Genomic DNA, 57,671 nt, shown 5'->3' on the forward strand with positions numbered 1-57,671 from the left:
GGGCTCACCTCTTACCATTCCGAACAGAGAAGTTAAGCCCGTTAGCGCCAATGGTACTACAATCGTGGGAGAGTAGGTCGCCGCCTTCCTTGAAAACCCTTCATTATCATAATGAAGGGTTTTTTTTATATCCTGTTTTTAAAACCAAAGAAAGAAAAACATAAGCTTTAGGTATATTACCGTCAATATTATTTAGCTTTACTATTTTTTAGTATTCACAATGAAAATACAATCTCAAATAGAAGAAAGATGGAACTGGATAACTCATGGATTGGGATTTGTTTTATCCATTTTGGGCTTTTTCCTATTAATTACTGAAGACTCTAATAAAACAGAATATAGTACTTTTTCAATTATAGTATATACTGGATCATTATTGATGCTTTATTTCGCTTCAACGGCATATCATTATACTTCTAATGTTGATCTTAAGAAAAAGTTTAGAATAATGGACCATATTAGTATTTATTTGCTAATTGCCGGGACATATTCTCCTGTTTGTCTTGTTTCTTTAATTGATAGTAGAGGAATATTGCTTTTTATAGTGGTTTGGTCTATTGCTATATTTGGGTCCTTATTAAAATTGTTTTTCACAGGAAAATTCCAAGTCTTATCTATAATTCTGTATTTGGTAATGGGCTGGTTAATAGTTTTTGATATTGATGCGTTAAACCAGAAGATAAGTGCTGAAGGGATAAATTATTTAATTATGGGTGGCTTAGCCTATACAATTGGTATTGTTTTTTATGCGTTAAAAAAGATGCCTTTTAGCCATGTTATATGGCATCTTTTTGTGCTAGCAGGAAGTATTTTTCATTACCTGTTGATATATCACTATGTGATTTAAAGAAATCAAACTTTTATAAGATTCTCTTGATGCCTCTCTTTATTCGATAATTCTTCATGAATAATAGTAGCTAATTTGTAGGATAAAGATGAGATTCTACCCGCATGTTCAACATGCCAAATAGGCTTATTGTCGATTAAATTACCTCCTAATAAGGGGCCAATAATATAAAACCCTTCAGAAGCTTCTAATGATGTGTTTACAGTAATTCCTCTATTAGAATCATTAATTTGGCAAATATTATTTTTACTTAAAGTACGGAGTAGAGTGTTTTCATTCTTTGGATCAGTAATATCTGAACCACCAGAACAATTAATAATAACATCAACAGGTTGATTATGATGAATTACCTTCTTTTTTGTTTCATAAGCAAATTGCAATCCATTAGTAGTACTTGATAATATGCCTGAAAACTTACCTGAAAGATTAGTTAATCGTTCTTGAGCGTGGAGATCGCGTATTACCTTAGAGTAATGGGATCCGGCTTCTCGCTGCCTTTTTCCAATTTCATTTCCAATTTGTGTAGCAAATTTTCTTTTTTCCGAAGCACTTAACTCATCAAGTAATGAACAAAACACTTCAGATATCGGTTGTATTGTATATATCGAACTTATATTATGTTGATCTGCATAATCTAAATCCTTTTTTGCAGCTTTTTCTATATCAGATGCGGTAATTTTTTTCTCTTTAGTAAGTTTTATTAGATGTGTTGGGGTAAACGTTACAGATGGATCTACATCCATTTTTGCATCGGGAAATTTTCCTTGTGTCGAAAGTGCATAGAAATGGTTAATCTTAGACTTGATAGTAGGGTCATCATTAAGTTTATAGACTAATTCTATACCGCTAGCATTTGTGCCAATTACAAGAATGTTTATTTTCCTTTTTTGTTTTTTATCAATAAAACTCTTTATTTCATTTAATATAATTTTTAAACTTGGGGCATAGGGGTCTTCAATCATGATACCATTATCTTTACCAACAAGTAAATCATTTGTTGAGAATAATTTACGGTTAGGCGCTGCACCAGTGGCAAGTACTACCTTTTTTGATACCACAGAAGAGAAATTATTCTTTAGATTGATAGTATAATTACCTGATGACTTATCAATAGAAACAACTTCATCAGTAATATAGTCAATTGATAATGTGCCTTGATTTATAGCCGATCGTATCTTTTTTTCTACTACTTGAGAAATGTATTTTCCAAAAAAACCTCTCGGAATGTAGAGTTCTAACCAATCATCCTTTTCAATAGCTTCACGATTATTCTCATACCATTCTTGGGTTAACGTACCACCTTGTAAAAGTGCATTTTCGACTAATTCTTTTTTGTTTAATGTAAGCCATTCAATAAAATAATTTAATTCTGCTGAAGGCAAGAACTGTGATAATGGCTTAATCAATAATGAGGTGTCGGTAGATCGATATCCATATGGGATACCAGTATGAAACTCGTTGCTTTTCTCTATTATAGATAATTTTAGAGGATGCTTTTTGTTTTTGTAAAGATCTAATAATTTAATTATTGTAAAGGATGTAGAGATACCAGAGCCTACAAAAGCGATATCATTATGTTTATTTGACCTGTATGGCTTTTTTGCTTTAATAATTTTTCCGGGATTACCAACAACTGTACAATAATCAGGAACATCCTTTATCACTACTGCTCCGGCTCCTATAGTACACCATTTCCCAATTTTGACTTTAGGAATTACACATGCACTTACACCTACATGGGTTCCTTCACCTATTTCTACATGCCCGCAAAGAGCTGCTTGTGGGGATATATGTGCATAGTCACCTATAATATTATCATGATCAATACTTGCCCCGGTATTAATAATTACATGCTTTCCAACGGAGGTGTTGGGTTGAATAATTGCACCTGCAAAAATAACAGTTCCTTCTCCAATAATAGCTTTTGGAGATACTATAGCTGTATCATGAATCGCAGTATAAAAACTGCTTCTCAACATTTGTGAGATTTCTAATCGCTCACGATTATTTCCAACCGATATTATAAAAGGCGGACCTTGATGCGGAAAAGAGTCTATATCTTGTCTAACACCTTTGTGTACTTTAGGTACCAAATGGTGTTTTCGTTTAGGATTGTCATCAAAATATTCATGAACTGCAATCCCTTCGCAGCCTAAGGTTTCTTTGATCACTTGCGAGTGACCACCAGCACCATATAATCTAACTTCAGATATCTTTTGGGATGAGTTGTCAGAGGATTTAGGTTTTTGAGTAAGCCTTTCCTTATCAAGCATGGTTAATTCTTCTAAATATTGTTCCTAAAAATAATTTGTGCCCTACAAATATATAGATAAATATCTATACTTATGTTTTTTAATACTTTTATAATGCGCTGACTGTAAGAGTATTAATATAATTTAATTCTATTGTTAAATTGTTATTATATTCTAAATTTTTGATAGAATATGCATTGATAAATTTTATTATCTTCAATTGTATGGCTATAACTTTTGTGTGTTTTAAATCTTTCAAGATCTAAAAACAAAAAATAATAGATTTTATTGCGAAATGAAGTCTTTATATTCTATAAAAAAAGCTTCGAGTTTATCCATATGATAATTTAAGAAGTTCATTGTTTGTTCCCAGGTGTTTTTATTATGGATACTTACATTTTGTAATTCGACATAAATTCTGGAAATAACTTTTCCATTTTCTAATTGGTAGTGATCTTCAAAAACAATATCCTCTAGATATTCGGTTTTGATAATATTGTTTAAGCTTAACAATTTATCATAATAATATGCTCTAATGATTTCATCATATGGTTCTATGTCTATAGATACTTGCGCTTTTTTTGTAGTGAAAGTAAATTTTAGTGAGACATCCTTTATCTTGGTATTGTATAATAACCATTTTCTTGGATATTGTTTTCCAAAATGTATCCAAAACTCTTGCCTTATTTTTTTGGATTCTTCTTTACTAAACATATCTATATTAAGTAGGCTATAAATGTGGCAACAAGAATTACCAGAAGTTTTGATACATTAAATTTATGGCCTTCATTACTTTCAAATAAAATAGTAGTTGAAACATGTAGAAATATACCGATCACCAATGCCGTAATTTCCTTGTAGTAATTCTGAATCGTACTAATGTGCTCACTGATAAATGTCCCAAAAGGTGTCATAAGAGCAAAAACGGTAAGCGTTAAAATTATTGTTATCTTTTTGATTTTGGTATTTAACAAAAAGGTAGTAAGAATCATGGCAATAGGAATCTTATGAATTATAATTCCGATAAGAATACCATCAGTATGATGTATTGGAAACCCTTCAAGTATGGCATGCAACCCAAGGCTAATAAATAACAGTTTTGGGAGTTGATATGTGTTTTTATCTAAATGAAGATGGCCGTGCTCAGCACCTTTGGAAAAATATTCAAGAATTTTTTGAAGTAAGATTCCTATCATAATCCAAACTCCGGTTCGTTTTGCAAAAGGATTGTCTTCAAAAACTTCAGGTAATAAATCAAAAATTGTAATTGCTAACAGAAAAGCCCCACTAAAAGCTAATAGCAATTTCAAATTCTTTTGGTTTGATGGTCTAAAAATGAAGACGATTAAGGCTCCGATAAAAACTGCAGATATGGATAAAATGTAATTGTGCACTATCTAAATATTAATATAAGTCTGTTTGATGTTTTTGAATTAAACTTTTGTAACTGATAATCACCAAATATATCAAGAAGATCTACATCAGCTTTGTCAAAATAGTTTTGAAAATCTCTGAGGGTGATTGCTTTTACACGTTCTGTATAGAAAAAATCTTCATCCTTATCTCTAAATCTAATTTCTTTAAATATATACCCATCTTGTACGTATCTTTTTATCTTAAAAAGGATACCGTTTACTTCTTTATTTTCCTCAGGAACCAAGTGATCAATTACATAATCAACATTCATAAAATCAATGACTCCAAAACCACGCTGATTAAGGTCAGCTTTTATTGCTTTGATCGTACTTAAGTTATCTTCTTCCTGGTCAAAATATCCAAAACTAGTAAACAGATTAAAAACTGCTGAGAATTTCTCAGAATAAGGGCGACACATATCATGAACTCTGAATTTTAGTGTTTCATTTTCAAATTGCGACGCATATTCGATACTGTTTTTTGAAAGATCTACCCCTGTAACGTCATATCCTAATGTATTTAAATAGATACTATGACGTCCTTTTCCACAGGCGAGATCCAAAATTTTTTCACCTTGTTCCAGACTGAGATAAGTAGTGAGATTATCCATGAAATCACTGGCTTCAGTATGATTTCTATCCTTGTATAGTATATGATAGTATGGTGTGTCAAACCAAGACGCATACCACATTGTTGAATCTTTTAGCATAGGGCGCAAAATTAATGTATTTTTGCGGTTTAATTATATCGAATTCGAAGATAGTGAGTAATTCATTTAAAATGGTAGCCAAAACCTTATATGGTTTTGAAGAAGTTCTAGCAACCGAACTTAGAAATTTAAGAGCTCAAAAAGTTCAATTAGGTAATCGTATGGTTAGTTTTTATGGCGATACTGGTTTTATGTATAAAGCAAATTTATGTTTAAGAACGGCTATTAAAATCCTTAAACCTATTACCTCTAAAAGAATTAGGAATGAAAAAGATTTATATAATTTTATTCAAAGTATACGATGGGATCAGTATCTGGCTGTAGAAGATACTTTTGCAATTCATGCTACCGTAAATTCTACACTTTTTAATCATTCAAAATTTATAGCTTTAAAAAGTAAGGATGCTATTGTAGATAAGTTTAGAAAAGAAACAGGAAAAAGACCAAGTATTGAATTAAACCATCCTGATCTTTCGATTGATATACATATTCAGCAAGATCTATGCACTGTGTCTCTTGATAGTTCAGGCGGTTCATTGCATCATAGAGGATATCGAACCGCAACTAATATTGCACCGATTAATGAGGTTTTGGCGGCTGGACTATTATTACTTTCTGGATGGGATGGGCAATGCGATTTTTTAGACCCTATGTGTGGTAGTGGTACTATGGCTATTGAAGCGGCTATGATTGCCTGCAATATTCCGGCAAATCTAAATCGCAAAGAGTTTGCTTTCGAAAAATGGTTGGATTGGGATATGGATCTATTTGAAAAAATCGAAGAAGTCTGTCTTAATAAAACCCGAGATTTTCATCATTCAATCATAGGAATGGATAAAGCCCCATCTGCAGTTAGAAAGGCTCTTACGAATGTCGAAAATGCTAATCTTAATGATTTTATTAAAATACAACAAGGCGACTTTTTTGAATCAACTAAACAAGTTGAAGGACCATTACATATGGTTTTTAACCCTCCGTATGATGAGCGATTAGAGATAAATATTTCTGAGTTTTATGCTCAAATAGGAGATACTTTAAAGAAAAGTTACCCTGGCACCAATGCATGGTTTATTACCGGTAACCTTGAAGCTTTAAAACATGTTGGACTTAGACCATCGAGGAAAATAAAAGTTTTTAATGGTAAGCTAGAATCGCGTTTGGCAAAATATGAAATGTATGCCGGTAGTAAAAGAACAAAATTTCAGCAAAAGTAATTTTTGTCACTTCATTTGGTTCTCAAACTATCATTGGTTAATTAATTCTTAAAATCAATTTAGCAGGAAGTAGTTTTATGCTTTTGTTAAGAGATAATTATTGAAATAACAATAATTTTCTGGTCTAAACTCAACAAACAACTAACTAATACTTCCTGTTTATATGAAAACAAAACTCACACATGTCTTTTTTTCAGCATTTTTTATTCTAATTTCTTATCAGGCGATAGGACAACGATCCAAAGGAAAACAAACAACGCAATCAATACTTACAGATTCTGTTTTTTCAGGATTGAAACTACGAAATATTGGCCCGGCTTTTATGTCAGGGCGAATTGCAGACATAGCTATACACCCAAAAAATGAAAGCATTTGGTATGTTGCTGTAGGGTCTGGTGGTGTATGGAAAACAATCAATTCTGGTACAACATGGAAACCCATTTTTGATGATCAAACGTCATATTCCATAGGGTGTATTACCATTGATCCTAATGATCATAATATCATTTGGGTGGGTACTGGAGAAAACGTAGGAGGACGACACGTTGGTTATGGAGATGGTATCTATAGAAGTGCTGATGGTGGTGCTTCATGGGAGAATATGGGATTGAAAACATCAGAACATATCTCTAAAATCATAGTACATCCTGACAATTCTAATGTGATCTGGGCAGCAGTACAAGGTCCGTTATGGAAAAAAGGAGGAGAACGAGGACTGTATAAATCAAGTGACGGTGGAAAAACCTGGAAGAAAACTCTAGGTGATGATCAATGGATTGGTGTTACAGACTTGATCGTTGATCCCCGTAATTCAGATCGTCTTTATGCTGCTACATGGCAGCGTCATCGAACCGTTGCCGCCTATATGGGTGGTGGACCTGGATCAGGAATTCATCTCAGTACTGATGGTGGAGAAACCTGGTCAGCACTCAAAAATGGATTGCCAAAATCACAAATGGGTAAGATTGGTTTGGCAATTTCGCCACAAAATCCAGATATTATCTATGCCGCAATAGAGTTAGACCGAAGAACAGGAGGGGTGTATCGATCTGCAGATCGTGGTACTACTTGGCATAAGCGCTCTGATGCAGTAGCAGGAGCTACAGGACCACATTATTACCAAGAATTATATGCTTCACCTCACCAATTTGAAAAACTTTATTTAGTTGATAATAGAATGCAAATTTCAAATGATGGGGGGAAAACATTTCATAGAATGAACTCAAAGCATAAGCATGGAGATAATCATGCCGTGGCGTTTAAGAAAAATGATCCTAACTATGTTTTAGTTGGAACCGATGGTGGTTTATACGAGACATTTGACCTTACCAAAAATTGGCGTTTTATTGATAATCTACCCGTAACCCAGTATTATAAAGTTGCTGTAGATGATGCAGAGCCTTTTTATAATATTTATGGAGGAACCCAGGATAACAGTACCCAGGGAGGACCATCAAGAACCGATAATGTTCATGGTATACAAAACTCCGATTGGAAAATTGTCCTTAATTGGGATGGACATCAACCGGCTACAGAACCAGGTAATCCAGATATTATGTATGCAGAGCGACAAGAAGGGCATTTATCTCGTGTTGACCTAAGTACGGGAGAAGTTATTGATATACAACCGCAGCCTGGGGCAAATGAAAACTTTGAACGATTTAACTGGGATGCACCTATTTTGGTCAGTGCTCATGATCCTAAACGTATTTATTTTGCTTCGCAGCGCTTATGGAGGTCTGATAATCGAGGAGATAAGTGGACAGCCGTGTCTGGAGATTTAACTAAAAATCAAGAGCGAATAGAATTATCCATTATGGGTAAAAAACAATCCTGGGACGCACCTTGGGACTTTTTGGCGATGTCTAATTATAATACAATTACTTCAATTGCCGAATCTCCAAAGAATGAAAAGGTGTTGTACGTAGGTACCGATGATGGAATTATACAAGCAACAGAAGACGGAGGAACGAATTGGCGCAAAATAGATGTAGGAACATTGCCAGGAGTTCCAAACACAGCTTTTGTAAATGATATAAAAGCTGATCTTTTTGATGCCAACACATTATATCTAGCCTTAGATAATCATAAATATGGTGATTTTAATCCTTATCTGTTGAAAAGTACAGATAATGGACGTACCTGGAAATCTATAAAAGGCAACCTTCCAAAAAGAACATTAGTATGGCGAATAGTACAAGATCATGTACAGGCCAATTTGTTTTTTGCAGCGACCGAGTTCGGAATTTATTTTACCATAAATGGCGGAAATCAATGGGTGAAGCTAAAAGGTGATATGCCTACTATTTCTTTTAGAGACTTAGCTATACAACGTAAAGAAAATGATTTAGTGGGGGCTTCTTTTGGAAGAGGATTCTTCGTATTTGATGATTACACCCCGTTGAGAACGGTTTCTGAAGCAAAACTTAACGAAGAAGCTACATTATTTCCAACTCGAGATGCCTGGTGGTATATCCCAAGACCTGATCTTAGTTTTGATGAAGAAAAAGGAAGTCAGGGAGCATCACATTATGTAGCACCTAATCCAGATTTTGGAGCCGTTTTTACGTATTATCTGAAAGATGGTTTTAAAACCAGTGAAGAAAAACGAAAAGAAATCGAAAAGAAAAATAAAGATAGAGATATAACCTTCCCGGGATGGGATAAAGTAGAAATAGAACGTACAGAATCTAAACCGCAAGTTATTCTTACGATTACCAATAGCTCAGGAAAAACTATTCGTAGAATAGATGCACCTATTACTTCAGGTTTTCATAGAGTTGCTTGGGATTTGCGTTATCCAGCTACAGAGTCTATTACACTTAAAAAGCAGGAATATTCATATGGGCCGCCACAAGGACTTATGGCAGTTCCTGGAAAATATACAGCAACATTATCTAAAGTTATAGACGGAAAAGTTACACAGCTTTCTGATCCAATATCTTTTACTGTTAAGCAAATGAGAGAGGGAGCACTAAAAGGAGCTACACCTGCTGAAGCGGCTACTTTTTGGAGAAGTTATGAAGCTGCTCAAGGAAAAGTTTCTGCATTGGATATAAAGATAGGAAAGGTTGAAAAACGTGTTAAAGCTATGGAAAGAGCCTTAAAACAAGCTAATACAGCACCAGGCGATTTAGATGTGCGTCTTTCATCTCTAAAAAAGGGTGTTGATAATTTAAGTATAGAATTTAAAGGAAATCAATCTAAGCAACAGGTAGGAGAGAAAACCAAGCCTACTATTGGTGATAGAATGTTTGCCATTTATAAAGGCGTAGATCGTTCTACGTATGGCCCAACAAGCACGCACCTCGAAACGATGACGATTATTAATACTTTAATCAATACGCTAACTTCAAAATATAATGACTTGAAAAACCAAACGGATTCGCTGTCAAATGCTTTAGAAAAGGCTGGAGCACCTTATGTTGAAGAATAAATTTGTAGTTTATATAGAAAAAAATGACCTCGCAAGTTTCTAAAACCTGCGAGGTCTATACTTTTGGTTCTATCTTTTCCTGACAATGTAAGAAAGAAAATTGATGATTTTTTGTTAGATAATGAACCAATCTAGATCATGTAAATATATTATATAGTAAAACCACCTTGAGGTAAGCCTTGAAGCATTTAAATCTGGATTATCGATTAAAATTCATTATTTTTAAGAAACGTAACATAAACTAACTTTAATTTCTGGCTAACACTATGAAAAAACTAATCAACATTTATTTATTTGTACTTTGTTTTATATGTATATTTAGTTGTAAAGACAATAAATCTGGTTCTGAAAAACAAGAAATTACTGAAGAAAAACAGGAAGAAATTGTAGAAAAACCATTTGAATTAAATGGTGAAGAAGTCACGTATAAAGCAGATACTTTATCGATGAAGGGATATTTGGCTTATAACAAAAATGCTGCACAAAAAAAACCAGGTGTTATTGTAGTTCATGAGTGGTGGGGACATAACGATTATGTAAGAGAGCGAGCAGATATGCTTGCAGAATTAGGATATGTAGCTTTGGCAATAGATATGTATGGTGATGGTAAACTCGCAGCTCATCCTGACGATGCCGGAAAATTTGCTATGAGTGTGATAGGTAATATAGATACGGCTACGGCTCGTTTTAATGCTGCTTTGAAGATACTTAAGGAGCAGGAGTCTGTAGATCCAGATAAGATCGCAGCTATAGGTTATTGTTTTGGGGGTAGTGTTGTACTTACAATGGCTAATATAGGAGCGGATTTAGATGCCGTAGCGGCTTTTCACAGTGGTGTAAAACTTCCGGTGATGCCTACAGAAAATATCAAAGCAAAAATATTGGTTTGTAATGGCGAAGATGATCCTTTTGTACCCAAAGAAACTGTTGTTGCATATAAGAAGGCTTTAGATAGTGTTGAAGCACGTTATAAATACATAGCATATAAAAACACTACACATTCATTTACCAGTAAAGGAGCAGACTCTATAGGTAAAAAATTTAATTTACCTCTAGCGTATCAACAAGAAGCCGACGAACAATCTTGGGCAGAGCTTCAAAAGTTGTTTAATGAAGTATTTAAATAATGTGAGTTTGATATAGGGGAGCTTACGTTACATAAAACTAAAAAACCTGTCAGGTAATTAAAAACTGACAGGTTTTATTTTATATATCCATACATGGTTTTCTATTTTTTCTTCTTGAAAAACGGTATTAGATAACTCACGGTATATGCATATCCTACACCAATTTCACTAAAATCATTAGTTCTGCCAAATCCAGGAATATAAAGATTGTCAAAACCTTCTGGGATTTCTTCGCTAACTAAATTTCTTAGAGATACATTGGCTCCAAGATATAGATTGTTTATAATTTCTACTTTAATACCAAAAACAAGCTCAATCCAACTGGCTGTCAATCCATCAGATTCTCTACTTTCGGTAATTCTATTTTGGCCAAAGTAGTTTGTGCCAGTAAAGATTGTATATTCATTCAAAGTTTGATCAAAAGTAGAAAAACCATAGCGTAACCCAACATAAACGCTATTTTGCATACCTCTCCAGTTGTCATATGCATTATAGTCTACACCAACTCTGATATAGCTTCCAGACCCTTCCACATTGATATTTTCTTCATCTCTAATAAGAGACTCATTACCTACTTCTGCTGCGATATAAAATTTCTTATGAAATCTATAATCACCAGCAATTTCAAATCCTTCATATTTCTTGTCCGCGGCTGTTCTAATCAAGCGCGCTATATCGACTCCAGCTCTAAATCCATATTTTTCTGATGGAGCAAGAGTATCCTGAGGTAGTGCTTTTTCTTCTATCTCTTCTTCTTGAGCCTGAATGATTCCAACAAGCAAAATGCTAATGAAAAATAAATATATGCGCTGTTGTTTCATCTGTTACGTCTTCTCTTTGTATGGTTATATTTCTAATCCAACTGCCGTCATCACCTGATTGCGGTGGTGATGCAGTAAGACCTCTATAGTTAACTCTAAATCCACAAGCACTACTCACATATTCCTGTTCTAATGTATACTGAAAGCTTACGGTATCTGTATTTAATGGGATAGAGTCATTTTCGAAGATTGAATTTATGGTAAATTCGTAGTCTGTTATAGCTTCGTTTGTTTTTAGTGGTATTGCTATTGAATCTGTAACACCGCTTAAAGTAAAAATGGTCTCTACATCCACTGCTTTTACCTGTAGCTCTACAGGGGCTTTTATTTCTGTTCCAGTATCAAAATCGAGAAATTTTATAATAAGTAGTGGAGTAGTAGGTGTACCTTCTGCACAGATGTCATCTCGTTCGCAGCTTGTACTTGTAAAGATTATTGATAGTATTGCTGATAATAGTAGCAAATATTTAAATATTCTCATACGCTATCTTTTTTCTAATAAAACCACATTTTCTACATGATACGTTTGCGGAAACATATCTACTGGTTGTACTTTGGTTACTTTGTATGCTTCATCTAATAACGCCAAATCACGTGCTTGTGTTGCACTATTACAACTTACATATACAATCTTTTTGGGTGAAATATTTAGCAATTGCCCCACAACATCTTTATGCATACCATCCCTTGGAGGGTCTGTAATCACCACTTCAGGTTGCCCATGTTGAGCTATAAATTCTTTTGTAAATACTTTTTTCATATCACCTACATAAAATTCTGTATTCGTGATATTGTTGTTTTTAGCATTTTCTTTAGCATCCTCTATGGCTTCTGGTACAGCTTCAACACCGATTACTTTTTTTGCTTGTTTAGCAACAAATTGCGCTATTGTACCTGTACCTGTATATAAATCATATACCAGTTCGTTACCTGTTAGACCTGCAAAATCGCGTGTAATTTTATATAGCTCATAGGCCTGTTTAGAATTAGTCTGATAAAAAGACTTAGCATTAATCTTAAATCGCAGTCCTTCCATCTCTTCTTCTATATAATCTTTTCCTTTATAGCATATTACTTCCTGGTCATAAATGGTATCATTTCCTTTTCCATTGATCACATACTGCAAAGAGGTAATTTCAGGAAACTCTGAAGCAATATAATCAAGAAGTAGTGTTCTTTTTTCTACGTCTTCATTAAAAAATTGTATCAGCACCATGATCTCTCCAGTAGAAGCTATCCGTAGCATTAATGTGCGTAAAAAGCCTTCTTGCTTTCGAGCATTGTAGAAAGAAAGGTTATTGGCGGTAGCAAAAGCCTTTACTTTGTTTCTAATTGCATTGCTAGGGTCTTCTTGTAAATAACATTTGTCAATGTCTAAAATTTTATCCCACATCCCCGGCATATGAAAACCTAATGCATTTCTACTTTCAATTTCTATATCGCTTTGGATCTCTTCTAATGTTAACCATCTACTATCACTAAAAGAAAATTCCATTTTATTTCTGTAAAAAAATTGATCTGCCGATCCTAATATTGAGTCCACTTCTGGTAATTCTATTTTACCTAACCGTGTTAGATTATTTACAACTTCTTGCTGTTTATATTCTAATTGGTGTTCATAGGCCATAAATTGCCATTTACAACCACCACAGGTCCCAAAATGCTCGCAAGTGGGATCAACGCGTTTATCGGATTGTTTATGGAAAACAGTAGCAGAACCCTCATAATACGCTTTACGCTTTTTTGTAGTTTGTATATCTACAACATCACCAGGTACTGCATTGTTAATAAATATCACTTTACCATCAGGAGCCTTGGCAATACTCTTTCCCTTTGCGCCTGCATCTATTACTTCGATATGTTCAAAGATTTGTCTTCGATTTTTTCTTGCCATAGCGCAAAAATAAGAATAGAAAGCATATACTTATTAATTATTCAATATATCTTATAAAAAAATGAACCTATCTAATAGTTCTACGTCTATATTATAAAGGCCACTATGACAACAACCGATAAGATATTTGACTCTTTGTTGGTCATGCAATGCCAATTGGGTAATAAAAAAGCTATGGAACTTCTTGTACAAAGATGGCATGGTAGATTTTGTAAGCAGGCATATTGGTATACAAATGATATAGAGGTTTCGAAAGATGTGGCTCAGGATAGTTGGAGTAAAATTCTTCAAAAAATTCACAGCCTCAAGGATCCAAACAAGTTTGGAAGTTGGGCATTAACAATTGTAACTCGTTGTGCGATTGATTGGCAACGAAAACACAAGAAGGAACAAGAAAACATAAATTTTTATCAAAAAGTGAATACTAGTAGCCAAGCTCATCAAGATAATGATGATATGGTTTTTATTCTTCTTAAAAAATCTATAAAGGAACTACCAAAAAATCAACAGATTGTACTTCACCTCTTTTATATAGAAGAGTATAGTATTAAACAGATAAGCAAAATAATGGATGTATCGACAGGTACTATCAAATCTCGTTTATTTAATGCGAGAGAAAAATTGAAATTAATTCTTAAAAAACAGAAATTATGAAAAATGATATGAAAGATATTGATCGATTGATTAAGGAAACATTGACTAAGGAAGAAGCAAAATTTTATGACGAATTAGACGAGCAGAACCTCTTAGAAATGATAGGAGGACTTTTTAAAAGCAGAAATAGTTGGATAATCATTGTAATGAATATTGTGCATGTTATAGCATTTATACTTTTAGTCTATTGCATTGTTCAGTTTTTAAATACTGATAATACCAATGAGTTAATCAAATGGTCTGTTGCAGGATTTACTTGTATGAGTTTTGTGGTAATGCTTAAACTTTTTTCCTGGATGCAAATGGATAAAAATGCGTTGTTGAGAGAAATTAAGCGATTAGAACTGCAAGTTTCTTCTTTGGCAGGCAAAGTATCATAATACTAATTCCTTACTCGGGATTTGTCTAAACAATAAAGATGAAAATTTTATGGTTTATCGAGATATAAAATTAAAAATTAGATAAAGATTTAGTAATTTGCGACATTCTTAGGGATGATTTCTCTCCCACGCTGAATTTTCGAGTCTTTTCGAAAGGATAAAGGTACAGAAGGAATGGTTATTTTATCAATTTAAATTATTAAAAATGGCTGTTTTAGAAAAATTAACTTCTCAACAAGCAATCGATTTAGAAAATAAGTATGGAGCTCATAATTACCATCCTTTACCGGTAGTATTAAATAAAGGTGAAGGTGTATATGTATGGGATGTAGAAGGAAAAAAGTATTATGATTTCTTAAGTGCATATTCTGCTGTTAATCAAGGGCATTGTCATCCTAAAATTGTAGGAGCAATGGTAAACCAAGCACAAACATTAACATTAACTTCTCGAGCGTTTTACAATGATAAATTAGGTGAATATGAGAAGTTTGTATCAGAGTTTTTTGGTTTTGACAAACTTTTACCGATGAATACTGGAGCCGAAGCTGTAGAAACTGCTTTAAAGATATGTAGAAAATGGGCATATGAGAAAAAAGGTATTCCTGAAAATGAAGCACAAATTATTGTGTGCGAAAATAATTTTCATGGAAGAACAACTACTATTATCTCTTTTTCGAATGATCCGGTAGCCCGAAAGAATTTTGGACCTTATACTGCTGGATTTATTAAAATAGAATACGATAACCTTGAAGCTTTAGAGCAAGCGCTAGAAAGTAATAAGAACGTTGCAGGATTCTTAGTAGAACCCATTCAGGGGGAAGCAGGAGTTTATGTTCCTTCAGAAGATTATTTGTCAAAAGCTAAAGCCCTTTGTGAAAAGTATGGAGTATTGTTTATTGCCGACGAGGTTCAAACAGGAATTGCACGTACTGGAAGATTATTGGCAACATGTGGTAATTGTTCATGCTCTGATAAAAATTGTTCTAATGAACCAGAAGTAAAACCTGATATTTTAATCCTTGGTAAAGCATTAAGCGGTGGGGCTTATCCGGTATCGGCTGTATTAGCCAATGATCCTATTATGGAAGTAATTCGACCAGGTAATCACGGAAGTACTTTTGGAGGTAATCCAGTGGCTGCTGCAGTAGCGATTGCCGCTCTAGAAGTGGTAAGAGATGAGAAACTTGCAGAAAATGCTTTTGAACTTGGAGAATTATTTAGATCAGAGCTAAACAAATACATAGAAAACTCATCTATTGTAAACTTAGTGCGTGGTAAAGGTTTGTTAAACGCTATTGTAATTAATGATTCTGAAGAAAGTGAAACGGCATGGAATATTTGTGTTGCTTTAAAAGAAAACGGTCTTTTGGCTAAACCAACTCATGGTAATATTATCCGTTTTGCGCCACCATTAGTTATGAATAAAGAACAACTATTAGAATGTGTAAGTATTATTACCAAAACGTTACAAGAATTTGAATAACAGATATATGTATTTCATAAAAAAAACCTCGCACACTGCGAGGTTTTTTTTATGAAATATAACTTATGTTATTATGTTATGCTCCTCCTTGGTATTCTCGGGCCATTTCTTCTATCATTTGCTGATATCCATCCATTCCAACCGTTGCAAATGTGATAATCACAAAAATCAAATAGATAGCACTTAGGATTAAACCAATAATGGCCAAAATTTTACCCGTTTTAACATTGTTGTACCCTTCATATAACTCTGGGTTTTCTGTATATAAGGCAGTTGCTTTTTTGGCAAGAACTAAGGCCACAATAGCAAAAATAAGCCCTAGTAATCCATAGCAACAGCATCCTACAATAGATAGAATTCCAAAAACCAAGATAAGGGTAGAATTAGGTAATGTTTGTTTTTCCATAATTTTAATTAATTAGTTAAAAATAATTTTCATTTTTATAATATAGCTAATGATCATAGTTAGCACAGTAGTAACCATAAGACCAATTTTTATAATAGAATCGTGTTTAAACTTTAAAAAAAAATTGAAACCAAGAAATAGTAGTAATAGTAAGAGAGGATAAATAGCAGGGTACATGTAAAATGCAGCTGTAAATTCTCCTTTGCATAAAAGCGCAATGGCTCTTTGCATACCGCAACCTAAACAATCGATACCAAGAATCTTTTTATTAACGCAAGGAAGCATGTATTTTTCCAAAGGTAATTTCATATTTGATTAACATTTGCAATATACATAATTAAGTTATTTAAAGTATTTGAAGGATAAAAAAACTATTATTTGATACTTTTGTGCTGAAATTAGCCAGGATTACTATGTAAATAGACATTAAAATGTACTTTGGCAAAGTTCATCACTTAAATGATAAAAAATATAAATGAAACAAGAAAGGGTAAAAAAAATAATAAGCCTACTTAGTATCAGTATAGGCGCTATTGCTCTAATTAGTGAAATCTCCTCAAAAAATAAGAATTATTATATTCAAAGTATTGGAGTTGTGCCATTAATGATTGGGTTATTTTTATTGAATTCAAAAATTGAATCTAAGAAAGAAATTGATATCGATAAAAATGTTGAAGAAGAGTAGTTATGATAAAAGTTGGTGATATGGTATCGGTGTTAGATGAGCCCATTACAGGAAAGGTTATTTCTGTAAATGCTGAAGAAATCACAATTGAAACTGAAGATGGTTTTGATATGACATTTTTTGTTAAAGAAGTCGTCAAAATACAGTCAGGTGAAATGATCGTTCCATCTTATGAAGAAGTACATAAAAACTTACAGGAAAAAGAAATTTTTAAGAAGAAACCCAAAAGGGCTGCACCCAAACCTAAAGAGCGACATTTACCACCAATGGAGGTAGACCTTCATATTCATAAATTAGTCAAATCCACAAAAGGAATGACAAATCATGAGATGGTAACTTTGCAATTGGATACAGCAAAAAGACAATTGGACTTTGCAATACACAAACGTATTCCAAAAGTTGTATTTATTCATGGTGTAGGACAAGGGGTACTAAAAGAGGAGTTAACGTATCTTTTTGGAAGATATGATAATGTGAAAATCTCTGATGCAGATTATAAAAAATATGGACTAGGAGCTATGGAAATCTATATTGTTCAGAATCCAAATTAACTAATTTGTTATGGTGATTTTGTCAGATCCAAACTCTAAAACTTCTTGTCGTATTACTCTATCTGCTCCAATTATAGTTACATTTTGAAGAGCGATGTTTCTATTATAAATAGTTTCTGTACTTGTTGTACTATCAACGGTATATGTTATCACAATACTACCATCAGAGCCTATTAATTCCTGGGTAATAGTTACACCACTTGGCGGGACACTAGCACAAAAATAATCAGCTCCATTAATTGCCGAACCAAATTTTCGATAAAAGAGAGTGTTTGTGGTTTCATTAAGTGGTATTGTAATTGAAAGGTCTTCGGGCACTGTATCCACTTCAAAAGTCGTACTCGTAAAACCAAGCGATAATGCTTGGTTTATAGAATCATCTATTTTATAAAATACAAAAGTATTATCGTTAAGATTTGAGCAACTTTCTAATGAAGCATTAAAGTCAATATCATTTTCAATAATATCTCCCTCACTACAACTAGTAATAAGTAAAATAAAAATTATAAGGCTAAAAACTTTATTCATATTGTAAAACTATTTTTTAACTACATTTTTTTTGTGGTCTTTGGGATAGTAACATCTCTAAACCCAAATGAAAAATTCTCATCCTGAAAATTTTGATTACTACCACTAAAAATAATTCGATTAATCGTAACTGTAGTTCTAAAGGTCGTTTGTACTGTATTATCTAAACTTGGAGATATATCACCGTTTGGATTGTTTGAGTCATTCTCGGAGTTGGTGTCAAGATAATTTGGGATACCATCATTGTCATCATCATCATCTCTTGGATTTCCATTACCATTTGTATCTTCTTCAATTGTAGGAATTCCATCATCATCATCATCATTATCAAGATAGTCAGGAGTCCCGTCATTATCATAATCATCATCTCTTGGATTACCATTATTGTTGAAGTCTTCATTAATAGTTAGAATACCATCATTATCATCATCCGGATCAAGATAATCAACAAGAGAATCACCATCCGTATTTCTAGGTTCATCATTATCTGGAATACCGTTAGATAATTCTACACTAGTTAAAATATTATCATTATCATCGTCTTGGTCTTTAAAATCAGGAATACCATCATTATCAGTATCGACATTGGCTTCATCTGCAGCTGGGATGCCATCATCATCATCTTCTTCAATGATCTCTGTAAATATTTCTGACGTACCAGATGTGCCTACTAATTCTTCCGTAATGGTAATATTACTAGGTGGAATGTTTGAACAATAATAATCAGCCGATATGCTGGTACTAAATTGTCTGTAAATTAAATTGTTTGTTTCATTATTTAATTCAATGGATATGGGTGCTTCGATAGCAATTGTATCAGAATATGTTTCGCTTATAAAGTTATATGATATGGCCTCGTTAATAGTTTGATTGATCTTAAAAAAAACAAACTCATTTTTCTTTGCGCCTTCACATAATTGTAAATCGACATCGTCAAATTCAAAACTGGTAATAATAATGTCACCATCATCACAAGAAAGTAATACTAGTATAGAAAATAGAAAGTAAAAAAGCTTTTTCACGTATCCGAAAGTTTTATTGAATTATTAATTGTAGTGGTGTTATTTCTATTCTAAAGACGGTATAAAATTGAAAATGTTTTAGCATACCAATATTTTAACAATTTTTGACAAAAGTAAAGGAATTGAAAGATTATAACGAGTCTGCCTAAAAATAATTTTATTTAAACTAGTTTTGTAATCGCAAAAACATGGATAGTTAAAAAAACATAGCTTATTTTTGCATAAAACCTTTAAATATCTGTTCAAACGATTAATTTATTGAATTTAATGCAAAAAGTTTATTTTGATAGTGCAGCCACAACAAAGTTACGACCAGAGGTAATAACAAAGATGGTTTCGGTTTTAAATGAAGATTATGGTAATCCATCTTCTACTCATGGTTTTGGAAGATCTGCTAAAAATCATATCGAGCAAACTCGCAAAAATATAGCAGGGTATCTTGGGGTAAAAGCTTCAGAAATTATTTTCACTTCAGGAGGTACTGAAGCAGATAACCTTGCCTTAAATAGTGCTGTAAGAGATTTACATGTGAAACATATTATAACTTCAAAGATTGAACATCATGCTGTTTTGCATACTGTACAAGAAATAGAATCGCATTTTGGAATCGATATAAGCTATGTAGATATTAATACCGATGGTTCTATAGACTATAAACACCTAGAATCATTACTAAAAACTTCAAAAGAGAAAACCTTAGTAAGTTTAATGCATGTTAATAATGAAGTTGGAACGATATTAGATATACAGGCAGTTAGCAAGTTGTGTAAAGAATATGATGCGCTATTTCATAGTGATATGGTTCAGTCTATTGGCCATTTTGAGGTTGATTTCAACGAATTACAGGTCGATTTCACTGCGGTAAGTGCGCATAAGTTTCATGGTCCAAAAGGTGTGGGTTTTGCTTATATTCGTAAAAACTCAGGACTAAAACCATTGATTTTTGGAGGGGAGCAGGAGAGAGGTTATCGTGCGGGAACAGAGAGTGTTCATAATATCGTAGGAATGGACGAGGCATTGCGCTTAGCCTATGAAAATATGGATGAAGAAAAGCAATATGTTAGAGAGTTGAAACAATATTTTATAGATCGTCTAAAAAAATCTATTGATGGGGTAAAGTTTAATGCGAATTGTTGTGATCATGAACATAGTACCTATACACTGATTAACGTTTGCCTGCCTATTTCTGATGATAAAGCTGGGATATTGTTATTTCATTTAGATATTAACGGTATTGCTTGTTCTAAGGGTAGTGCATGTCAAAGTGGAAGCAGTAAGGGATCTCATGTATTATCAGAAATTCTTTCTGAAGAAGATCTGCAAAAACCTTCTGTTCGGTTTTCTTTTTCAAAATATAACACCCGAGAAGAAGTTGATTATGTGATAGATGTATTGAAAAAGTTTATTGACAGTTAATTTAAATTCAATCAATAGTTTTATAATATATTGTAATTGACCCTATTATATTTAAAATTTCATTCCTAAACGTACATTAAAAACTCGTGGAGTTAAAAAGTTGGGTATTGCAAATTGAACCTGGCTTGAAGCATCTCTAACAAAAGTATTGGTAATCGCATTTTGATTATCAAAGATATTGTAGATTTCAAGACCTAGACTAAGTTCTCTAAAAGCATTTAAAAAATGACCTTCCCGCAGTCTTTTTTCTGAATCTAAAACAACATAAGACATTCCTAAATCGGCTCTTCTATAATCTCTTAATCGTGACTGAAAACTATATGGATCGGCATAACTAGGTGAACCTCCAGGTAGTCCTGTTTGATAAACCATATTTAGATACATCTTTAGATTAGGAATTGTAGGCACATAATCTTGAAACAATACACCAATTTTTAATCTTTGATCGGTAGGTCTGGATATATACCCTCTATTATCAATATTTTCTTCAGTTTTTAAGTACCCCAAACTTACCCAGCTTTCAGTTCCCGGTACAAATTCTCCATTAAGTCTTAAGTCTAACCCTTGTGCGTAGGCTTTAGCGTTATTTCTTGCACGATATCGAATCCTTACATTCTCTAAGGTATATGGATTTACATCGGTTAGAGTTTTGTAGTATAGTTCCGTTGTAAGCTTAAATGGCCTGTTCCACATGCTAAAGCTATAGTCGTTACCTACAACTAAATGAATTGATTGTTGGGCTTTCACTTCGGGCCTAACTTGACCTAAAGAATCTCTTAGTTCCCTGTAAAATGGAGGCTGGTAATATACCCCACCGGATGCTCTAAAAATCATATCGGCTTTCCAATTTGGTTTTATAGCAATCTGGGCTCTCGGGCTAAATACAATTTGTGAATCAGAGCTATTTACTGTTTCGCCAGAAATATTCCAGTTGTGAGCTCTTATACCAATATTAGCCCATATTTCATTTTCTTTAATGGCTGAACGAACATTATACTGTAGATATCCAGAAATCCTTTCAGTAGTAAGATTATTGATTGCTCTGGCATTGGTAAAAGGAACAATTGGACTGGCAAAAGGAGTGTAGGGTTGATCGTTTACAATATCTAATATTGGTGGTCTTATAGAAAATCCTGCAGAATCAATAATTTCATATTCCTGTAAGCGGTCTCTAATATCTTCTGATGTGAATTTAATTCCCCAATCCAGCTGATGCTGATTTGCTATATAGCTTCCTTTGTGTTCTACATTAAATATTAGCGCGTCTAAATCATTTCTTGCATGCGTAAGCTGCGATCCTACGCCTTCACTAAACTCAACCTGCCCTAAATTTTCACTACCAATATCCGTATTAACAGTTCCTAGAGCATATTCGGCAAAGATATCATAGTGTTCCTGTTCTTGAGTTTGATATCCAGAAGCTATTAATTTTAGGGTTAAGTTGTCATTAACTTTATAAGTTCCTTTTAAGGCTCCAAAATACGTATCATAGCGATCTCTTTCTTGTCCTTGATAGCGTACCGTAAGAGCTTGTACGGTTTGCAATGTGCCAAAATTAACTTGTCGTCTCAAGGGTTCATAGTCATACGTGTTGATGGCTAAATTACCCAAGAATCCTAATTCAAATTTGTTTGTAATGTTATACGAGATGTAGGTTTGTACATCAGCAAATCTTGGTCTGAAATTAGTTTCTGTGTCTTTGGCGTTTACTAATAAACTATTATCTCGATATCTAATACCAACAATACCAGCCAATTTTTTGTTTTTTGAAATGCCACCTGCTGATACACTCGCTCCAAGAAGGCTTGCATCTGCAGTTATTCCTAATCTTGTAGGTCTTTTGTAAGTGATGTCTAAAACAGAAGAAAGCTTATCGCCGTACTTCGCTTGAAAACCTCCTGCAGAAAAATCTACATTTCTTACTAAGTCTGTATTTACAAAGCTTAACCCTTCTTGTTGCCCTGATCTAATTAAAAATGGTCTGTATACTTCAATTTCGTTTACATAGACTAAATTTTCATCAAAGTTACCTCCTCTTACAGAATATTGTGTGCTCAACTCGTTATTAGCACTAACACCAGGTAAACTTTTAAGAAGGCCTTCAACTCCTGCATTTGCAGATGGAGTCGTCCTGATGGTTTCTGGATCTAGCGTAGTAATCCCTTCAACAACTTTTTTTTCTCTACCCGATATAACTACCTCACTTATTTGCTCAACATCGGTTTTTAAAACTGGGTTTAATTCGTATTCTTGATTTTCCTCAAGGTTGATTTTAAATTGTACATCTTTTAATCCGAGATGAGATATAGTGATGTTGACTTCTTGATTTGCTGGTATACTAAGTTGATAAACACCATTTTCGTCAGATTGAGTTCCTGATGTGTTATATGTAATATTAGCACCTTGTATTGGAAAATTATCTTCGTCTAGAATCACGCCTTTTAGGACGGCTGTTTGTGCTAAAGAAGAAAAACTGATTAAAAGTATTGCGGTTAAAAGAAGTAAGGTTTTATTTTTCAAAAAGTAAGAGTATTTAAGGTTTTCTGTAAAACGTTGTTTCAAAGGTGGCTCTGTTGCCTGTTTTATCTAACACAACAAGTTTAAAATTATTTTCTGAATCGGTATTAATTTTGTCATTAAAATCGTAGACTAACATCCCTGTTTTGTAATCATACTCCATTAAGATAAACTTTCCGTTTATGGTAGCTCGATAACTTTTAATTCCAGATTCGGTATCATTAATTTTTATTTTGAGGTGAGTTTCTTTCGAGATCCACTTCTTATTAGCAAAATTCACAGGTACTATAGTTGGTTTCTGAAGGTCAGAAAATAAGGAGTAGGTTCCGAAGGTACGAGTTCTGGTAGAAAACTGATTTCCTTTTTTATAAGTTCTTGAGAAGTATACTTTTTTATTGTCACTAATTCTACCGATATATAATTTTTTTCTATCCTCTTCTTTATAATGCGAAACGTCAAAAACCAATGTCATATTTTTATGAAGAGGAGTTTCTTTGTTGTGTATTTTTGCTGTTTCACCATTAACTGATATATCCAGATATGTGTTTTTGTATAAACTACCTTTTGGAATTAAGAGATCAAAAATTCCAGAACTAAACGTATAGTTTTCGTTTGACAATGCATAATTTGATGTTTTCTGGATTTCTGATTTTTTAATAGAGTTTGATTTTTTGCCTTGTATAGGTACATTAATTATAGTTGTATTGTTTTTGAAATCTTTAATATGAATTGTGTAGTTGTATGATAGACTATCTTCTACAGTAATATACCCATTATTTGTTTTGTTTTTATATACACTTAAAGGGTTGTTTTTTTCTATAAAAAGTTTGCTTATTCTACTTCGATTTTTCTTGAAATATGAAAAATCAATTAGCCTATTAATATATCTGGTTTCGGCAAAAGAAAAGCGATTCATTTCTAATTTGAAATTCTCTTGTCCATTAATTTCTGTGATAATTTTATAAACACCATTGTTATTTGCAGCGAGATCTTGTTTATCTATTGTAGAGACGCCAAAACCAATTCTTCCAAGGGCACTTATATTTTCGGCTTTAAAGCTCCCGTCTTCTTGTGGGGTTAGTTGTAGTTTTATTGTTTCTTGTGCATTATTAATATGTCCGTCTTTATCTAAGTTATATACCCAAAGGCCATTAACAATTGGCTTTCTGGTATCCTTTACATCAATACCAAAGCTCATTGGATTCATAGGTCTTGATTTTGCATCTCTGATTTCAAAATGTAAATGAGGACCAGAACTCCCTCCGGTATTTCCGCTGTAGGCAATAATATCTCCTTGTTTTACGGTTAACGAACCAGATTTTGGAAAGAGTTCTATTTCATAAGACTCTTTTTTATATTGTCTTTGTTTTACATATGCTTCAATTTCTGGAGAAAATCGCTTTAAATGTGCATAAACAGTAGTGTATCCATTAGGATGTACTACATACATTGCTTTACCATATCCACCATGCGAGACTTTGATACGACTCACTCTTCCTGATGCAGATGCATACACATTTAGTCCTTCTTCACCATTAGTTTTCATATCCAAACCAGAATGAAAATGATTGGATCTTAACTCGCCAAAGGTTCCAGAAATTACTAAAGGAATGTCAAGAGGGTGTATAAAATAATCTTTTGCAATTTTTTCTTGGGCTTGGCACAAAGAAATACCAAATAAAATAAAAGCTAATATTGAACGCATAGGGGGGTAAAAAAGTTTTGTAACACTGTAAAAATACATGTTTTTTGTTTAGCTATATGTTTTGCATTGCCTGATGTATTGCATCGCTTAAGTGTCCTCCAGAGATTATTTTTTTTCTAACCTCGTTTACATTTTTTTTCATTTCTAAATATTCTTCTTGAGATAAGTTTTCAAGAGTGTCGCTTAGATCTTTTAGGTTTGATACCGCAATACCTATACCATTTTCAAGTATAAAACTACCTATTGCAGCTTTATCCCAAACAATAACCGGTAAACCACATAAAATATATAGTGATGTTTTGTGTGGGTTGTTGTATTTCAAATATTGACCATATTGTCCGCTACATTCTTCGGTAGAGGTGCCATCCCACACGAGGCCAAAAGATCCTTCTATTTTGTAGGCTACCACATCAGAAGGGAATCCACCTTTATAATCTAATATTGAGTTTTCTTTTGGGACCTTAAGTTTTTCATAATCAAAACCAAGACCATAAAGGTTCATCTTGAAATTATTTTTTTCTAATGTGTCAAGGTCATACATATACGAGTTTTTTCCTTCGCCAAAACCACCAGCATACACAACCTCGAATGGTTTTTTGCCAGTATTAGTGTTGTTTTGCTCAGGTAGTCCCTGGTTTGATAGATAGTCAAAAATTCCTAATACAATGACTGGTATTTGTACACCTTGATCAAGAAACCACTTCTTCATAGCTTCGTTATGTACAATAATCGCATCAGAAGAAATTATTTTTTTTAGTTCTTTTTCGGCGCTACTGGTGCGCCCTTTTAAGAATCGAACATCATGGACAATAGTAATCACTCGACATCTTTTTAATTTTGCACCAAAAAGAACATACTTTCTAAATTTATTTAAGGGATATTGTGTACAAAGTGTACTTTTGATTGGTAAACGTAATAGAGCAAGGCTAATTCCAAAAAAGTTTTTTATAGTGCCTTTAGCAGAACTAGGGATTGAAGATTGTTTAAACCCTAAATTTTTAAAGCCCATTTCTGATAAAATATTTTCGCAATCAGTTTTGGCTTTTCCTGCGGCATTAAAAAGAGATTTGTAATTTCTGGAAATATAATATCCTTTCATTTAATATTAATTTTTGGATCTGTTTAAATAAATTTATGGAAGGAAAGATACATACATTTTATTTTTTTATACAAAATCTTAATAAGATAATTGAAATAGAATTTTTTTAAGTAGGATTATAGAAAATTAAATAGATTAAAAAGCATTAGTTTTGACGATGTTAGTTTTAGAATAGTATATTTAAACAAAAGAGAGAAAAGTGATAGAAAAAAAATATGATTATTTAATTGTTGGTGCAGGATTATTTGGGAGTGTTTTTGCTCATGAAATGACGAAGCGAAATAAGAAATGTCTGGTAATAGATAAGCGTAATCATTTGGGAGGTAATGTATATTGTGAAGAAAAAGAAGGAATAAATGTCCATAAATATGGGGCTCATATTTTTCATACTAATGATAAAAAGATATGGGATTATGTAAACCAGTTTGCAACATTTAATAACTATATAAACTCTCCATTATCGTTATCAAAAGGTAACTTGTATAACTTACCTTTTAATATGAATACTTTTTATCAATTATGGGGGACAAAAACTCCCGAAGAAGCAAAACAAAAAATAAACGAACAGATTGCAAAGTATGGCGTTAAATCACCAAATAATCTCGAAGAACAGGCTTTGTCATTGGTTGGTAAAGACATTTATGAAACTTTTATAAAAGAATATACAGAAAAACAATGGGGTAAAAAGGCGACAGAACTCCCAGCTTTTATTATCAAAAGACTCCCTGTTCGATTTACTTATAATAATAATTATTTCAATGATATATACCAAGGTATCCCAATAGGAGGGTATAATGTTATTATTGATGGGTTACTAAAAGGGATTGAAACAAAAACGAGTATAGATTTTTTTGAAGACAGACAACATCTAGAATCTCTTGCAAATAAGATCGTGTATACCGGAAAAATTGATGAGTTTTTCGGCTATAAGTTTGGGCAATTAGAATATAGGTCTTTACGATTCGAGAATGAAGTACACGATATTGAAAATTATCAGGGGAATGCTGTAGTAAACTATAATGATGCTCAATATTCATATACGCGAATTATTGAACACAAGCATTTTGAGTTTGGAAAACAAGAAAAAACGATTATTACTAGAGAGTATCCAGAAAATTGGGATAGAGGAAAGGAAGCATATTATCCAATAAATAATGATGATAATCAAAAGGTGTTCAAGCAATATAAAGAAGAATCATTAAAGTCGAAAAATGTTATTTTCGGAGGTAGATTAGCAGAGTATAGATACTATGATATGCATCAAATAATAGCCTCATCTTTGGCCAAAGTAGAAGAAATATCAAAGAGAAAACAAGAATAATAAGTGGCATTAAAATTAGTTTAAAAACTATTGGGTTTTTTCAATTGGTATGTTAACTTTGTGTAACGAAGTATTGTGTAAAATTAATTAATGAGTGATTTAATTGAAATTGTTGATTCTCTTGAAAATAGAATAAGTAAGTTGCTTCATAAGTATGAATTGGTGAAACAACAAAACGCTAACCTAAAAGATAAAATCAAGGAATTAGAGTCTAATTCAGACCTTCAAGCAGATCAATTAAAGCACTGGGAAGAAAAATTCAGTGCACTCAAAAATGCAAACGCAATGCTTGGCAGTGACGAACATAAAAGGGAGACCAAGCTCAAAATAAACGCTTTAATAAGAGAAATTGATATGTGTATAGCACAACTCTCTGAATAAGTAAAATATGGCAGAAAAGCTCAAAATTAAACTATCAATTGCAGATAGAGTATATCCTTTAACGATCTATCCTGATCAAGAAGAAGGTTTGCGTAAAGCAGCAAAAAAGATAGATGCAATGATTAAGCAATTTGAGCAAAGTTATGCGGTAAGAGATAAGCAAGATGTACTAGCAATGTGTGCTTTACAATTTGCGGCACAGGTCGAACAAAAAACTATAGATAAAAATGATGATATGGTTAATGTAGAAAGCAGATTGCATACATTAAATGAATTACTACTTGACCATTTATCATAACGTTCATTAAAATAAATAAGGTTACTGCCTGCACTAGTTGTTATTTTGATAAACTCAACAAGAATTAATTAAAAAGGGTGAGTTTAAGTTGTAAAAGCGCGCTGCCATTATGAGCAGATTCTTGATCAATTTGTTAGCCCTAAACCTGTTTTTACAGAGTTTATACAGAACCTTTGCTAGTGCAGGCTTTTTTTATATATAAACATTAACAACGATTATGGATAACATTATATATCTGGTCGGCGCTTCAGTAGTGGGGTTAGTAATAGGATTTATTATTGCTAAAATGCTGGAACGCAGTAAAGCATCAGAGATTATTAAAGACGCAAAGAAAACTTCAGATAGCATTCTCAGAGATGCAAAAAGTGAAGGAGAAACCATCAAAAAAGATAAAATACTTCAGGCAAAAGAAAAATTTATTGAATTAAAATCTGAACACGAAAAGGTTATACTGTCTAGAGATAAGAAAATAGCTGAAGCTGAAAAAAGAACACGAGATAAAGAGTCTCAGGTTTCTAATGAATTGTCTAAAAGTAAAAAACTGAATACAGAGCTGGAAGAGAAGATCAAAAATTATGATCATCGCAATGAATATCTCGAAAAGAAACAGAGCGAGCTTAAAAAGCTTCATAAAAGCCAGGTTCAGCAGTTAGAAGTAATTTCAGGATTATCGGCAGAAGAAGCAAAAGAACAATTAGTAGAATCTTTGAAGGAGCAGGCTAAGACCGACTCGATGGCACTTATTCAAGATACTATTGAAGAAGCAAAATTAACAGCTAAACAAGAGGCTAAGAAGGTTGTTATTAATACCATACAAAGAATAGGTACTGAAGAAGCTATAGAAAACTGTGTTTCTGTATTTAATATCGAAAGTGATGATGTAAAAGGAAGAATCATTGGTCGTGAAGGAAGAAATATTAGAGCAATTGAAGCGGCAACAGGAGTAGAGATCATAGTCGACGATACACCAGAAGCTATAATTCTTTCTTGTTTTGATTCTGTTAGAAGAGAAGTTGCAAGATTGTCTCTTCATAAACTTGTAACCGACGGAAGAATACACCCTGCTCGAATCGAGGAGATTGTTAAGAAAACAAGAAAACAAATTGACGAAGAAATTATAGAGGTTGGAAAGCGTACTGTGATTGATTTAGGAATTCATGGATTGCACCCAGAATTAATCAAAACCGTCGGAAGAATGAAGTACAGATCTTCTTATGGTCAGAATTTGTTGCAACACTCTAGAGAAGTTGCAAAATTATGTGGTGTTATGGCAGCAGAATTAGGATTAAACCCAAAGCTTGCTAAAAGAGCTGGTTTGCTTCATGATATTGGAAAAGTTCCAGATACTGAAACCGAAGTTCCTCATGCCATTCTTGGAATGCAATGGGCTGAAAAATATGGTGAAAAACCAGAGGTGTGCAACGCTATTGGTGCCCATCATGATGAAGTAGAAATGACTTCGTTGATATCTCCTATCATTCAGGTGTGTGATGCAATTAGTGGAGCTAGACCTGGAGCAAGAAGACAAGTTTTGGATTCTTATATTCAAAGATTAAAGGATCTGGAAGAGATTGCTTTTGCTTTTGATGGTGTTAAGAAGGCATATGCTATACAGGCCGGTAGAGAATTACGTGTGATTGTTGAAAGTGAAAAAGTGAATGATGAAAGAGCAGCAAGTTTATCTTTTGAAATCTCACAAAAAATTCAAACCGATATGACGTATCCAGGCCAGGTAAAAGTAACTGTAATTAGAGAAACAAGAGCGGTTAATATTGCCAAATAAGTTACTGCTTATTTCTATATAATAAACGGAATAAAAAATGGAGAGGTATCCTCTCCATTTTTTTATTGATCTTTTGTTGTTATTCCATCCTTGCGTTTTTTTATAATCTCATCTTTCCAATCTAATGCTTCTTCAAGAGTGTCAAATTGCTGGAGCTTTTTGTTTGTAAACACTTTTTCTATTTTAGCTTGACTTCTTTGCTTTGGATCATTAGAAACAATAGCAATTCCAAGTAAGTTCGGGATTTTATTACTTTCAACATATATCATGGGGTCAATAGTGTAAGAGTTGATACGAACTGCCAGGTATACAAAGAATTTATTTTCGAAATGTTTCTTTGTGACAAAATTCAATTCAGAAATATGTTCTGGTACCACAGTAACTCCTTCATTTATATACACACGTATATGGTCTTCATAAATTTCTGCAAGACAGTAGTCAAAATTGTAAGATGTAATCATGTAATTTTTTAAAAAATATAGTTCCGTTTTTAATTAGGAAAAGGTAAAAATCCCTTACTTTTCTAACTAAAAGGTATGAAAAAAATACGATATTTCAATTTACGTCTGTATTATGCTCGGATTTAGAGTTGTTAATCTATATATTTTTTAATGATTTGATCCTTCCATTTTAAGGCTTCTTCAATTGTGTTAAAGTGTTTGAATTCTTTTTCAAAAAATGGTTTTTCAACTTTAGTTTGTATTTTTTGTAAAGGATCATCAGATACCACGGCAACACCAATCAAACTGGGTACTTTGCTGGATTGTAAATGAGTGGCGGGATTAACAGAATAAGAGTTGATTCTATGAGAAATATATACAAAGGGCTTATTCTTATAATGTTTATTAACGATTTTTAGAAATGTACCTATGTATTTTGGAGATACCGTTACGCCTTGCTTCATTACTACAATAGCATAATCATTGTATAGTTCGGCTGTACAAAAATCTAAATTATAGAACTTAATCATTGGTAATAAATAGGCGTCAGAGTATAAGTTATTAAGTTACAATAAATACAGATGAATTTAATATAATAGCCATACTTTTTTTACATATTTCAAATGGGTTATTTACACGATAAGGAGTGTTTTTTAATGATTTCATCCTTCCATTCCAAAGCTTCCTCCATAGTATCAAATTGTCTAAATTCTTTTCCGAAAAATGTCTTTTCTATTTTGGTTTGCATTTTTTGAAGAGAAGTATTAGATACAACAGCGAAGCCTACTAAATTTTTGATCTTAGCAGTTTCAATGTATATAGTTGGGTCTACAGAATATGAATGAATTCTGTGTGTAATATAGACAAACGCTTTATGCTTGAAATGCTTGTTTGCGATTTCGACAAATACATTATTGTATTCTGGAATAACTGTAATTCCTTCATTCATTACATTGATTACATAATTTTCGAATATATCCATTTGGCAAAAGCCTAAATTGTATGATGCAATCATTTAGTGGTCTTAAATTTGGTTTATGTATTAGTTATGAGATAATGTGTTCTTTGTTAAAATATTTATCGTTCTCTGCTTATTGATAATTCTAGTCTATTAATATTATCTCCTTGTAATATGAAATTTAATAAAACGTATACGATTTGATATATAAACTAATAAGAGTCGTTTGTGTAATATTCTTTTAAATAGCCATTTAGCTATCTTATCATTCGCATTAGCAACAACATTGAATTCATGCGCTTTAAGCAACAAAGTACTAAGAAAATTGTACTTCATCAATAAAGTTTATTAGTAACTACAAAATTATGTTTAATTTATTAATTAGAAAAATGAACAAAAGTTAAATGTTGTGCTACAAGCAGTATTTAGTAATAAAAATTGCCTTTAGTAGTACTAAAGGCAATTTTTGTAATTAACTATTTTGTAAAACAATTATGATTCTGCTGATTTTTCGGGTTTTTTGATATTTATCGTTAACTCTCCAGAATTATCATCAATGTCCATATATATGCTATCTCCTTCTTGAAGTTGTGCATTAATAATCTCTTCGGCAAGGGCATCTTCTATATATTTTTGAATAGCTCTTTTTAAAGGTCTTGCACCATACTGTTTGTCAAATCCTTTTTCGGTAATATAATCTTTAGCCTTTTCACTTAAGGTAAGATCATATCCCAGACCTTTAATTCTTCCATATAGTTTATCAAGTTCGATATCAATAATCTTATGTATATCTTCTCTTTCAAGAGCATTAAATACTACAACATCATCAACTCTATTTAAGAATTCGGGTGCAAATGCTTTTTTTAGTGCATTTTCTATAACTCCTTTTGCGTAGCTTTCTGCCTGAGTTTTTTTGGCTGTAGTACCAAAACCTACACCTTGACCGAAATCTTTTAATTTTCGTGCTCCGATATTAGAAGTCATGATAATGATGGCATTTCTAAAGTCTATTTTTCTACCTAAACTATCGGTAAGGTATCCATCATCCAGCACCTGAAGCATCATGTTAAACACATCTGGATGAGCTTTTTCTATTTCATCTAAAAGAACAACGGCATATGGTTTTCTTCGTACTTTTTCTGTAAGCTGACCACCTTCTTCGTAGCCTACATATCCCGGAGGTGCACCTATAAGTCTTGAGACGGCAAATTTTTCCATGTATTCGCTCATATCAATTCGAATAAGGGCATCTTCGCTATCAAAAAGCTCTTTGGCCAGTACTTTGGCTAACTGTGTTTTACCTACACCTGTTTGTCCAAGAAAGATAAAGGAGCCAATGGGTTTGTTTGGGTCTTTTAAACCAGCACGATTACGTTGTATGGCCTTAACCACTTTGGTAACTGCTTCTTCCTGACCAATCACTTTACCCATAATTAGGTTAGGTAATTCTGCAAGCTTATTACTTTCGGTTTGTGCTATACGATTTACAGGGATACCTGTCATCATTGAAACTACATCTGCAACATTTTCTTCATCAACAGTTTCTTTGTGCAGTTTAGATTCTTTTTCCCATTGTTCTTGTGCTACACTAAGCTCTTTTTCAAGATTTTTTTCATCGTCTCTAAGTTTGGCTGCCTCTTCATACTTTTGCTTTTTAACGACACTGTTTTTAAGCTCTCGTACTTCTTCTAGTTTCTTTTCTAAATCAAGAACCTTTTTTGGAACATCAATATTAGTTATATGAACTCTAGAACCTGCTTCATCCAGGGCATCAATTGCCTTGTCTGGTAAAAAGCGGTCGGTCATATACCTATTCGTTAATTTTACACAAGCTTCTATTGCATCGTCGGTATAACTAACATTGTGATGCTCTTCATACTTTTCCTTAATATTATTAAGGATTTCGATAGTTTCTTCAATATTTGTAGGCTCTACAATTACTTTTTGGAAACGTCTTTCTAAAGCTCCATCTTTTTCAATATACTGTCTATATTCATCTAGTGTCGTAGCACCAATACATTGTATTTCTCCTCTGGCAAGTGCAGGTTTGAACATGTTTGAGGCATCTAGACTTCCGGTGGCACCACCGGCACCAACAATAGTGTGAATCTCATCTATGAAAAGGATAATGTCGTCATTCTTTTCAAGCTCATTCATCACAGCCTTCATGCGCTCTTCAAATTGTCCACGGTATTTGGTACCAGCAACTAAACTGGCTAAGTCGAGTGTAACAACCCGTTTGTCAAATAAAATTCGAGAAACTTTTCGTTTTACTATTCGTAATGCAAGTCCTTCCGCTATAGCAGATTTACCAACTCCAGGTTCACCTATAAGCAAAGGGTTATTTTTCTTACGTCTGCTTAGAATTTGAGATACGCGTTCTATTTCTTTAGACCTACCGACTACGGGGTCTAATTTTCCTTCTTCTGCCATTGCAGTTAAATCTCGCCCAAAATTATCTAAGACAGGAGTTTTAGATTTTTTTCCAGCTTTGCTTCCTCCGGTAGGAGAGTTAAAAGGATTTTCTTTTGAAGAATCTCCACTTAAATCATCATCGTCTTCAGAGAAAGATTCTGCTTTTGGGTTGTCCATATATTCTTCGTCGTTAGCAATCATATATTTAAATTGGTCTTTAACGTTATCATAATCTACTTTTAAACGATTTAAAAGTTTAGTAGTTGGGTCATTTTCATTTCTTAAGATACACAAAAGCAGATGTGCAGTATTGATTGATGAGCTTTGAAACAACTTTGCTTCAAGGAAAGTAGTTTTTAGAGCTCTTTCTGCCTGTCTGGTTAAATGCAGATTTTTTTTCTCATTTGATACAATGGCTACATCTGGGTTCGCTGGACTAAGAATTTCGACTTTCCTTCTTAGGTTTGTCAAGTCTATATCTAATGCATCAAGGATGTTAATTGCCTTTCCGCTACCGTCTCTTAATAAACCTAGCATAAGGTGCTCTGTGCCTATAAAATCATGCCCCAATCTAAGAGCTTCTTCTTTACTATATGCAATAACATCTTTTACTCTAGGTGAAAAATTATCATCCATAAGGTTAATCTCTTTCTTTTTAACTAAAATAGTAATTTTTTAGGATAGTAAGGCAAAAACTATTCCTTTTACGTGATCATTAACAAATATCTGACAGTAACGCAATATAATGTCATATAAATGAGAATTTTATATAAATAGTACTACAAATTTACTGACAAAATGGGTGTATTTTACCTTTACTATGGGTAAATAGACAAAAAAAGCTTTAATAATCAAAACCTATACATATAGACTTATTAACCATTAGCTATATTATTTTTGTTAATAAATTACGTATATTACATAGCTTATTAAGCGTTAAAACCGTCTTAAATTACTTAAATTAGCGCGTTTATTAATTCAATTTTAGAAAAAAGTTTTTTATGACAGAAGGAGAAAAACTTATACCTATCAATATAGAAGATGAGATGAAATCGGCATACATCGATTATTCGATGTCAGTTATTGTATCTCGTGCTCTTCCAGATGTTAGGGATGGTCTTAAACCTGTGCATAGACGTGTTTTGTATGGTATGTATGAGCTCGGTGTTAGAGCTAGTAGTGCCCATAAGAAATCGGCTAGAATCGTTGGAGAAGTTCTTGGTAAATATCACCCACATGGTGATACTTCAGTATACGATACAATGGTTCGTATGGCCCAAGAGTGGAGTTTAAGATATATGTTAGTTGATGGTCAAGGTAACTTTGGTTCTGTAGATGGGGATAGCCCGGCAGCAATGCGATATACAGAAGCAAGAATGCGTAAGATATCAGAAGATATGCTTGCCGATATCGAAAAAGATACTGTAGATCATACCTTTAATTTTGACGATACATTACAAGAGCCAACAGTTCTTCCTACAAGAGTACCAGGATTATTAATTAATGGAGCTTCGGGGATTGCAGTGGGTATGGCAACTAATATGCCACCGCACAACTTAAGTGAAGTTGTTGACGGTACAATTGCCTATATTGATAATACTGATATAGAGATTGATGAGCTCATTACACATATCAAAGCACCTGATTTTCCTACGGGTGGTATCATTTATGGATATGATGGAGTAAAAGAAGCTTTTAAAACAGGAAGAGGAAGAATAGTAATGCGAGGTAAAGCCACTTTTGAAGAGGTAAATGGCCGTGAATGCATTATTGTTACTGAAATTCCTTATCAGGTCAATAAGGCGGATATGATTAAAAAGACCGCTGATCTGGTTAATGATAAAAAGATCGACGGTATTTCTACTATTCGCGATGAATCGGATAGAAAAGGAATGCGTATTGTGTATGTTCTAAAGCGTGATGCAATACCAAATATTGTACTTAATCTTTTATATAAATATACAGCTTTACAGTCTTCTTTTAGTGTAAATAATATTGCATTGGTTAATGGAAGACCGCAATTGTTGAATGTAAAAGAAATGATTCATCATTTTGTAGAGCACAGACACGAAGTTGTTGTGCGTCGTACAAAATTTGAACTTAAAAAAGCCGAAGAAAGAGCGCATATACTTGAAGGATTAATTATTGCTTCAGATAATATAGATGAAGTAATAGCATTAATTCGTGCTTCTGCAAATGCAGATGAAGCACGCGAAAAGCTCATAAAACGTTTTAAACTTTCTGAGATACAGGCTAAAGCAATCGTAGAGATGCGTTTACGACAGCTTACAGGTCTGGAACAAGATAAACTTCGTGCCGAGTATGAAGAACTAATGAAGACTATCGAAGATCTTAAAGATATCTTGGATAAGAAAGAACGAAGAATGGATATCATCAAAGAAGAACTTATCGAGGTTAAAGATAAGTATGGTGATGACAGACGTTCTCAAATCGAATATGCTGGAGGAGATTTAAGTATCGAAGATATGATCCCTGACGAGAAAGTTGTAATAACGATTTCTCACGCTGGTTATATTAAAAGAACTTCGCTTACCGAATATAAGAAACAAAATAGAGGTGGAGTAGGTCAAAAAGGAAGTACCACTCGTAATGAAGATTTTCTTGAGCATTTATTTGTAGGGACAAATCATCAATATATGTTGTTCTTTACACAAAAGGGTAAATGTTTCTGGATGCGGGTATATGAAATTCCGGAAGGAAGTAAAACTTCTAAAGGTAGAGCTATCCAAAACCTTATTAATATCAGTAATGATGATAAGGTAAAAGCTTTTATCTGTACTCAGGATCTTAAAGACGAAGAATACATTAATTCTCATTATGTCATAATGGCAACCAAAAAAGGGCAAGTCAAAAAGACATCTTTAGAGCAGTATTCTAGACCAAGAACAAATGGTATTAATGCGATCACGATAAAAGATAACGATGAACTTCTAGAAGCTAAATTAACAGACGGGAAAAGTCAGGTTATGTTAGCTGTTAAATCAGGAAAAGCAATTCGTTTTGAAGAAGAAAAAACGAGACCTATGGGTCGTGGCGCATCTGGAGTTAGAGGAATACGTTTAGCTAATGACAATGATGAAGTAATAGGAATGGTTGCCGTAAATGATATGGAAAGCAATATTTTGGTTGTTTCTGAAAATGGTTACGGAAAGCGTTCTAAACTAGAAGACTATAGGATTACCAATCGTGGTGGTAAGGGAGTGAAAACGATCTCTGTTACCGAAAAAACAGGAAACCTGGTTGCAATCAAAAATGTAACCGACTTGGATGATCTTATGATTATCAATAAATCGGGTATTGCTATTCGATTATCTGTTGAAGATTTACGCGTTATGGGGCGTGCAACACAAGGTGTTCGTCTGATTAATTTAAAAGGTAAAGATTCAATTGCAGCAGTAGCCAAAGTAATGCATGACGAAGATGATATTGATGAAAATGGAATGGAAGACGAAAATATTTCTGTTCAAGATTCTGAATCTGCATCAGATGGCACAAATATTGATAAAGAAACAAAGGAATAATTAAATCCCAATTTTTAAAAAAAAATCGAGTAATGAAAACTAAATTTATCGTAGTACTATTTGTAACATTTAGTACTATAGGATTTTCTCAAAAACAAGAATTAAAATCAGCTTCTAAAGCACTTAAATCTGGTAATGTTGAAGCTGCTAGTGAAGCATTAAAAGCAGCTGAAGGACTTTTAGAAACTGCTGATAATAAAATGAAAGCTCAATATTATTTCCTGAAAGGTCAGGTGCTTTCTACGTCTGCAGATACGTCTATGGAAAAAATAGAAAATGCAGCTAATGCTTATACTAAAGCAATTGAAATAGAAAAAGAGTCAGGAATTTCTAAGTACTCTGCTGAAGCGAACCAAAAAATTCAGACAATACGTCAGTCATTGGTTGAGAATGCAATTAAAGATCAAAATGCAAGCAACTATAAAGGAGCAGCAGAAAAATTGTATTTAAGTTATACTACTAACAAAGTTGATACTATATATCTATATTATGCAGCAGGTAATGCTGTGAATGGTAAAGATTATGATACAGCCTTAAAATATTACGAAGAATTAAAAACTTCTGGGTTTACAGGGATTACTGAAGAATTTGTAGCTACCAATAAAGAAACTGGAGAAGTTGAACCTTTTGATTCTAAACAAACTAGAGATCTTTCTGTTAAATCAGGAAAATATATCAAACCTGAATCTCGCAAATTAGAATCAAAAAGAGCCGAAATAGTTAAAAATATCGCATTGATATATATGACTCAAGGAAAAGATGAAGATGCGATCAAAGCAATTGAAGAAGCTAGGCAAGAAAATCCTGAGGATACTGCTTTAATGCAAGCTCAGGCAGATATGTTTTATAAACAAGGTAATATTGCTAAGTATAAAGAAATTATGGAGCAGATCGTTGCTAACGATCCGGAAAATGCAGATTTACTATATAACTTAGGAGTAAGTGCTTCTCGTTTAGGAGATGATGAGCAAGCTATGGGGTATTATAAGAAAGCTTTAGAGTTGAAACCTGATTATACTTCTGCTCAAATTAATATAGCGGCTTTGATTCTTGGTAATGAAAAGGCGATCGTTGAAGAAATGAATAACCTTGGTACTTCTAGCAAGGATTATAAGCGTTATGATGAGTTAAAGGTTGAGAGAGAGGATTTATATAAGAGCGCAGTACCGTATTTAGAAGGAGCATTAAAAAGTGATGCAGATAACATTGAAGCTGTACGTACATTAATGAACATTTTCATGCAACTAGATGATCCTAAAGCTGATGCTTTGAAGAATAAATTGAAAGCTTTAGAAGGAGGTAATTAATCCTTTCAAGTATATAAACAAAAAAACGGGTTCAGTAATGATCCCGTTTTTTTGTATAAAGGTTTAGATAAAACTGAATTATATATATAGTTGATTATACGATTGGATAGGTCTATTAACTAGATAGATGTTATTCTAAAACTGAGATATTAAAAACGCCTTTGTATAAACTCAAAGGCGTTTTTAATTGATGTTATTTAGGAATATAATTAATTATCTAAGTTCGGCTCCTAATTTATTTACAAAATTATGTTGCAGCTTATTCATGATCTTGTCTATTTGCTTGTCAGTAAGTGTTTTGTTTTCATCTTGCAATGTAAAACTTACTGCATATGATTTTTTGCCTTTAGGTAAATTCTTGCCCTGGTAAACGTCAAATAAATTGATGTCTTTCAAAAGCTGTTTTTCGGTTTGTTTGGCTATAGTGTGAATTTCTTCAAATTTCACAGAATCATCTAAAAGTAAAGCAAAGTCACGACGAACTTCCGGAAACTTTGGAATATCGTTATACCAAATTTTATTATGCTTTGCGTAATCTAAAATAGCATCCCAATTAAAATCAGCGTATAAGACTTCTTGAGTAATAGAAAAATGCTTTAAAATCGATTTTTTTACAATTCCAAAATCCACTAGTTTGGCTTTGCCAAGACTAATAGAAAGCCCTTCAGAAAATAGATCATTCTTAATAGGAGTAGCTCTTGTTTTTGTTAGTCCAAGGCGTTCTAAAACAGAGGATACAACACCTTTAAGATAAAAGAAATCACCATGTTCTTGTTTCGAGTTCCAGTTTTCTTTTGTTCGGTTGCCCGAAATAAGAACGCTTAGATGCTTATTTTCGATTCTTTTACCATCATAATCATGATAAGTTTTACCAAATTCGAATAATTTTAGATCCGCACGTTTCCTGTTGATGTTATATGCAATCGCTTCGAGTCCAGAAAATAACATGGATTGTCTTAAAACTGCCAGGTCATTACTAAGTGGGTTCAACATCTCAACATTATTTTCCACTTTAAGTTGCTCGCTTAAGCTTAGATATTCTTGAGTGGTAAGCGAATTGGCCAACATCTCATTGTACCCCTGACCAACTAATTGATTTGATATTGTATTCCGCACATTGTGATCAGAAAACTTGTCAATATTAGAAATAGAAGCGTTTAGTTTCTGTGTAAATTCTATATTATTGTAACCGTATACTCTAAGGATTTCTTCAATTACATCAACTTCTCTTTGTACATCATTTCTGTATGCCGGGATAGTAAGTCCGATACCTTTTTCTGTAATACTATTAATTTTAATATCTAATGATGTAAGAATAGATTTAATAGTTTCTTGAGGAAGTTCTTCTCCAATTAACTTAGCAGCATTTTCAAAAGACAAAAATACTTGGAAATCTTCAATCTTTTTCGGATACAAATCTATGATTTCACTAGAGATGTTACCACCTGCCAATTCTTGTATTAACAATGCTGCTCTTTTCAGAGCATACTCAGTAATATTCGGATCTATACCTCTTTCAAATCTAAATGAAGCGTCAGTATTTAATCCATGGCGTTTTGCAGTTTTACGTACACTAACTGGATTGAAATATGCGCTTTCCAGGAAAATTGAAGTAGTACTCTCTGTCACACCAGAATTAATACCACCAAAAACACCAGCAATACAAAGTGGTTTTACGGCATCACAAATCATAAGATCCTCTTCATGTAATTCTCTTTCTACCTCGTCTAGAGTAGTGAACTTAGTTCCAGCTTCTAATGTTTTAACTTCAATGGCATTACCTTCAATAAAATGAGCATCAAAGGCATGTAATGGTTGTCCTAACTCATGCAATACATAATTAGTAACATCAACTACATTGTTTTTTGGAGTTATTCCAATGGCTTTTAACCTATGTTGTAACCAAGAAGGAGATTCACTTACTTTAATATCAGAAATAGTAACTCCACAATATCTTGGAGCTAGAACGGGATCTTTAACCTCTATATTAATCTTGTGTAATCTGTTTTCAACTCTAAAATTGCTTACAGACGGAGTAATAAGTTCTAAATTGATGTCTTTTTGCTGTAATCCAGCTTTAAGATCACGGGCAGTACCCCAGTGACTCATAGCATCTGCGCGGTTGGGAGTAAGTCCTATTTCAAAAATTTGATCATTTTCGATATCAAACACTTCAGAGGCTTTTGTACCTACAGTAAGGTTAGAATCAAGTACCATGATTCCATCATGACTTTTTCCTAGGCCTAATTCATCTTCGGCACAAATCATACCGTGGCTTTCTTCTCCTCGAATTTTACCTTTTTTGATAACCCATTCTTTTCCTTCATCGTCATAGAGTTTTGTACCAATTGTCGCTACAGGCACTTTTTGACCAGCTGCCACATTTGGAGCACCGCAAACGATTTGTACAGGATTATTGTTACCTAAATCTACCTTGGTAATCTTTAATTTATCTGCATTAGGATGTTTTTCGCACGCAAGAACTTGTCCTACGACAACACCTTCCAATCCTCCTTTTACACTTTGGTAGGTTTCAATTCCTTCTACTTCGAGTCCTAAATCTGTAAGTAATTCTCCTGTTTTTTCGGCATCCCATTCTGGGTTGATGAATTGCTTCAGCCAGTTATATGAAATCTTCATCTATGATCTTTGTAAATTCAGTCGGTAAAGATAATATATTGGTTAGAGGTTACAAACAAGAAATCTATCTTAATATTGAACTAGAAGTTATTTTTAATTCTTAAAAAAGAAGGTTTATTCATAATTCGGAAAAAATAAAATTTATCCACTTAATTTTTTACTTTTGATAGAATGAAGAAACAAATCATTTTAACGCTAGCGATAACCTTAGTATTTTTTTCGTGTAAGAAAGATCAACCTAAAGAACCTGTAGATTTTAAGAGTGGCCCTTGGAAAGCTGTTTTGGATGTTCAGGATAATAAACAACTCCCTTTTTTGTTTGAGGTCATGGAGGACCAAACATTAAAAATCTTTAATGCTGAAGAAACCATAGATGTAGATGAGATAGAGATAATAGGGGATTCTATAAAGATCAAATTTCCTGTGTTTGAAGGATATGTTGCTGCAAAATTTATAGATTCTATGAGTATCTCTGGTAGTTTTATAAAAGAAAGTTTAGGCAGAGTAGTACCTTTTGAAGCAAAATACGGGGAACAGGATCGATTTGAAATTTCTTCCAAACCAGCAGCTAATATTGCCGGTAATTGGGAAACTATTTTCAGTGCCGACAGTGAAGAGGATAGATATATTGCTAAAGGTACATTTTCTCAAAATGGTAATATCGTTACTGGAACATTTAGAACTACCACTGGGGATTATCGATATCTTGAAGGAGTACTAAATGAAAATCAATTACAATTATCAACGTTTGATGCAGCCCATGCATTTTTATTTACTGCGCAAGTAACTGATAGTATTATGAATGGTTATTTTTATTCTGGTAATCATTGGAAAGAACCATTCACCGCTAAGAGAAATGAAAACTATGAACTCCCCTCAGAAGATTCGTTAACCTTTCTAAAAGAGGGTTATGATGCTTTTGCTTTTGATTTTCCTGATGCAAAAGGAAAACAAGTTTCTTTAAATGATCCACAGTTCAAGGATAAGGTTGTAATAGTGCAGATCATGGGTACTTGGTGTCCTAATTGTATGGACGAAACAAAGTATTATGTTGATTTTTATAATCAAAACAAAGAAAAAGATATAGCTATTGTTGCGTTAGCATTTGAATATGCTAAGACTAAAGAAAAAGCTTTTACATCTATAGCAAGATTACAAGAAAAGCTAAAAGTAGAGTATCCAATTCTTCTAGCTCAGTTTGGTACTTCGGATAAACAAAAAGCTCAAGAGAAATTACCAATGCTTAACCATGTTTTATCATATCCAACTACTGTTTTTATTGATAAAAAAGGCAAAGTACGTAAAATACACACAGGTTTTAATGGTCCAGCTACAGGGCAAAAATATATTGACTTCAAAAATGATTTTGAGAAGTTTGTTAATCAGCTGTTAATGGAATAGATTGGTTTAACAATCAATTATGACTTTCTTGATGAGTTTAACACTATGGTAACATTAGGATAAATTTTTACCTCTTAAATTGTTGCTGTTGAAGCTATAAAAAAGCTTCAATACGATAACAATTAATTCAAATCAAAAAACATCAGTCATGAAACAATCAAATCTGTTTGCAGTATCTACTGCTGTATTCTTGTTGTTGTTCTCTATTGAGACAACAGCACAATTAAAAACTCCAGAAGCCAGTCAACGGGCAAAAGTATCACAACGAGTTGGAATAACTGATATTACCATTGATTATGGTAGACCCAGTGTAAAAGAACGAGAAATTTGGGGCAAATTAGTGCCTTATGGATATAATGATCTCGGTTTTGGAACATCTAAAGCTGCACCATGGCGTGCTGGTGCCAATGCGAATTCAGTAATTAAATTTACGCATGATGTAAAAATTGAAGGAAAAGATATTAAAGCTGGTAAATATGGACTACATATTGCTTTAAAAGAAGATGGAGGTGCAACGATTATACTTTCTAATAACTATACTTCTTGGGGAAGTTATTTTTATGATGAAAAAGAAGATGCCCTTAGAGTTGATGTTCAAACCAAAGATGTTGCACATACAGAAACATTAACTTTTTTATTTCCAGAGTTTGATGCGAATAGTGCTACAGCAGCTTTACGTTGGGAAAAAAAGGAAATTCCTTTTAAGATTGAAGTGAATGTGAAGGAGATCGTAATGAATAAAATTGAAAATGATTTACGAGGTTCTAAAGGGTTTTCTCAGTCAAATTGGGACAGTGCCGCTGGATATGCCTTTAGGGCAGGAGAACTGGATAAGGCTTTAGAGTGGGTTAATACCTCTATAACTGGAAGTTTTTTTAGTAAAGAAACATTTAATAATCTTTCACTTAAGTCCAGAATATTGGCAAAACAAGGCAACACAACAGAGGCGATGACATATGTTGACAAGGCTGTAAAATTAGGTAATGCAACGCAAGTTTTTAGATTAGGTTCGGGTCTTATTAAGCAAGGACAAAAAGATAAGGCATTTTCGATTTTAAAGGATAATGTAAAAAATACTAATGGTGTGTGGCCATCAAATTATGGTTTAGCAAGAGCATACTCTGCAAATGGAGATTATAAAAATGCAATTAAGGCGATAAATACTTCATTACCCCAAGCTCCGGAAAGATTTAAAGCAAGATTAAACGGAGACCTGGAAAAATTAAAAAAAGGAGAAGATATTAACTAATGATATTGAACAATACAGTATTTAAAAAGGTTTAGAATTTTCTAAGCCTTTTTTGCTGAAATTATAAGTGTACTCTTAAAAAATGATCATTTCATGGAGTAGTTTTATTCCTTAATAATTTTATGGTAAAGGTGTATTAGTGTATCTTTGCATCACCAAATTTAACCACATGAGTAAAGCCGTTTATATTGCTACTATTGAACCTAATAGTGGTAAATCTATTGTTGTTTTAGGGATGATGCGTATGCTACTTGGTAAAATAGCCAAAGTAGGATATTTTAGACCTATTATTGACGACCCTGCATCAGGAGAAGTAGACAACCATATTAATACCGTGATATCCCACTTCGAGCTAGATATCAATTTTAAAAATGCATATGCATATACCCGCAGCGAAGTATTACAGAAATATAATCAAGGAAAATCAGGAGAGATAATTGATGGTATCATTAGAAAATATAAAAGCCTTGAAGAAAAATTTGATTTTATTCTTGTAGAAGGTACTGACTTTTCTGATGAAGGCAGCATTATTGAATTCGATATTAATGTAATTATTGCCAAAAATCTAGGAATACCTGCAATTATCGTTGCTAGTGGTATTGACAAAAAGAATGAAGAAATTGCAGGAAATCTGAAATTGGCTTTCGATACGTTTAACAGCAAAGATGTTGAGGTTTTGGCTATGGTGGCTAACAAAGTGACACCAGGTTGCGAACAAGAATTGAACACTGCTTTTGAAAAGAATTTTAAAAATGGAGTAGAGAGAATAATCATACCAAGGGTAAATTCTTTGATCAATCCTACCATTAAAGAAATTGTAAACGAACTAGATGGTACCGTTTTATTTGGGAAAGAGTATTTGAATAACCAAGCAGGTAATTTTGGAGTAGGAGCTATGCAATTGCGTAATTATCTTACCCATCTTAAAGAAAACAGTTTGGTGGTAACACCAGGAGATCGCGCTGATATTATTTTGGGAGTATTGCAGGCTAACATTTCAGATAATTACCCTAAAATCTCTGGAATTATACTTACTGGAGGAATTATCCCTGAAAAGCCTATTCTTAAATTAATTGAAGGAGTTTCGATATCATTTCCGATTATATCTGTTCCTAGTGGAACCTTTTCCATTACAAATCAAATAGGAGCCATCAAATCAAAAATATATGTCGATAACCTGCAAAAGATTAATACTTCAATAAGTACATTCGAAAAATATGTAGATGAAGACCATTTGGCTGATCGATTGATTACTTTCAAATCTGAAGGATTAACTCCGCGTATGTTTCAGTATAACTTATTGAGAAGAGCCCTGCAACATAAAAAGCATATTGTACTGCCAGAAGGAGCCGATGAAAGAATCCTAAGAGCTACATCCAGATTATTGGCTTCTGATGTAGTTGAGATTACATTAATTGGTGATCAGAAGAAAATAAAAAACAAGGCTGTAAAACTTGATATTCCTATTGATTTTAATAAAGTAAATATTGTTTTTCCTACCGAATCTCCATATTATGATGACTATGTGCAGACATTTTATGAGTTAAGAAAACATAAGAATGTAAATCTTGATATGGCCAAAGACATGATGGCAGATGTTTCGTATTTCGGTACAATGATGATTTATAAAGGTCATGCCGATGGTATGGTATCTGGAGCGATACACACCACTCAACACACCATAAGGCCTGCATTACAATTTATCAAAACTAAACCAGGGGTAAAAGTAGTTTCTTCTGTCTTTTTTATGTGTTTAGAAGATCGTGTGTCTGTGTTTGGAGATTGTGCAATTAATCCAAATCCTAATGCTGAACAATTGGCAGAAATTGCAATTTCTTCTTCAGAATCGGCTTCGGCTTTTGGCATAGAGCCTAAGGTAGCAATGCTGTCGTACTCTTCAGGAACTTCTGGAAAAGGAGCAGACGTAGAAATTGTAAGAGCTGCCACTACAATTGTTAAAGAAAAACGACCCGATCTTAAAATTGAAGGACCGATACAATACGATGCCGCTGTAGATATGAAGGTCGGACAAAGTAAGCTTCCCGATTCTGAAGTAGCAGGGCAAGCCAGTGTTTTGATATTTCCGGATTTGAATACCGGAAATAACACGTATAAAGCAGTACAAAGAGAAACTGGTGCATTGGCCATTGGCCCAATGTTACAGGGACTAAATAAACCAGTTAATGATTTAAGCCGTGGATGTACAGTAGATGATGTATATAATACCGTTATTATTACGGCGATCCAGGCGCAGGGATTATAAAAAAAATAAAAAAGGGAAATGCAAATACTAGTATTAAACTCAGGAAGCTCTTCTATAAAGTTTCAATTATTTTCTATGCCACAAGCACGAGTAATTTGTTCTGGTCTTGTAGAGCGTATTGGTTTAGAAAATGCTAAAATCACATATACTTCTAAGAAAGATGAAATAGAAAAAATAGGCATAATTAAAAATCATCAAGAGGGGTTGCACTTGATAGCTAAATATTTGATGAGTACTGAAGTGGGAGTGATAAAATCTGCTTCAGAGATACATGCCGTTGGTCATCGAGTAGTGCATGGTGGTAGTACTTTTGCCGATACAGTCGAAATTACTGAAGAAGTGAAACAAAAGATCACTAAGTTATCGGCTTTGGCACCTTTGCATAATCCGGCGAATTTAGAAGGGATTTTAGTGGCCGAAGAAATTTTTCCGGAAGCGAAACAAGTGGCCGTTTTTGATACAGCTTTTCATCAAACTATTCCTGTTGAAGCTTATAAATATGCCATTCCAAATAAATTTTTGATAGAAAACAATATAAGAGTGTATGGTTTTCATGGGACTAGTCATAAGTATGTATCGGAAAAAGCAATTCAATATCTAGAAAAACCGAAATCCAAAATTATAACAATTCATTTAGGAAATGGTTGTAGTATGACTGCGGTTAAGAATGGAAAGAGTATTGATCATACCTTAGGTTTTGCTCCCATGAATGGATTAATCATGGGGACACGATCAGGAGATATTGATCCCGCAGTAATATTTTACATGGTAAATTCTTTAGGGTATTCATTAGATGAGGTAAATACACTATTACAAAAGGAAAGCGGAATGCTTGGACTTACAGGGTATAGTGATCTTCGTGATATTGAGTCAGAAGCAGAAAATGGTAATGAAGATTGTATCTTGGCCTTAAAAATGAATGCATACCGTATCAAGAAGTTTATTGGGGCTTATGCTTCAGTAATGAGCGGCTTAGATGCCATAGTCTTTACAGCGGGTATTGGAGAAAATTCGGATGTGGTACGAGAATTAGTGTGTGAAGATCAAGAGTTTTTAGGAATTCAATTGGATAAAGAAAAAAATAAGAAACGATCAAAAGAAACAAGAGATATTAGTACTTTGTCCTCAAAAGTGAAAATTCTTGTAATCCCAACAGATGAAGAATTTGAGATAGCTAAACAGTCTTTCAATTTGCTTGCATAATAAAAAGGCAAACTATAAAGGTTTGCCTTTCAAATTTTGATTACAAAATAAGACTTGTATGATATTTAGAAGTTCGAAAATTTCAAAATATTATGCCCAAATACAACTTCCATTAGGTTGACAATATCCATAATCGCAAAATACAAATCCGCTAGGAGTAGTAATACAGCATTGTCTTGGACCACCACAATAAGGTCTGCCAAAATTTGATCCAATCACTTCCTGTTGCTCTTTTTTTGTGAGTTCATGAACTCCATTAAGTTTTAAAATTTTTTTCATTAGTAATAAGTATTAAAGAGTTAATATGTAAAGATTACTTCTAAAAATATTGTAAAGTGTTGGAAATAAAAAAGGTATGTTCTTGACATTTATAAATTTCAACTACTTAATGAATTATTATGGGGGTATGAAGAAGAGCTTCGATTTTAAAGAAAAAAGACAAACTATAAGTTTGCCTTTACTCAATAATCGAGATTTAAATGCTCTGAGGCCTGCCACGAAATCAAAATTATTTTCCAACCGATGCCTTGCGGACTAGCCCTGAGGTAGTTTGCTTCTATTTATGCAAAAATGCATCGCCCCCAACGGTCACAATATCCGGGTTCGCAGAAGGTTTGTCCTCCCCATCCAATAAGGCACCCTCTACCAGATGGGCAACATCTCGCTCTAGAAGATGCACCTCTAACTTGCTTTTGCTGTTCTTTATTTAGTTCATGAACACCAGTTAAATTTAAAATTTTTTTCATTTGTGTACTATATTTAAGTTAGTACCTAAATATAGTTTAAATTACTGATAGACAGGGGTGTTAAAACCTAAAAAGAAGTGAGGTTCTATTGAAGTAGGTTTACCCATTTAGTGTTATTTTGGCAGAACTTATTTGAAGTATAATTCTGATGGTTGATGTAAGAAATAACTTATTAACAAATGTTAAATACCTTAATTGACTGTATATTAGTTGTTTATATTGTTTTTTTGAGCTAAACATTACATTATCAACATACTGCATAACCATATGGTAACATAGGATGCTGGTAAGTTTAATAAAATAATTTTAGCTTCGGGCTGGAATAAATAAACTAACTCACAATACAACACACATGAAAAAAGTACTACTATTTATGCTGGTAGTATGCACTATGGGATATAGTCAGGTGCCGGCATATTACAACGATGTAAATCTTAATTTATCCGGAAATGCTCTTAAAAATGAATTAGGAGCAAAAGTAACGAATACTCATACAACTTTTCTAACCTATACTCCTGGTGTTTGGGAGGCCCTGAAACAAACAGATTTGGATCCAACTAATGCATCAAAAGTGATTTTGATTTATGGATATAATGACACCGATGGAAACTCTACTACAGATAGAACAAGAGGAGTCGATAATAATGGAGGGGGATCTACAGATTGGAATAGAGAACATGTGTATCCTAAATCATTAGGAACTCCAAACTTAGGTACAGAAGGACCAGGTGCAGATGCGCATCATTTAAGACCTGCAGATGTACAACGTAATTCTTCCAGAGGAAATAGAAAGTTTGCAGACGGATCCGGAAACTCTGGTGCCACAGGTCAAGGACACTGGTATCCGGGTGATGAGTTTAAAGGCGATGTTGCTCGTATGATGATGTACATGTATATACGATATCCAAATCGTTGCTTACCTACTAATGTAGGTATAGGAACAACGGCAAGTGGAGACAGTAATATGCTTCAGTTGTTTCTTGAATGGAACGCAGAGGATCCGGTTTCACAATTAGAATTACAGCGCAATCCATTGTTAGAAAATATACAAGGCAATAGAAATCCATTTATTGATAATCCTGCTTTTGCAACGCAAATTTGGGGTGGACCACAAGCCGAAGATAGATTTGGAAATACAGGAGGTGGAACAGATACTACAGCTCCAAGTACACCTACAAATCTTGTTGCTAGTAACACTACTCAAACTTCAACAGAATTAACCTGGAATGCTTCTACAGATAATGTTGGAGTCACTGGGTATTTTGTGTATCAAAACGGAGGGTTTATGACCTCTACAGTTTCGCCAACTTATGTTGTAACTGGATTAACTGCAAATACCAGTTATACTTTTTCAATAAAAGCTAAGGATGCTGCAGGAAATGTGTCTTCCTCAAGTACAGTAATTAATGTGACTACTCAAGACAATACTTCAGGAGGAGGAAATGCAACAGAGTTGTTCTTTTCTGAGTATATTGAAGGCTCTTCAAATAATAAAGCATTAGAAATAGCAAACTTTACCGGAACCTCTAAAAACCTTTCTGGATATGTGATTAAAAAACAAACTAATGGAGCCGGGTCTTGGTCAGGTGGGTTATCCCTTTCTGGAAGTTTAGCGAATAGCGATGTATATGTGGTTGCTAATAGTTCGGCATCTACAACGATTAAAAATCAAGCCGATGTTTTATCATCTTCTACCGAAATGGTGTTTAATGGAAATGACGCTGTAGGATTATTTAAAAACGGAGTTTTAATTGATATTATAGGAACATTTAATGGGGGTTCATCTAATTTTGCAAAAGATGTAACATTAAGAAGAAAAGGAACTGTCTCAGCTCCTTCTGCAACATATACAACATCTGAATGGGATTTGTATCCTCAAAATACTTTTGATGATTTGGGAAAGCATACTTTCAATGGAGGAGGAGGTAGTGCGGATACTGTTGCGCCCTCAGCACCTACAAATCTGATTGCATCTAATGTAAATGAAACTAGTGTCCGCCTTTCATGGACCGCTGCAACTGATAATATTGGGGTTTCTGGTTATAATGTGTATCGAGACGGAGCGTTAATAACTACTGTAACGGGTACCTACTATAATGTTACTGGGTTATCTCCTGGTACAACCTATACGTTTGAAGTAAATGCATATGATGCCGCTCAAAATACCTCTACATTAAGTAATTTGGTTTCAATAACCACACAAGATGTGGTGATTTCGTATTGCGCGTCAAAAGGAAATACTACCAATTACGAGTTTATTGATTATGTTGGTATAGGTGGGATTTCCAATGCTACAGGAGCAAATGGAGGATATAGAGATTTTACATCTCTAGTAGGAAATCTTCCTTATGGTACAAATACGATTGTATTAAGCGTTGGATTTGTTAGTTCTTCTTATACAGAACATTGGGGAGTATGGATTGATTTTAATAAAAACGGAACCTTTGAATCTTCTGAAAAAGTTGTGACTGGATCTACATCAAGCTCGGGAAATTTGTCATATAACTTTACGGTCCCTTCTAGCACTCAAGCGGGTAGTACCCGAATGAGAGTTTCCATGAAATGGAATGGAGCTCCTACTTCTTGTGAAACCTTTGGATATGGAGAGGTAGAAGATTATACTGTTAACATTGGAAGCACAGCAGCTAGAGCAAAAGGATTTATAGAAACAAATATTGATGGAAAATTAGAGCAAGAAAATAAGGTGTATACCGCAAACGTATATCCTAACCCTGCAAAGAACTATATTAGTATAGGGACTACAGATAATAGAGAAGTAGAGTATAAGTTAATCGATTTAAAAGGAAGTGTCATCAAGTTTGGAACAACTACGAGAAGTACTATTCCGGTAGGAGACATTAAACGCGGCATGTACATCTTAGAAATTAATAACAATGGAAGAATTATTTCAGAAAAAGTTATTTTTGAATAAAAATAATTAATGATTTTTATTATTGGATTATTAAACAACAAGCCCCCAAAATTTTAAATTTTGGGGGCTTGTTGTTTTTAGAAATAGAAGTTAAATCCATAAATAGATTACGTTAATTTAATGAGTATGTTATGGTTTTTTAACAATTATTTGACGTTTTTGATAAAATAACGTGTAACTATTCCTTTTTTTAAATAAAAATATTAAAGTTAATTACTTGTATTTTACGATGAAATACATGGTTTTTTTGATGAAATTGCGGAAAACCATAAGGTTGTTATTTTTTTTGTAATCTGTTTCTTATTTCTGAAGTATTGCTATTTCTGCAATTCGAAAGGATTGTGAATTAAAACCTTATTTAAAATACGGTTTAACCGTAAATTTATATAAGTGCTAGTTTGTAAATTTATAAAAGTTGAACAAGAGCTTATGTTTAAAAGAGCTTGTAAATAAAATAGCATATGATATAAAAATACTATTTCTACATTAAAACATAACCAAAACACACAAATCAAAATTACTCTTAAAACTTTTCAATTTAGTCTTAATATTAATGGATAATTAAAGGCTATAAATGGTATAAATCCATTGCATTATAACGTAAATATCGATCTCATTCTGCAAATCATGATAATATGATCTATGTATTTTAACCGCTTATTACTATGATCAATAGTATACTCGATTACTACATCTCAAGGCTTCTATTATCATGTTGAAAATAACTTTTGTGTAATTGGAAAATATAAGAGAGAATGAGTATATCTATAAATTTTAATCAGTTTTGTGAGAATTTAAAGATTTCTGCTAAGAAGAAATCAATAATTTCTCTTCGACATAATTCTATCTGTAAAAAACTTAATAATGATTTTTGGAATATGAATACTGACAATGGGGGTATTTATGTCGGATCCTATGGTAGAGAGACTGCAAATGATCATATTGAAGAGATTGAAATGATCTTCGAAATGCCATATCGATTGCAGGAAGAGTATTCTAAAAAACCCAAAAACGGACAGTTTTTATTTTTAGAAGATGTAAGAAGATCAATTGCTACCTTATATCCTAACACTTCTTTGATACAAGATAAGTTTGGAATTAAAGTTTCCTTTTTTGATAATATGAGCTTTCATATAGCTCCGGTTTTTTTTGGAAAAGATAATGTACATGTATATGCAGATCCACGTAAAGGTGGAAGCTGGAAAACTAAAAACTTTAAAAAAGAAAAGGAAACCATAAGAATAGGAGACATTGCCACGAATTATAATCTTAAAAGATTGTGTAGAATGATTAAAGCATGGAAACACCATTGCAATGTTCCGATTAAAAACATTCTTATTGATACATTGGCTCATAAATTTTTAATGTCCTGGCAATATAAAGATAAACCTTATTCGTATTATGATTTAATGTGTAAAGATTTTTTCAAATTTCTTATGGATCAAAAACCATCCGAAAAAGAATGGAAATCAATAGGAGGGATGCTTATTATTCCTGATTCATTTAATTTTAGGTATAAAGCAGTGATGGCCCATCATAAAGCCGAAAGCGCAATTACATTTTCTCAAAATAATGAACATTGGCTATCGATATTAAAATGGAAGGAGATATTTGGTTCAGAATTTCCAGAGTCAATTCCATTAGAAAACCAACTTAGAACGTTAGAACAAAATGTTTCTAAAACATATAACGTTCAGAAAAAATGTATGAATATACTTATAAAACGAAGAGTCATGTTTTCTTTATTACAAGTTTTATCCGCGGTAGCTATACCATTGGGACTTTTGGTAATAGAGTACACTAAAAACTTTGGTTTTGGTTTAAGCGTGTTTTTTACGTCAGTATTACTTTTTATAATGAGTTTGATATATAGAAAATCAAACCAGGTTAGGATAATTTTAAAACATAAAACATCTGCAAGATTAGCTATGAAAATTCATAAAAAAATTCAGCAATCTCTTAGGGATCTATACTATAATGATATTGATATATTGATTATACAAAAAAGAAAAAATAAAATTGTTTCAAAATTTCAGTCTTTGTATCAAGGAACGTCTATGCATGTAAATAAAAGGTATCTCGAAACGATTAAAGAGTTGCCCATTACTTCAAACGTAATTAGTGAAACATTTATAACACCATCCTCAAAATTAAGAATACCAAAATGGGAAGAAAATAAATTCAGTAAAGAAAATCATGTACAACAAGCAGTAAATTATAGAGACTAATATAAAAGGCAGTATTCATTTTAATACTCCAACGCATTAATACCGTAGCAGAAAAAGATTTATTTGTAATTGATTATCTTGTAGAAGAATAACCAACACAAATCTCTTTTATGTATAATTTTAACCAGCTAAAACAGCTTCTTGTAAAAGAAGGGCCAGGTAACCTCTTTTTACTTATTGTTCTCGTTGGTATTCTTCCTGCTATAGAAGATTTTTCACTTTTTGCTGTTTTTGGTTTCTCTATATCTAAGTTTCATGTTCATGAAGAGTTTCGGTTACTATATACTATTTCTTTATACTTGATTCCTTTAGGTTTAGCATTAACAATGGGAGGCAAAAATTACTATCGCATTTTAGGATTGTTGCCTACTTTTTTTGCCGCATATGTTTTTGTAATCGGTAACTCCAAAGAAGTTTCGTTAGAGGAGTACCAAGCATTGATTGGAATTCTTCATTTTTTATGTTATAAAATCGCATTTCTTTATTTTATTGTAAAAGGGAAATTACGCTCTATACCTTTTTTATTGACCTTAATTTTAGTTTGGATTTTACTCGATATTCAACACTTGGTATTATTTTTAACCTATACTGTGCTCATACGTTTTTTATTCCTTGCCTTCAAACAAAATATTGCCATTTTTAGAGAAACCGGACTTCAGAAAACAGCTCAATTGGCAATTAAGTCTTTCTTTTACTGGTCACCATTATTGATTTTTATTATCCCGGGAGCAATACTAAATAATAAAATGAATAAAGCTTCTATTGATCAGCTTTATAATAATACATTTATAATGTCTACTAACGAAAGTAGAAAGTATGAAAGAGATCAGTTTGAAAAAGACCTTGAGTTTTCTCTTGAAGCCGAAGTGATTTGTCTACATGAGGCTATCGAAAAGGGGAATAATGAGATAGTACGTATCGTTAAAAGTGAAACAGATGACATCCCGGGAGAGGTAGACGATATTTTTAAAGGAATTTTTAAACCATCATTACCCCAAATGGCCCCGGTTTTTAAAGAGGAAGATTGTGGTTTTTGGGGAAAGCTCAATATTACTTGTCAAGCAAAAAATAGTGCAAAAAACACCGTAAATAAGTCTTATGTAAAGCAACGCAAACGAATGAGAGAACTTTTGGTTAATGAAGTTGATAAATCTACCAAAGATATTCAAAAAGGAGTTGAAGGCTCAACAGATGGGATTAATGATCTAATGCTGCAGGAGATCGATGCTATTACAGAAAAATTGAAATTTACAATCCAATCTACATTTGATACGATATTGTTTATTAATCTTCTTTTGGATATCGCATTTGGTTTTTTGATTCTCAAGAGTTTTTTATATGTGTTCTCTAGAGTGGCTTTTTCATCTGATGATGAAAACTATGTAACTTTATTAGAGGGTGATAAAAATACTTCAATTGGGACATTACATAAAGCTGGTAACCAATATACTATAGATCCTGCTTCTACAAAAGAAAACTATTTTGTTTCTCGCTCCTTTGAACCTAGTGGTAGAGCACCAAAATTTTCATTACCTCAATGGAGATCTGCTATTTTAGCAAGAATATTTACTCGCAATTATGCCATGAATAAAGTGGTCATGAAATCGAGACCAGAAATAGTTCATTTTAAAGCCATGGGTAGTCACGAATTTGTGGAGTGGGATATTAAAGAAGGAGAGGAGGTGGTTTTTCACTTTAAAAACTTTGTAGGAATGAGTGAGGGGATCAAAATCTCGGCAATACTAAGTTTAAGATTAACGTCGCTACTTTTTGGACGTTTACTATTTACAACGGCAAAGGGTCCCGGAAAATTAATTTTAATGACCAAAGGAGAACCTATAACCGCAGAGCATACTAATGCCAATGCTAGTGTAGCGACCAGTAGAATTTTGGCGTGGCAAAAAAATACACGTTTTAATGTAGAATCAGAACTTAACTTAGTAGATGTCTTTATGAGTGGTATTTACCTCAAAAAGAAAGAACATGACCTAATCCTCATAGATGCAGATATTAAAGGTCCTTCCAAAAATGGGATTGTTCGATTTATTAAGAATTTTATATTACCAATATAAAACAATTACTATTTATTTACCTGATCACTTATTAATAACGTACAATAAATGACTGCCAGAATCGGCAGAAGTATCCAGCATAACGGCAATAGTACTTTCTTTAGAATCAAATATATGAAGTGCTTTGTTTTCTCCTTGTTTCTCTGATTTTATTTTTGAATAGTCTGTCATAAAATGTGATAATAAGCGTAACACATAGTTTTGATCATTGGTGAGATAGGTTACTTGCTTAGAACTTTTATTGATTCGTACGCCATAATAAAAGCCGTCCGTTTTTTTCCAGTTGTAGAATATATATTTATTATGTTCTTTAGTATCTTTTAAAAACCCCTTTGTTTCTAAGAAATCGCTTAATCCTTTCATATCACCAGAACTAGAAAAATTGGTCAATATAGCACATTCTTGTTCTTTTAGATATTGGCCTGTAATATGATTTGAGGCTAAAAAAAGTAATAAACTAAAGATTAACGAATATTTCATGTTTTTAAGTATTTGATCAAACTTTTTTAATAACTAAGGTTGGGATTAGTATTTAAACGGGTTCTTTGCTTTTATATTTTTTTCATTATAATTTTTGTGTTCAAATATCCCTGGTTTGAGTGTATTATGTCTGCACAGTTTCAATTTTCCTGATAGCTACAGGATGACCATTAAATGCCATATTATACGATAAAGAATCCAGTCTATTATGATCCATTAATTGATTAATATTAGCCCCTGCATTACGTTTTGCTGTTTCCATTTGAACCCCATCTCCATAATGCCCCCAACCATGAGGAATACTGATTGTACCCGGTATGATATTGGTTGTTACCTCTGCTTCAATTGAGATGGCACCAAACTCTGAATATACTTCTACCATTTCTTCTGGTTCGATGCTATGGCTTGCGGCATCATTGGGATGAATCATCATAGTACATCGTCTTGACCCACCTTCTAGAACAGGTAAATTATGCATCCATGAATTATTGCTACGCAGATGTCTTCGTCCGATTAGTTTTAAGGGGTATTGTTCTGCGCTTTGAGGAGTCAAAAGTTGTTCTACTTTTTTCATTTCCTCAACAAAAATTTCTGGCATCAGTTCTATACGCTTATTCTTTGTAAATAATCGTTTGGGAAGTACAGGGCGTAAAGGTGCTAATTCTATGCCTTCAGGATGCTTTTTTAAACGCTTTAAACTTACACCATCTTTTCGTAAAAAACGACCTCCCCATACACCATATGGACCTGTTTTGAGAGCTAAATCCAGTTTTGTTTTTGGGTGAATTCTGGACATAATATTACTTTTTATTCGTTGAAGTATGTTTCCGGTAAATAAACGTCTTTGTAATTCTCCCATGATTTGCCAATCATAACGCTGTTCTTTAGAAATGGATAAAGGAGCAGGGCTAAATTTTGTGGTATTACGAGTAGCTATCATATGCAACACAAACGAATAATGCATGGTTTCTAATCCCACGGCAGGTGGCATAATAAGATCGGCATGTTGTGTTGTCTCATTTATATACATATCAATCGCCAGCATAAAATCTAAACTGGCTAAGGCTTTTTCTACGAGTTGAGAATTGGGAGCAGAACGAGCAGGATTACCGGCAATACTAATAAAGCCTCTTATCTGATTTTTGCCTTCAGTCAAAATTTCATCAGCCAGGGTCGCTGTTGGAAATTCTCCCACAATCTCTTTGTATGATTTTACTCTGCTACTATAGCGAAACATTTTTGATTCGTGTGCCATTAAAGTCACATAATCTATGGCCGGTAAAGTAAATAAGAGCCCGCCTTTTTCGTCTAATTGGCCAAGTAATACATTAATACAAGTAATTAGCCATTGACATAAGGTGCCGTATGATTGCGTATTAACGCCCAATCTTCCGTATACTACACTATGGGAGTGTTTTATCAAATCATCCACAATATGTGTGATTTGTTCTACGGTCATGCCCGTTATAGGAGCTACCATTTCTTTGGTATAGGGTTGGACCATTGTTTTTAACTCTTCAAAATGATCTGAAAGTAAAAGAGCTTTAGAAGTAGGGACGCCATCTTGTAGTACCAATTCATTAATTATGGCTAATAACAGTAATACATCTTTTTCTGGGTGAATAAAATAATGTTCACTGGCTTTGGTTGCAGTTTCGGTTTTACGTGGATCAATAACAACTACTTTTCCTCCTTTTTGTTGAATAGATTTTATTTTTTCTCGAATATTTGGAGTAGACATAAAACTACCATTAGAAGCCATAGGGTTAGCTCCTATGATAAGGAGATAATCTAGGTTGTCTATATCAGGAATTGGAGCCATCATTGCATGACCAAACATCATTTGATTT

General features: G+C 33.3%; 46 protein-coding genes, 1 rRNA gene and 1 other RNA gene (1 of these 48 running past the window's edge). 25 read left to right on the forward strand and 23 right to left on the reverse strand.

The window, feature by feature from the left end; genetic code table 11:
- Both rrf and trhA read left to right on the forward strand, forming a co-directional pair.
- Window positions 1–89: ribosomal RNA gene (rrf, locus tag JJQ60_RS20525) — 5S ribosomal RNA — on the forward strand; the annotation flags it as partial.
- A gap of 131 nt (window positions 90–220) precedes the next feature.
- Entirely contained in the window at window positions 221–847 is a 627-nt protein-coding gene (trhA, locus tag JJQ60_RS20530; protein WP_201924401.1) for a PAQR family membrane homeostasis protein TrhA, read from the forward strand.
- 5 nt (window positions 848–852) lie between these two features.
- On the opposite strand, the gene JJQ60_RS20535 is transcribed toward trhA, so the two are convergent.
- The 4 genes from JJQ60_RS20535 to JJQ60_RS20550 all read right to left on the reverse strand — a co-directional run bounded on the left by JJQ60_RS20535 (window position 853) and on the right by JJQ60_RS20550 (window position 5,224).
- The gene (locus JJQ60_RS20535; protein ID WP_201924403.1) at window positions 853–3,120 is read right to left on the reverse strand and encodes a NeuD/PglB/VioB family sugar acetyltransferase; all 2,268 of its coding nucleotides are present in this window, start codon (window positions 3,118–3,120) and stop codon (window positions 853–855) included.
- Window positions 3,121–3,384: 264 nt separating this feature from the next.
- Window positions 3,385–3,813, reverse strand: a complete 429-nt coding sequence (locus JJQ60_RS20540) for a DUF4268 domain-containing protein (protein ID WP_201924404.1) — start codon at window positions 3,811–3,813, stop codon at window positions 3,385–3,387.
- A 2-nt stretch (window positions 3,814–3,815) separates the two neighbouring features.
- Window positions 3,816–4,409 carry a ZIP family metal transporter gene (locus JJQ60_RS20545; protein ID WP_236669187.1) on the reverse strand — a complete coding sequence of 198 codons (594 nt, stop codon included), beginning with the start codon at window positions 4,407–4,409 and terminating at the stop codon, window positions 3,816–3,818.
- A gap of 83 nt (window positions 4,410–4,492) precedes the next feature.
- Window positions 4,493–5,224 carry a class I SAM-dependent methyltransferase gene (locus tag JJQ60_RS20550; protein WP_201924405.1) on the reverse strand — a complete coding sequence of 244 codons (732 nt, stop codon included), beginning with the start codon at window positions 5,222–5,224 and terminating at the stop codon, window positions 4,493–4,495.
- Window positions 5,225–5,295: 71 nt separating this feature from the next.
- Between JJQ60_RS20550 and JJQ60_RS20555 the strand changes: the two genes are divergently transcribed.
- From JJQ60_RS20555 to JJQ60_RS20565, 3 genes are all read left to right on the forward strand, one after another.
- The gene (locus JJQ60_RS20555; protein ID WP_201924406.1) at window positions 5,296–6,438 is read left to right on the forward strand and encodes a THUMP domain-containing class I SAM-dependent RNA methyltransferase; all 1,143 of its coding nucleotides are present in this window, start codon (window positions 5,296–5,298) and stop codon (window positions 6,436–6,438) included.
- Window positions 6,439–6,601: 163 nt separating this feature from the next.
- Entirely contained in the window at window positions 6,602–9,874 is a 3,273-nt protein-coding gene (locus JJQ60_RS20560) for a VPS10 domain-containing protein (RefSeq protein ID WP_201924407.1), read from the forward strand.
- Between the two features lie 266 nt (window positions 9,875–10,140).
- Entirely contained in the window at window positions 10,141–11,001 is an 861-nt protein-coding gene (locus JJQ60_RS20565) for a dienelactone hydrolase family protein (protein ID WP_201924408.1), read from the forward strand.
- Between the two features lie 101 nt (window positions 11,002–11,102).
- On the opposite strand, the gene JJQ60_RS20570 is transcribed toward JJQ60_RS20565, so the two are convergent.
- From JJQ60_RS20570 to rlmD, 3 genes are read right to left on the reverse strand one after another with little or no spacing between them, the layout of a single operon-like run.
- Entirely contained in the window at window positions 11,103–11,822 is a 720-nt protein-coding gene (locus tag JJQ60_RS20570) for a DUF6048 family protein (RefSeq protein ID WP_201924409.1), read from the reverse strand.
- Complete coding sequence (locus JJQ60_RS20575) at window positions 11,788–12,303, reverse strand: DUF6452 family protein (protein ID WP_201924411.1); 516 nt, start codon at window positions 12,301–12,303, stop codon at window positions 11,788–11,790. The genes JJQ60_RS20570 and JJQ60_RS20575 overlap by 35 nt, the downstream gene beginning before the upstream one ends.
- A gap of 3 nt (window positions 12,304–12,306) precedes the next feature.
- The gene (gene rlmD, locus JJQ60_RS20580) at window positions 12,307–13,716 is read right to left on the reverse strand and encodes a 23S rRNA (uracil(1939)-C(5))-methyltransferase RlmD (RefSeq protein ID WP_201924412.1); all 1,410 of its coding nucleotides are present in this window, start codon (window positions 13,714–13,716) and stop codon (window positions 12,307–12,309) included.
- 105 nt (window positions 13,717–13,821) lie between these two features.
- Here rlmD and JJQ60_RS20585 point away from each other — a divergent pair, with 105 nt between their 5' ends.
- From JJQ60_RS20585 to rocD, 3 genes are all read left to right on the forward strand, one after another.
- Window positions 13,822–14,370 carry an RNA polymerase sigma factor gene (locus tag JJQ60_RS20585; protein WP_201924413.1) on the forward strand — a complete coding sequence of 183 codons (549 nt, stop codon included), beginning with the start codon at window positions 13,822–13,824 and terminating at the stop codon, window positions 14,368–14,370.
- On the forward strand, window positions 14,367–14,750 hold the full coding sequence (locus JJQ60_RS20590) for a DUF6768 family protein (RefSeq protein ID WP_201924414.1): 384 nt from the start codon (window positions 14,367–14,369) through the stop codon (window positions 14,748–14,750). Before JJQ60_RS20585 ends, JJQ60_RS20590 begins: the two co-directional genes overlap by 4 nt.
- 205 nt (window positions 14,751–14,955) lie before the next feature.
- Entirely contained in the window at window positions 14,956–16,233 is a 1,278-nt protein-coding gene (gene rocD, locus JJQ60_RS20595) for an ornithine--oxo-acid transaminase (RefSeq protein ID WP_201924415.1), read from the forward strand.
- Window positions 16,234–16,309: 76 nt separating this feature from the next.
- Here rocD and JJQ60_RS20600 read toward each other — a convergent pair whose 3' ends face one another.
- A complete protein-coding gene (locus tag JJQ60_RS20600) occupies window positions 16,310–16,639 on the reverse strand; it encodes a CCC motif membrane protein (protein WP_201924416.1) in 330 nt (109 codons plus the stop codon).
- A gap of 12 nt (window positions 16,640–16,651) precedes the next feature.
- Window positions 16,652–16,948, reverse strand: a complete 297-nt coding sequence (locus JJQ60_RS20605) for a DUF2752 domain-containing protein (protein WP_317194037.1) — start codon at window positions 16,946–16,948, stop codon at window positions 16,652–16,654.
- A 166-nt stretch (window positions 16,949–17,114) separates the two neighbouring features.
- Here JJQ60_RS20605 and JJQ60_RS20610 point away from each other — a divergent pair, with 166 nt between their 5' ends.
- Together JJQ60_RS20610 and JJQ60_RS20615 are read left to right on the forward strand one after the other, a co-directional pair.
- Window positions 17,115–17,324 carry a hypothetical protein gene (locus JJQ60_RS20610; RefSeq protein ID WP_201924418.1) on the forward strand — a complete coding sequence of 70 codons (210 nt, stop codon included), beginning with the start codon at window positions 17,115–17,117 and terminating at the stop codon, window positions 17,322–17,324.
- Between the two features lie 2 nt (window positions 17,325–17,326).
- Entirely contained in the window at window positions 17,327–17,875 is a 549-nt protein-coding gene (locus JJQ60_RS20615) for a Smr/MutS family protein (protein WP_201924419.1), read from the forward strand.
- Here the strand turns inward: JJQ60_RS20615 and JJQ60_RS20620 are convergent, their stop codons facing one another.
- Both JJQ60_RS20620 and JJQ60_RS20625 read right to left on the reverse strand, forming a co-directional pair.
- A complete protein-coding gene (locus JJQ60_RS20620; RefSeq protein WP_201924420.1) occupies window positions 17,876–18,403 on the reverse strand; it encodes a hypothetical protein in 528 nt (175 codons plus the stop codon).
- 20 nt (window positions 18,404–18,423) lie between these two features.
- A complete protein-coding gene (locus JJQ60_RS20625) occupies window positions 18,424–19,425 on the reverse strand; it encodes a hypothetical protein (RefSeq protein WP_201924421.1) in 1,002 nt (333 codons plus the stop codon).
- Between the two features lie 267 nt (window positions 19,426–19,692).
- Here JJQ60_RS20625 and JJQ60_RS20630 point away from each other — a divergent pair, with 267 nt between their 5' ends.
- Window positions 19,693–20,841, forward strand: a complete 1,149-nt coding sequence (locus JJQ60_RS20630) for a cysteine desulfurase family protein (RefSeq protein ID WP_201924422.1) — start codon at window positions 19,693–19,695, stop codon at window positions 20,839–20,841.
- Window positions 20,842–20,892: 51 nt separating this feature from the next.
- On the opposite strand, the gene JJQ60_RS20635 is transcribed toward JJQ60_RS20630, so the two are convergent.
- From JJQ60_RS20635 to JJQ60_RS20645, 3 genes are read right to left on the reverse strand one after another with little or no spacing between them, the layout of a single operon-like run.
- Entirely contained in the window at window positions 20,893–23,361 is a 2,469-nt protein-coding gene (locus JJQ60_RS20635; protein ID WP_201924423.1) for a TonB-dependent receptor, read from the reverse strand.
- Window positions 23,362–23,374: 13 nt separating this feature from the next.
- A complete protein-coding gene (locus JJQ60_RS20640; RefSeq protein WP_201924424.1) occupies window positions 23,375–25,063 on the reverse strand; it encodes a M23 family metallopeptidase in 1,689 nt (562 codons plus the stop codon).
- Between the two features lie 52 nt (window positions 25,064–25,115).
- Complete coding sequence (locus tag JJQ60_RS20645; RefSeq protein WP_201924426.1) at window positions 25,116–26,162, reverse strand: beta-1,6-galactofuranosyltransferase; 1,047 nt, start codon at window positions 26,160–26,162, stop codon at window positions 25,116–25,118.
- A gap of 202 nt (window positions 26,163–26,364) precedes the next feature.
- Between JJQ60_RS20645 and glf the strand changes: the two genes are divergently transcribed.
- From glf to rny, 5 genes are all read left to right on the forward strand, one after another.
- Window positions 26,365–27,483 carry a UDP-galactopyranose mutase gene (glf, locus tag JJQ60_RS20650; protein WP_201924480.1) on the forward strand — a complete coding sequence of 373 codons (1,119 nt, stop codon included), beginning with the start codon at window positions 26,365–26,367 and terminating at the stop codon, window positions 27,481–27,483.
- Between the two features lie 90 nt (window positions 27,484–27,573).
- Window positions 27,574–27,864, forward strand: a complete 291-nt coding sequence (locus JJQ60_RS20655) for a hypothetical protein (protein WP_201924427.1) — start codon at window positions 27,574–27,576, stop codon at window positions 27,862–27,864.
- Window positions 27,865–27,871: 7 nt separating this feature from the next.
- On the forward strand, window positions 27,872–28,162 hold the full coding sequence (locus JJQ60_RS20660) for a cell division protein ZapA (RefSeq protein ID WP_201924428.1): 291 nt from the start codon (window positions 27,872–27,874) through the stop codon (window positions 28,160–28,162).
- A gap of 52 nt (window positions 28,163–28,214) precedes the next feature.
- Window positions 28,215–28,324, forward strand: a non-coding RNA gene (ssrS, locus tag JJQ60_RS20665) — 6S RNA.
- 55 nt (window positions 28,325–28,379) lie between these two features.
- Window positions 28,380–29,945: a ribonuclease Y gene (gene rny, locus JJQ60_RS20670; RefSeq protein WP_201924429.1), complete on the forward strand. Its 1,566-nt coding sequence runs from the start codon at window positions 28,380–28,382 to the stop codon at window positions 29,943–29,945.
- Window positions 29,946–30,007: 62 nt separating this feature from the next.
- Here rny and JJQ60_RS20675 read toward each other — a convergent pair whose 3' ends face one another.
- The 4 genes from JJQ60_RS20675 to JJQ60_RS20690 all read right to left on the reverse strand — a co-directional run bounded on the left by JJQ60_RS20675 (window position 30,008) and on the right by JJQ60_RS20690 (window position 34,394).
- Window positions 30,008–30,406 (reverse strand): hypothetical protein, encoded by a 399-nt coding sequence (locus tag JJQ60_RS20675; protein ID WP_201924430.1) that lies wholly within the window; start codon window positions 30,404–30,406, stop codon window positions 30,008–30,010.
- Between the two features lie 131 nt (window positions 30,407–30,537).
- Window positions 30,538–30,915 (reverse strand): SpoIIAA family protein, encoded by a 378-nt coding sequence (locus JJQ60_RS20680; protein WP_201924431.1) that lies wholly within the window; start codon window positions 30,913–30,915, stop codon window positions 30,538–30,540.
- 98 nt (window positions 30,916–31,013) lie between these two features.
- Window positions 31,014–31,367: a hypothetical protein gene (locus JJQ60_RS20685; protein ID WP_236669188.1), complete on the reverse strand. Its 354-nt coding sequence runs from the start codon at window positions 31,365–31,367 to the stop codon at window positions 31,014–31,016.
- A 468-nt stretch (window positions 31,368–31,835) separates the two neighbouring features.
- Complete coding sequence (locus tag JJQ60_RS20690; protein ID WP_201924433.1) at window positions 31,836–34,394, reverse strand: ATP-dependent Clp protease ATP-binding subunit; 2,559 nt, start codon at window positions 34,392–34,394, stop codon at window positions 31,836–31,838.
- 365 nt (window positions 34,395–34,759) lie between these two features.
- Between JJQ60_RS20690 and gyrA the strand changes: the two genes are divergently transcribed.
- Together gyrA and JJQ60_RS20700 are read left to right on the forward strand one after the other, a co-directional pair.
- On the forward strand, window positions 34,760–37,300 hold the full coding sequence (gyrA, locus tag JJQ60_RS20695) for a DNA gyrase subunit A (RefSeq protein WP_201924434.1): 2,541 nt from the start codon (window positions 34,760–34,762) through the stop codon (window positions 37,298–37,300).
- A gap of 32 nt (window positions 37,301–37,332) precedes the next feature.
- Window positions 37,333–38,607, forward strand: coding sequence for a tetratricopeptide repeat protein (locus JJQ60_RS20700; RefSeq protein WP_201924435.1), 1,275 nt, complete (start codon window positions 37,333–37,335; stop codon window positions 38,605–38,607).
- Between the two features lie 213 nt (window positions 38,608–38,820).
- On the opposite strand, the gene pheT is transcribed toward JJQ60_RS20700, so the two are convergent.
- Window positions 38,821–41,247: a phenylalanine--tRNA ligase subunit beta gene (pheT, locus tag JJQ60_RS20705; protein ID WP_201924436.1), complete on the reverse strand. Its 2,427-nt coding sequence runs from the start codon at window positions 41,245–41,247 to the stop codon at window positions 38,821–38,823.
- 171 nt (window positions 41,248–41,418) lie between these two features.
- Here pheT and JJQ60_RS20710 point away from each other — a divergent pair, with 171 nt between their 5' ends.
- The 4 genes from JJQ60_RS20710 to JJQ60_RS20725 all read left to right on the forward strand — a co-directional run bounded on the left by JJQ60_RS20710 (window position 41,419) and on the right by JJQ60_RS20725 (window position 47,363).
- The gene (locus JJQ60_RS20710) at window positions 41,419–42,648 is read left to right on the forward strand and encodes a peroxiredoxin family protein (RefSeq protein WP_201924438.1); all 1,230 of its coding nucleotides are present in this window, start codon (window positions 41,419–41,421) and stop codon (window positions 42,646–42,648) included.
- A gap of 148 nt (window positions 42,649–42,796) precedes the next feature.
- Window positions 42,797–43,897: a DUF2911 domain-containing protein gene (locus tag JJQ60_RS20715; RefSeq protein WP_201924440.1), complete on the forward strand. Its 1,101-nt coding sequence runs from the start codon at window positions 42,797–42,799 to the stop codon at window positions 43,895–43,897.
- A gap of 169 nt (window positions 43,898–44,066) precedes the next feature.
- The gene (gene pta / locus JJQ60_RS20720; RefSeq protein ID WP_201924442.1) at window positions 44,067–46,160 is read left to right on the forward strand and encodes a phosphate acetyltransferase; all 2,094 of its coding nucleotides are present in this window, start codon (window positions 44,067–44,069) and stop codon (window positions 46,158–46,160) included.
- Between the two features lie 18 nt (window positions 46,161–46,178).
- Entirely contained in the window at window positions 46,179–47,363 is a 1,185-nt protein-coding gene (locus JJQ60_RS20725; protein WP_201924444.1) for an acetate/propionate family kinase, read from the forward strand.
- 90 nt (window positions 47,364–47,453) lie between these two features.
- Here JJQ60_RS20725 and JJQ60_RS20730 read toward each other — a convergent pair whose 3' ends face one another.
- Complete coding sequence (locus tag JJQ60_RS20730; RefSeq protein WP_201924446.1) at window positions 47,454–47,642, reverse strand: hypothetical protein; 189 nt, start codon at window positions 47,640–47,642, stop codon at window positions 47,454–47,456.
- A 281-nt stretch (window positions 47,643–47,923) separates the two neighbouring features.
- Window positions 47,924–48,109 carry a hypothetical protein gene (locus JJQ60_RS20735; protein WP_201924448.1) on the reverse strand — a complete coding sequence of 62 codons (186 nt, stop codon included), beginning with the start codon at window positions 48,107–48,109 and terminating at the stop codon, window positions 47,924–47,926.
- 352 nt (window positions 48,110–48,461) lie between these two features.
- On the opposite strand from JJQ60_RS20735, the gene JJQ60_RS20740 reads away from it, so the two are divergent.
- From JJQ60_RS20740 to JJQ60_RS20750, 3 genes are all read left to right on the forward strand, one after another.
- Window positions 48,462–51,041 (forward strand): endonuclease, encoded by a 2,580-nt coding sequence (locus JJQ60_RS20740; protein WP_201924450.1) that lies wholly within the window; start codon window positions 48,462–48,464, stop codon window positions 51,039–51,041.
- 755 nt (window positions 51,042–51,796) lie between these two features.
- The gene (locus JJQ60_RS20745; RefSeq protein ID WP_201924452.1) at window positions 51,797–53,269 is read left to right on the forward strand and encodes an SMODS domain-containing nucleotidyltransferase; all 1,473 of its coding nucleotides are present in this window, start codon (window positions 51,797–51,799) and stop codon (window positions 53,267–53,269) included.
- Between the two features lie 110 nt (window positions 53,270–53,379).
- Window positions 53,380–55,341, forward strand: a complete 1,962-nt coding sequence (locus tag JJQ60_RS20750; protein ID WP_201924454.1) for an AIM24 family protein — start codon at window positions 53,380–53,382, stop codon at window positions 55,339–55,341.
- Between the two features lie 24 nt (window positions 55,342–55,365).
- Here JJQ60_RS20750 and JJQ60_RS20755 read toward each other — a convergent pair whose 3' ends face one another.
- Both JJQ60_RS20755 and JJQ60_RS20760 read right to left on the reverse strand, forming a co-directional pair.
- On the reverse strand, window positions 55,366–55,821 hold the full coding sequence (locus JJQ60_RS20755) for a hypothetical protein (RefSeq protein ID WP_201924456.1): 456 nt from the start codon (window positions 55,819–55,821) through the stop codon (window positions 55,366–55,368).
- A 124-nt stretch (window positions 55,822–55,945) separates the two neighbouring features.
- Window positions 55,946–57,671: the 3' portion of a molybdopterin-dependent oxidoreductase gene (locus JJQ60_RS20760; protein ID WP_201924458.1), read on the reverse strand. 419 nt of this gene lie beyond the right edge of the window; 1,726 of the gene's 2,145 nt are visible here — the last part of the coding sequence; the start codon falls outside the window, past its right edge; the stop codon is at window positions 55,946–55,948.

The sequence above is a fragment of the Aquimarina mytili genome, assembly GCF_016735115.1.
Taxonomy (GTDB): Bacteria; Bacteroidota; Bacteroidia; order Flavobacteriales; family Flavobacteriaceae; genus Aquimarina; species Aquimarina mytili.

What these genes read in the sequence shown, in the direction of transcription:
- trhA (WP_201924401.1), top strand. Translation starts at nt 221, where the DNA reads ATGAAAATACAATCTCAAATAGAAGAAAGATGGAACTGGATAACTCAT.
- JJQ60_RS20535 (WP_201924403.1), bottom strand. Translation starts at nt 3,120, where the DNA reads ATGCTTGATAAGGAAAGGCTTACTCAAAAACCTAAATCCTCTGACAAC.
- JJQ60_RS20540 (WP_201924404.1), bottom strand. Translation starts at nt 3,813, where the DNA reads ATGTTTAGTAAAGAAGAATCCAAAAAAATAAGGCAAGAGTTTTGGATA.
- JJQ60_RS20550 (WP_201924405.1), bottom strand. Translation starts at nt 5,224, where the DNA reads ATGCTAAAAGATTCAACAATGTGGTATGCGTCTTGGTTTGACACACCA.
- JJQ60_RS20555 (WP_201924406.1), top strand. Translation starts at nt 5,296, where the DNA reads ATGGTAGCCAAAACCTTATATGGTTTTGAAGAAGTTCTAGCAACCGAA.
- JJQ60_RS20560 (WP_201924407.1), top strand. Translation starts at nt 6,602, where the DNA reads ATGAAAACAAAACTCACACATGTCTTTTTTTCAGCATTTTTTATTCTA.
- JJQ60_RS20565 (WP_201924408.1), top strand. Translation starts at nt 10,141, where the DNA reads ATGAAAAAACTAATCAACATTTATTTATTTGTACTTTGTTTTATATGT.
- JJQ60_RS20570 (WP_201924409.1), bottom strand. Translation starts at nt 11,822, where the DNA reads ATGAAACAACAGCGCATATATTTATTTTTCATTAGCATTTTGCTTGTT.
- JJQ60_RS20575 (WP_201924411.1), bottom strand. Translation starts at nt 12,303, where the DNA reads ATGAGAATATTTAAATATTTGCTACTATTATCAGCAATACTATCAATA.
- rlmD (WP_201924412.1), bottom strand. Translation starts at nt 13,716, where the DNA reads ATGGCAAGAAAAAATCGAAGACAAATCTTTGAACATATCGAAGTAATA.
- JJQ60_RS20585 (WP_201924413.1), top strand. Translation starts at nt 13,822, where the DNA reads ATGACAACAACCGATAAGATATTTGACTCTTTGTTGGTCATGCAATGC.
- JJQ60_RS20590 (WP_201924414.1), top strand. Translation starts at nt 14,367, where the DNA reads ATGAAAAATGATATGAAAGATATTGATCGATTGATTAAGGAAACATTG.
- rocD (WP_201924415.1), top strand. Translation starts at nt 14,956, where the DNA reads ATGGCTGTTTTAGAAAAATTAACTTCTCAACAAGCAATCGATTTAGAA.
- JJQ60_RS20600 (WP_201924416.1), bottom strand. Translation starts at nt 16,639, where the DNA reads ATGGAAAAACAAACATTACCTAATTCTACCCTTATCTTGGTTTTTGGA.
- JJQ60_RS20605 (WP_317194037.1), bottom strand. Translation starts at nt 16,948, where the DNA reads ATGAAATTACCTTTGGAAAAATACATGCTTCCTTGCGTTAATAAAAAG.
- JJQ60_RS20610 (WP_201924418.1), top strand. Translation starts at nt 17,115, where the DNA reads ATGAAACAAGAAAGGGTAAAAAAAATAATAAGCCTACTTAGTATCAGT.
- JJQ60_RS20615 (WP_201924419.1), top strand. Translation starts at nt 17,327, where the DNA reads ATGATAAAAGTTGGTGATATGGTATCGGTGTTAGATGAGCCCATTACA.
- JJQ60_RS20620 (WP_201924420.1), bottom strand. Translation starts at nt 18,403, where the DNA reads ATGAATAAAGTTTTTAGCCTTATAATTTTTATTTTACTTATTACTAGT.
- JJQ60_RS20630 (WP_201924422.1), top strand. Translation starts at nt 19,693, where the DNA reads ATGCAAAAAGTTTATTTTGATAGTGCAGCCACAACAAAGTTACGACCA.
- JJQ60_RS20640 (WP_201924424.1), bottom strand. Translation starts at nt 25,063, where the DNA reads ATGCGTTCAATATTAGCTTTTATTTTATTTGGTATTTCTTTGTGCCAA.
- JJQ60_RS20645 (WP_201924426.1), bottom strand. Translation starts at nt 26,162, where the DNA reads ATGAAAGGATATTATATTTCCAGAAATTACAAATCTCTTTTTAATGCC.
- JJQ60_RS20655 (WP_201924427.1), top strand. Translation starts at nt 27,574, where the DNA reads ATGAGTGATTTAATTGAAATTGTTGATTCTCTTGAAAATAGAATAAGT.
- JJQ60_RS20660 (WP_201924428.1), top strand. Translation starts at nt 27,872, where the DNA reads ATGGCAGAAAAGCTCAAAATTAAACTATCAATTGCAGATAGAGTATAT.
- rny (WP_201924429.1), top strand. Translation starts at nt 28,380, where the DNA reads ATGGATAACATTATATATCTGGTCGGCGCTTCAGTAGTGGGGTTAGTA.
- JJQ60_RS20675 (WP_201924430.1), bottom strand. Translation starts at nt 30,406, where the DNA reads ATGATTACATCTTACAATTTTGACTACTGTCTTGCAGAAATTTATGAA.
- JJQ60_RS20680 (WP_201924431.1), bottom strand. Translation starts at nt 30,915, where the DNA reads ATGATTAAGTTCTATAATTTAGATTTTTGTACAGCCGAACTATACAAT.
- JJQ60_RS20685 (WP_236669188.1), bottom strand. Translation starts at nt 31,367, where the DNA reads ATGGATATATTCGAAAATTATGTAATCAATGTAATGAATGAAGGAATT.
- JJQ60_RS20690 (WP_201924433.1), bottom strand. Translation starts at nt 34,394, where the DNA reads ATGGATGATAATTTTTCACCTAGAGTAAAAGATGTTATTGCATATAGT.
- gyrA (WP_201924434.1), top strand. Translation starts at nt 34,760, where the DNA reads ATGACAGAAGGAGAAAAACTTATACCTATCAATATAGAAGATGAGATG.
- JJQ60_RS20700 (WP_201924435.1), top strand. Translation starts at nt 37,333, where the DNA reads ATGAAAACTAAATTTATCGTAGTACTATTTGTAACATTTAGTACTATA.
- pheT (WP_201924436.1), bottom strand. Translation starts at nt 41,247, where the DNA reads ATGAAGATTTCATATAACTGGCTGAAGCAATTCATCAACCCAGAATGG.
- JJQ60_RS20710 (WP_201924438.1), top strand. Translation starts at nt 41,419, where the DNA reads ATGAAGAAACAAATCATTTTAACGCTAGCGATAACCTTAGTATTTTTT.
- JJQ60_RS20715 (WP_201924440.1), top strand. Translation starts at nt 42,797, where the DNA reads ATGAAACAATCAAATCTGTTTGCAGTATCTACTGCTGTATTCTTGTTG.
- pta (WP_201924442.1), top strand. Translation starts at nt 44,067, where the DNA reads ATGAGTAAAGCCGTTTATATTGCTACTATTGAACCTAATAGTGGTAAA.
- JJQ60_RS20725 (WP_201924444.1), top strand. Translation starts at nt 46,179, where the DNA reads ATGCAAATACTAGTATTAAACTCAGGAAGCTCTTCTATAAAGTTTCAA.
- JJQ60_RS20730 (WP_201924446.1), bottom strand. Translation starts at nt 47,642, where the DNA reads ATGAAAAAAATTTTAAAACTTAATGGAGTTCATGAACTCACAAAAAAA.
- JJQ60_RS20735 (WP_201924448.1), bottom strand. Translation starts at nt 48,109, where the DNA reads ATGAAAAAAATTTTAAATTTAACTGGTGTTCATGAACTAAATAAAGAA.
- JJQ60_RS20740 (WP_201924450.1), top strand. Translation starts at nt 48,462, where the DNA reads ATGAAAAAAGTACTACTATTTATGCTGGTAGTATGCACTATGGGATAT.
- JJQ60_RS20745 (WP_201924452.1), top strand. Translation starts at nt 51,797, where the DNA reads ATGAGTATATCTATAAATTTTAATCAGTTTTGTGAGAATTTAAAGATT.
- JJQ60_RS20750 (WP_201924454.1), top strand. Translation starts at nt 53,380, where the DNA reads ATGTATAATTTTAACCAGCTAAAACAGCTTCTTGTAAAAGAAGGGCCA.
- JJQ60_RS20755 (WP_201924456.1), bottom strand. Translation starts at nt 55,821, where the DNA reads ATGAAATATTCGTTAATCTTTAGTTTATTACTTTTTTTAGCCTCAAAT.